Source organism: Dactylosporangium sp. NPDC000521 (assembly GCF_042898305.1).
In the GTDB taxonomy this organism is placed as follows: Bacteria; Actinomycetota; Actinomycetes; order Mycobacteriales; family Micromonosporaceae; genus Dactylosporangium.
Genome location: NZ_JBIAYW010000028.1, coordinates 25,641 through 83,311 on the forward strand (window position 1 = coordinate 25,641; position 57,671 = coordinate 83,311).

Annotated in this window: 38 protein-coding genes and 3 pseudogenes (1 of these 41 only partly in view); 20 read left to right on the top strand and 21 right to left on the bottom strand. The window is 71.8% G+C overall.

What is annotated here, in order from left to right; genetic code table 11:
• Nucleotides 1-818 precede the first annotated feature (818 nt).
• Nucleotides 819-3,254: a transglycosylase domain-containing protein gene (locus tag ACFY3L_RS47830; RefSeq protein WP_389340400.1), complete on the bottom strand. Its 2,436-nt coding sequence runs from the start codon at nucleotides 3,252-3,254 to the stop codon at nucleotides 819-821.
• A gap of 432 nt (nucleotides 3,255-3,686) precedes the next feature.
• Here ACFY3L_RS47830 and ACFY3L_RS47835 point away from each other — a divergent pair, with 432 nt between their 5' ends.
• Nucleotides 3,687-3,995, top strand: a complete 309-nt coding sequence (locus ACFY3L_RS47835; protein ID WP_344515926.1) for a WhiB family transcriptional regulator — start codon at nucleotides 3,687-3,689, stop codon at nucleotides 3,993-3,995.
• 8 nt (nucleotides 3,996-4,003) lie between these two features.
• Here the strand turns inward: ACFY3L_RS47835 and ACFY3L_RS47840 are convergent, their stop codons facing one another.
• The 3 genes from ACFY3L_RS47840 to ACFY3L_RS47850 all read right to left on the bottom strand — a co-directional run bounded on the left by ACFY3L_RS47840 (nucleotide 4,004) and on the right by ACFY3L_RS47850 (nucleotide 7,153).
• On the bottom strand, nucleotides 4,004-5,122 hold the full coding sequence (locus tag ACFY3L_RS47840; protein ID WP_389340402.1) for an ArsA family ATPase: 1,119 nt from the start codon (nucleotides 5,120-5,122) through the stop codon (nucleotides 4,004-4,006).
• Nucleotides 5,123-5,156: 34 nt separating this feature from the next.
• Nucleotides 5,157-6,092 carry an ArsA-related P-loop ATPase gene (locus tag ACFY3L_RS47845; RefSeq protein WP_389340508.1) on the bottom strand — a complete coding sequence of 312 codons (936 nt, stop codon included), beginning with the start codon at nucleotides 6,090-6,092 and terminating at the stop codon, nucleotides 5,157-5,159.
• Nucleotides 6,093-6,169: 77 nt separating this feature from the next.
• The gene (locus ACFY3L_RS47850) at nucleotides 6,170-7,153 is read right to left on the bottom strand and encodes a hypothetical protein (RefSeq protein ID WP_389340404.1); all 984 of its coding nucleotides are present in this window, start codon (nucleotides 7,151-7,153) and stop codon (nucleotides 6,170-6,172) included.
• Between the two features lie 156 nt (nucleotides 7,154-7,309).
• Here ACFY3L_RS47850 and ACFY3L_RS47855 point away from each other — a divergent pair, with 156 nt between their 5' ends.
• The 5 genes and pseudogenes from ACFY3L_RS47855 (at nucleotide 7,310) to ACFY3L_RS47875 (ending at nucleotide 14,228) form a co-directional block, all read left to right on the top strand.
• Nucleotides 7,310-7,468: a hypothetical protein gene (locus tag ACFY3L_RS47855; protein ID WP_354785288.1), complete on the top strand. Its 159-nt coding sequence runs from the start codon at nucleotides 7,310-7,312 to the stop codon at nucleotides 7,466-7,468.
• A 1-nt stretch (nucleotide 7,469) separates the two neighbouring features.
• On the top strand, nucleotides 7,470-7,931 hold the full coding sequence (locus ACFY3L_RS47860; protein WP_389340406.1) for a RidA family protein: 462 nt from the start codon (nucleotides 7,470-7,472) through the stop codon (nucleotides 7,929-7,931).
• Nucleotides 7,932-8,009: 78 nt separating this feature from the next.
• Nucleotides 8,010-8,795 carry an MBL fold metallo-hydrolase gene (locus ACFY3L_RS47865; protein WP_389340408.1) on the top strand — a complete coding sequence of 262 codons (786 nt, stop codon included), beginning with the start codon at nucleotides 8,010-8,012 and terminating at the stop codon, nucleotides 8,793-8,795.
• Nucleotides 8,792-12,289: pseudogene (locus tag ACFY3L_RS47870) on the top strand (adenylate/guanylate cyclase domain-containing protein); the annotation flags it as partial. The gene ACFY3L_RS47865 and the pseudogene ACFY3L_RS47870, both read left to right, overlap by 4 nt.
• A gap of 370 nt (nucleotides 12,290-12,659) precedes the next feature.
• On the top strand, nucleotides 12,660-14,228 hold the full coding sequence (locus ACFY3L_RS47875; RefSeq protein ID WP_389340410.1) for a serine/threonine-protein kinase: 1,569 nt from the start codon (nucleotides 12,660-12,662) through the stop codon (nucleotides 14,226-14,228).
• Here the strand turns inward: ACFY3L_RS47875 and ACFY3L_RS47880 are convergent.
• The 8 genes and pseudogenes from ACFY3L_RS47880 to ACFY3L_RS47915 form a co-directional block, all read right to left on the bottom strand.
• Nucleotides 14,182-15,342, bottom strand: a complete 1,161-nt coding sequence (locus ACFY3L_RS47880) for an acyl-CoA dehydrogenase family protein (protein ID WP_389340412.1) — start codon at nucleotides 15,340-15,342, stop codon at nucleotides 14,182-14,184. The genes ACFY3L_RS47875 and ACFY3L_RS47880 overlap by 47 nt on opposite strands.
• Before the next feature lie 20 nt (nucleotides 15,343-15,362).
• Entirely contained in the window at nucleotides 15,363-17,387 is a 2,025-nt protein-coding gene (locus ACFY3L_RS47885; RefSeq protein WP_389340414.1) for a biotin carboxylase N-terminal domain-containing protein, read from the bottom strand.
• Nucleotides 17,388-17,401: 14 nt separating this feature from the next.
• Nucleotides 17,402-18,982, bottom strand: coding sequence for an acyl-CoA carboxylase subunit beta (locus tag ACFY3L_RS47890; protein WP_389340416.1), 1,581 nt, complete (start codon nucleotides 18,980-18,982; stop codon nucleotides 17,402-17,404).
• A gap of 3 nt (nucleotides 18,983-18,985) precedes the next feature.
• On the bottom strand, nucleotides 18,986-20,083 hold the full coding sequence (locus ACFY3L_RS47895) for an acyl-CoA dehydrogenase family protein (RefSeq protein WP_389340418.1): 1,098 nt from the start codon (nucleotides 20,081-20,083) through the stop codon (nucleotides 18,986-18,988).
• A pseudogene (locus tag ACFY3L_RS47900) lies at nucleotides 20,080-21,572 on the bottom strand (acyclic terpene utilization AtuA family protein). Before ACFY3L_RS47900 ends, ACFY3L_RS47895 begins: the two are co-directional and overlap by 4 nt.
• 56 nt (nucleotides 21,573-21,628) lie before the next feature.
• Entirely contained in the window at nucleotides 21,629-22,426 is a 798-nt protein-coding gene (locus ACFY3L_RS47905; protein WP_389340420.1) for a TIGR03084 family metal-binding protein, read from the bottom strand.
• A 1-nt stretch (nucleotide 22,427) separates the two neighbouring features.
• Nucleotides 22,428-23,030 (bottom strand): TetR/AcrR family transcriptional regulator, encoded by a 603-nt coding sequence (locus ACFY3L_RS47910; RefSeq protein WP_389340422.1) that lies wholly within the window; start codon nucleotides 23,028-23,030, stop codon nucleotides 22,428-22,430.
• Between the two features lie 114 nt (nucleotides 23,031-23,144).
• A complete protein-coding gene (locus ACFY3L_RS47915) occupies nucleotides 23,145-23,822 on the bottom strand; it encodes a Crp/Fnr family transcriptional regulator (protein WP_033363643.1) in 678 nt (225 codons plus the stop codon).
• Nucleotides 23,823-25,888: 2,066 nt separating this feature from the next.
• On the opposite strand from ACFY3L_RS47915, the gene ACFY3L_RS47920 reads away from it, so the two are divergent.
• The 5 genes from ACFY3L_RS47920 (at nucleotide 25,889) to ACFY3L_RS47940 (ending at nucleotide 30,459) form a co-directional block, all read left to right on the top strand.
• The gene (locus tag ACFY3L_RS47920) at nucleotides 25,889-27,088 is read left to right on the top strand and encodes a CapA family protein (protein ID WP_389340510.1); all 1,200 of its coding nucleotides are present in this window, start codon (nucleotides 25,889-25,891) and stop codon (nucleotides 27,086-27,088) included.
• A gap of 249 nt (nucleotides 27,089-27,337) precedes the next feature.
• Nucleotides 27,338-28,021 (top strand): endonuclease III, encoded by a 684-nt coding sequence (gene nth, locus ACFY3L_RS47925; RefSeq protein WP_389340512.1) that lies wholly within the window; start codon nucleotides 27,338-27,340, stop codon nucleotides 28,019-28,021.
• Nucleotides 28,018-28,620: a TlpA family protein disulfide reductase gene (locus ACFY3L_RS47930; protein WP_389340424.1), complete on the top strand. Its 603-nt coding sequence runs from the start codon at nucleotides 28,018-28,020 to the stop codon at nucleotides 28,618-28,620. Before nth ends, ACFY3L_RS47930 begins: the two co-directional genes overlap by 4 nt.
• Nucleotides 28,617-29,270: an NUDIX hydrolase gene (locus ACFY3L_RS47935; protein ID WP_389340426.1), complete on the top strand. Its 654-nt coding sequence runs from the start codon at nucleotides 28,617-28,619 to the stop codon at nucleotides 29,268-29,270. Before ACFY3L_RS47930 ends, ACFY3L_RS47935 begins: the two co-directional genes overlap by 4 nt.
• Before the next feature lie 4 nt (nucleotides 29,271-29,274).
• Nucleotides 29,275-30,459, top strand: coding sequence for a MarP family serine protease (locus tag ACFY3L_RS47940; RefSeq protein ID WP_389340428.1), 1,185 nt, complete (start codon nucleotides 29,275-29,277; stop codon nucleotides 30,457-30,459).
• A gap of 264 nt (nucleotides 30,460-30,723) precedes the next feature.
• Here the strand turns inward: ACFY3L_RS47940 and ACFY3L_RS47945 are convergent, their stop codons facing one another.
• Entirely contained in the window at nucleotides 30,724-32,061 is a 1,338-nt protein-coding gene (locus ACFY3L_RS47945) for a S8 family serine peptidase (protein ID WP_389340430.1), read from the bottom strand.
• A 794-nt stretch (nucleotides 32,062-32,855) separates the two neighbouring features.
• Complete coding sequence (gene eccD, locus ACFY3L_RS47950) at nucleotides 32,856-34,190, bottom strand: type VII secretion integral membrane protein EccD (protein ID WP_389340432.1); 1,335 nt, start codon at nucleotides 34,188-34,190, stop codon at nucleotides 32,856-32,858.
• Between the two features lie 129 nt (nucleotides 34,191-34,319).
• Here eccD and eccCa point away from each other — a divergent pair, with 129 nt between their 5' ends.
• A complete protein-coding gene (gene eccCa / locus ACFY3L_RS47955; RefSeq protein WP_389340434.1) occupies nucleotides 34,320-38,402 on the top strand; it encodes a type VII secretion protein EccCa in 4,083 nt (1,360 codons plus the stop codon).
• A 621-nt stretch (nucleotides 38,403-39,023) separates the two neighbouring features.
• On the opposite strand, the gene ACFY3L_RS47960 is transcribed toward eccCa, so the two are convergent.
• A complete protein-coding gene (locus ACFY3L_RS47960; RefSeq protein WP_389340436.1) occupies nucleotides 39,024-39,563 on the bottom strand; it encodes an inorganic diphosphatase in 540 nt (179 codons plus the stop codon).
• Between the two features lie 60 nt (nucleotides 39,564-39,623).
• On the opposite strand from ACFY3L_RS47960, the gene dacB reads away from it, so the two are divergent.
• From dacB to folE, 7 genes and pseudogenes are all read left to right on the top strand, one after another.
• Nucleotides 39,624-41,039, top strand: a complete 1,416-nt coding sequence (gene dacB, locus ACFY3L_RS47965) for a D-alanyl-D-alanine carboxypeptidase/D-alanyl-D-alanine-endopeptidase (RefSeq protein WP_389340438.1) — start codon at nucleotides 39,624-39,626, stop codon at nucleotides 41,037-41,039.
• A gap of 71 nt (nucleotides 41,040-41,110) precedes the next feature.
• Nucleotides 41,111-42,154 (top strand): annotated as a pseudogene (locus tag ACFY3L_RS47970) (zinc-dependent metalloprotease); the annotation flags it as partial.
• A 410-nt stretch (nucleotides 42,155-42,564) separates the two neighbouring features.
• Entirely contained in the window at nucleotides 42,565-43,533 is a 969-nt protein-coding gene (tilS, locus tag ACFY3L_RS47975; RefSeq protein ID WP_389340440.1) for a tRNA lysidine(34) synthetase TilS, read from the top strand.
• A 9-nt stretch (nucleotides 43,534-43,542) separates the two neighbouring features.
• Nucleotides 43,543-45,162, top strand: coding sequence for a gamma-glutamyltransferase family protein (locus ACFY3L_RS47980; RefSeq protein ID WP_389340442.1), 1,620 nt, complete (start codon nucleotides 43,543-43,545; stop codon nucleotides 45,160-45,162).
• A gap of 65 nt (nucleotides 45,163-45,227) precedes the next feature.
• On the top strand, nucleotides 45,228-45,803 hold the full coding sequence (gene hpt, locus ACFY3L_RS47985) for a hypoxanthine phosphoribosyltransferase (RefSeq protein ID WP_389340444.1): 576 nt from the start codon (nucleotides 45,228-45,230) through the stop codon (nucleotides 45,801-45,803).
• A 211-nt stretch (nucleotides 45,804-46,014) separates the two neighbouring features.
• Entirely contained in the window at nucleotides 46,015-48,018 is a 2,004-nt protein-coding gene (gene ftsH, locus ACFY3L_RS47990) for an ATP-dependent zinc metalloprotease FtsH (protein ID WP_389340446.1), read from the top strand.
• 59 nt (nucleotides 48,019-48,077) lie between these two features.
• Nucleotides 48,078-48,728, top strand: a complete 651-nt coding sequence (folE, locus tag ACFY3L_RS47995) for a GTP cyclohydrolase I FolE (RefSeq protein ID WP_389340448.1) — start codon at nucleotides 48,078-48,080, stop codon at nucleotides 48,726-48,728.
• Between the two features lie 263 nt (nucleotides 48,729-48,991).
• On the opposite strand, the gene ACFY3L_RS48000 is transcribed toward folE, so the two are convergent.
• Nucleotides 48,992-51,115: a hypothetical protein gene (locus ACFY3L_RS48000; RefSeq protein WP_389340450.1), complete on the bottom strand. Its 2,124-nt coding sequence runs from the start codon at nucleotides 51,113-51,115 to the stop codon at nucleotides 48,992-48,994.
• Nucleotides 51,116-51,334: 219 nt separating this feature from the next.
• On the opposite strand from ACFY3L_RS48000, the gene ACFY3L_RS48005 reads away from it, so the two are divergent.
• Nucleotides 51,335-51,952: a hypothetical protein gene (locus ACFY3L_RS48005; RefSeq protein ID WP_389340452.1), complete on the top strand. Its 618-nt coding sequence runs from the start codon at nucleotides 51,335-51,337 to the stop codon at nucleotides 51,950-51,952.
• Here the strand turns inward: ACFY3L_RS48005 and ACFY3L_RS48010 are convergent, their stop codons facing one another.
• The 5 genes in view from ACFY3L_RS48010 to ACFY3L_RS48030 are tightly spaced (at most 23 nt apart) and all read right to left on the bottom strand, a layout consistent with a single transcriptional unit that may run on beyond the window.
• Nucleotides 51,953-52,579: a hypothetical protein gene (locus ACFY3L_RS48010; RefSeq protein ID WP_389340454.1), complete on the bottom strand. Its 627-nt coding sequence runs from the start codon at nucleotides 52,577-52,579 to the stop codon at nucleotides 51,953-51,955. It lies immediately after the preceding gene.
• On the bottom strand, nucleotides 52,576-53,718 hold the full coding sequence (locus ACFY3L_RS48015; protein WP_389340456.1) for a M23 family metallopeptidase: 1,143 nt from the start codon (nucleotides 53,716-53,718) through the stop codon (nucleotides 52,576-52,578). The genes ACFY3L_RS48010 and ACFY3L_RS48015 overlap by 4 nt, the downstream gene beginning before the upstream one ends.
• Nucleotides 53,715-54,257, bottom strand: a complete 543-nt coding sequence (locus ACFY3L_RS48020) for a hypothetical protein (RefSeq protein WP_389340458.1) — start codon at nucleotides 54,255-54,257, stop codon at nucleotides 53,715-53,717. Before ACFY3L_RS48020 ends, ACFY3L_RS48015 begins: the two co-directional genes overlap by 4 nt.
• Before the next feature lie 6 nt (nucleotides 54,258-54,263).
• Nucleotides 54,264-56,195: an MFS transporter gene (locus ACFY3L_RS48025; RefSeq protein WP_389340514.1), complete on the bottom strand. Its 1,932-nt coding sequence runs from the start codon at nucleotides 56,193-56,195 to the stop codon at nucleotides 54,264-54,266.
• 23 nt (nucleotides 56,196-56,218) lie between these two features.
• Nucleotides 56,219-57,671 carry the 3' end of an ATP-binding protein gene (locus ACFY3L_RS48030; RefSeq protein ID WP_389340460.1) on the bottom strand. The gene runs 2,204 nt beyond the window's last position, so 1,453 of the gene's 3,657 nt are visible here — the last part of the coding sequence; its start codon lies off the right edge, out of view; its stop codon occupies nucleotides 56,219-56,221.

Sequence of the window (57,671 nt, forward strand, 5' to 3'; positions counted from 1 at the left end):
GAGGCCGTGGTCCGGCCGTAGGTCAGCCCCGCTGCAACTCGGCCTGAGTCCAGCTCCGGCTCGCCCCGGCGCAGTCCCGCCGCAGCCCGGCCCAGCTCCCACCCAGCCCGGTCCTGGTCGAGGCCGTGGTCCGGCCGTAGGTCAGCCCCGCTGCAACTCGGCCTGAGTCCAGCTCCGGCTCGCCCCGGCGCAGTCCCGCCGCAGCCCGGCCCAGTCCCAGTCCTGCTCCGGCTCGACTGCAGCCCGCCCTCGGCCCAGCCCGTCCTCGGCCCAGCCCGTCCTCGGCCCAGCCCGCCTCCGGCCCAGCCCGCCTCCGGCCCGGCCCGGCCCAGCCGCAGTCCAGCCCCGCTGCCAGTCCAACCCCAGTCCAACCCCAGTCCAGTCCTGCCCTGGCCCGGCCGCAGCCCGGCTCCGGCCCAGGCCTCAGTCCCGGTCCTGCCACAGCCGCAGCCCAGCCCTACCCCGACTCAGTCCCAGTCCAACCCGGCCCAGTTCTGCCGCGGCCCGGCTCGAGCTTCCCCCGGCGCAGCGCCGCTGCGGCCTGGCTCAGTCCCAGTCCTACCCCCGGCCCGGCCCCGGCCAAGCCACAGCCCAGCCCAGCTCGGTCGCAGCCCAGCTCAGTCGCAGCAGCTCGGTCGCAGCCCGGCTTGGTCGCAGCTCGGCCCGGGTCTGATGCATCCCAGCCCCAGCCCAGCCCTGGTTGTGGCTGAAAGGCATCGCGGGTGGGAATCCCTGAGCAGGGCGTCAGCGCAGAGAGGAGAACGGAAGCGGCCGCCCCGGACAGGCCGGGGCGGCCGCTTCGTGTGGTGTGGTGCGGGTCAGCAGACCCAGGGGAGCGAGCATCCCGTGTCGTCGCGGACGCCGGTGCCGGGGTCAGTGCCCGCGTACGGCGGGGCGGGGTTGCCGGGGCCCTTGCTGATGATCAGGGCGACCTGGCCGCCCTTGACCGTGGCGCCGCCTGGTTCGGTGCGGGCGACGGTGCCGGCGGGGCAGGGGGAGGCGACCTGGGCCGGGGAGACCGTCACGGTGAAGCCGGCCCGGGTGATGCGGCTGCGGGCCTGGTCGACCGCGGCGCACTTGACCGACGGGATCTCGACCAGCTTGCCCATCGACTTGTCCTTGGTCGGCGCCGTGAACTGCACCACCGGCTTGCCGGCGAGGCCGTCCTTGAGCGTGCCCAGGGTCGCGTAGTTGATCTGGGGGTGCTTCATGTCCTTGTTCGTCTCGGGCCAGTCGGGGTCGGTGAGGAAGCCGCCGACCGCGAGCTGCTTGGTCATCGCGACGAACGTGGCGCTCTTCTCCGAGTCGGTGGTGCCGGACTTGCCGGCGACCGGGCGGCCGACGTACTTGCGGGCGTAGCCCGCGGTGGCGCCGCCGCACTTGCCGGTGGCGGACTGGTCGCCGACGGGGCAGCGGGCCATGTCGACGGCCGCGCGGGCGACCTCCTTGTCGACGACCTGCTTGCACTTCGGGTCGAGCCCTTCGACCTTCTTGCCGCTGTTGTCCTTCACCTCGAGGATCGGGGTCGGGTCGCAGTACAGGCCGTCGGCGGCGAGCGTGCCGTAGGCGTTGGCCAGCTGCAGCGGCGTGGTGGCGCTGACGCCGAGGGTGAAGGCACCCCAGCCCTTCGGGTTGGCGGCGAGCTTGGCGTCCTCGGTGGCGTTGAACTGGATGCCCAGTCGCTTCGCGACGTCGACGACCTTGTCGGCGCCGACCTGCTGCTCCAGCGGCACGAAGTACGTGTTGATGGAGCTGCCGAACGCGGTCCACATGTTGTACGGACCGGACTGGCCGCCGGCGTTCTTCGGGCAGTACCACGGGCCGTTGCAGGCCGCCGGGCTGCTCGGGTCGATCTTGAAGGTCGACTGGAACTGCTTCTCGGTGTTGATCGTCGTCGCCAGGGGCAGGCCGGCCTCCAGCGCCGCCACCGCGGTGAACATCTTGAACGTCGAGCCGGCCTGGTAGCCGGGGATGTCCTTGTCACCGGTGATGATCGGCACCGTGGTGTTCGGGTAGTTACCCTTCTGGCCCTTCTTGTCCGGGTTGGTGTTCGGCCCGTTCTTGCTGTTGTCGTTGCTGAACGTGCGGTTCGTGGCGATCGCCGTGACCCGGCCCGTGCCCGGCTCGACCGCGGCGAGCATGATCGCGTTCTGGTTGCCGAGGCGGATCTTCTCGTTCTTGCCGACGTTCGGCTGGTCGGCGGCGTACTTGAACGCCGCGGCCTGGGTGTTGATGTCGAGGGCGGAGATCACCGTGTAGCCGCCGGCGCGGAGCCGGTTGGCGCGCTGGTACTGGTCCTCGCCGAAGGTCTTCTGCTCCAGCCACCAGCGGCGCAGGTAGTCGCAGTAGAAGCCGGCGCCCAGCTCGGGGCGCTGCACCGACTCGCAGCCCTCGGGCGTGCGCTTGCCGACGATGTTCAGCTTGGTCTTGCCGGCCTCGTCGGCCTGCTGCTGGTTGATGTAGCCCATCGCGACCATCTGGTTCAGCACGTACTTCTGCCGGTTCATCGCCACCGGCAGGCCCTCGGCCGTCGCCGGGTCGCTGGTGCCGGGCGCCTTGACCAGACCGGCGATGAGCGCGGCCTCGGGCAGGGTCAGGTCCTTCGGGTCCTTCTCGAAGTACACGTGCGCGGCCGCGAAGATGCCGTAGGAGCCGTGACCGTACGCGGCGATGTTGAGGTACCGCTCCAGGATCTCGTCCTTGCTGAGCTTCTTCTCCAGGTCGATCGCGTACTTCATCTCGCGCAGCTTGCGCGTGGGGGTCTTGTCGGTGGCGTCCACCACGTCCTGCGGTGTCTTGGCCGAGTAGGAGATCGCCTGCCGCACGTACTGCATGGTCAGCGTCGAGGCGCCCTGCTCGGCGCTGCCGCCGGCGTTCTGGTTGGCGACGAACGCGCGCGCCACACCCTTCACGTCGACACCGCGGTGCTCGTAGAACCGGTTGTCCTCGGCGGCGACGATCGCCTTGCGCATGACGTCGGCGACCTCGCTCAGGGGGACGTCGCGGCGGTTCTCGTCGTACATCATCGCCAGCAGGGTCTTGCCGTCGGATGCGTACACATAACTGATCTGCGGCGACGGCAGCACATCGATGTCAGTCGGCAGATTCTCGAACGTGTCGGCGCCGGCCTTCGCAGCCAGGCCCGACATCGCAACTGCGGGGAACGCGGCCGCAGCGACCACCAAACCCGCGAGCAGCCCACACAGCAGGAGCGATGCCGCATTGGGCAGCAGGCCGTGTTCGCGTTTGCGCATCCAGGTCACTTCCTCAGACTACGGGACGGCGTCATGAGGCCGCGTCCTGATGCTGGCGTCCTCGTTGTCCTAGACGCGTGACACCGGGCGTGAGGTTGACCCGTAGCCGAGTCTGATACATGGATCGCGGGGGCGCGGGCTTTTTGGGCAAATCACACCCAGACGTGACGCTGCAGTAGCACGCTCCGGTCTTTGGTAGATCACATAAGGCCGGTTAACCTGGTGCAACAACGTTGCGTAACTGGACGACTACAGAGCATGATGTTCCGGAAAGCTCCTCTCGGGGTTCCCGTGGCCGGGGACCCTCCTGTCGCGCCGGGTAGCCCGGCGAACTGCATCCAAAAGCCATGGGGGGACGTGGGTTTGGGTGCTATTCGCTGGGGCAAGCACGGCGGATGGACCCGGGGGGAGTCCAAGGGGGGAAGAGGAAATATGAGCATGGTCGTCGACTGGCCCAGCATCGCCGCGTGTCGCAACGGCGACCCGGACGCTTTGTTCGTCCAGGGTGCCGAGCAGAACGTGGCGAAGCGGATCTGCCGGAGCTGCCCCGTGCGGTACGAATGCCTGGCGGATGCCCTCGACAACCGGATCGAGTTCGGAGTCTGGGGCGGCATGACCGAGCGCGAGCGCCGTGCGTTGCTGCGCCGTCACCCGCAGGTGCCCAGCTGGCGCAAGATGTTCGAAGCCGCCATGGATCGTAACGAGAAGGACGCCACCAAGGAGCTCGTTCCGACCGGCTGAGGCACCGGCTAGAACGAGTATCCGATCGCGCGCAGCCCGTCGAGGTCATGGACGTCGGCGGGCTGTGCCGGGATCTTCACGACCGGCACACCCGGGTGGGCGCGCAGGAACCGGCCTGACACCGCCGCCTGCCTGTCCCGCTGGTCCGCGAGCTCCGCATGTACGCGCAGCACCTCCGCCGTCGCGGGATGCTCTCCCAGCTCGTCCAGCCGCCCGGCGGCGGCGCGGGCCTCGCCGGCGTCCAGCGCGGCGGGGACCGACACCACCCGGTTGAGCACCAGCCCCGCCAGCGGCATCCGGTCGGCGGCGAGCCGCCCGGCGAAGTACATCGCCTCCCGGACCGCGTCCGGCTCGGGCGCCGCCACCACCAGGAACGCCGTCTCCGGCGCCTGGAGCACCCGGTACGTCTGCTCGGCACGCTCCCGGAAGCCGCCGAACATCGAGTCGAGGGCGCCGACGAAACCCGACAGGTCGGTCAGCAGCTGCGCCCCAAGGATTTTGGTGACGGTACGGCTGAACAGCCCGAACGAGGCCGACACCAGGTTGAACACGCTGCGCCCGCCGGCCCGGGCCGGGGCGAGCAGCAGCCGCAGCATCTTGCCGTCCAGGAACCGTGACAGCCGGGCCGGCGCGTCGAGGAAGTCCAGGGCGGAGCGCGACGGCGGCGTGTCGACCACGATCAGGTCCCACGCGTCGCGGGCCCGCAGCTGGCCGAGCTTCTCCATCGCCATGTACTCCTGCGTGCCGGAGAACGTGGAGCTCATGGCCTGGTAGAAGGGGTTGGCGAAGATCTCCTCCGCCCGCTTCGGGTCGGTGTGCTCGAGCACGACCTCGTCGAAGGTCCGCTTCATGTCCAGCATCATGGCCTGGAGCTCGGCCGAGTCGGGCTGCAGGCCCTTGACCAGCCGTGGCGTGTTGTCCAGCTCGGTCAGGCCCAGCGCCTGCGCCAGCCGGCGCGCCGGGTCGATGGTGAGCACCACCGTGCGCCGGCAGTGCCGCTCGGCGGCGCGCACCGCGAGCGCGGCGGCGGTCGTGGTCTTGCCGACTCCGCCGGAGCCGCAGCAGACGACGATGCGGATCGCCGGGTCGGCGAGGATCGCGTCGACGTCGAGCTTGGGGGTCCCCACCTAGCGAGCGTATCCGTTCCTCGCTCGGTCAAGCTCAGGTGAGCAAGAGATCACCGAGGGACTCCAGCGCCTGCGGGGTGACACCCCCCGGGAGCACGGGCAGCTCCACCACCGGCCGGCCGAGACCCTGCAGGTCGGCCCGCAGGGACGCCTCCGCGGCGACCCGGGTCTGATACGCCTTCGCCTCACCCGCCAGCCCCGCGAGGGTCTCCTTGTCGGCGGTGAGCCCGGCCGCGGTCAACCCCCGGCGCAGGTCGGCCTGCGTCACCTTCGCGCCGGCCAGCACGGGCGGGCGGGTGGCGTTGACGATCACCGTGCCGATCGGGATGCCGAGCCGGCTGAGCTCGTCGATCGCGTCGGCGGTCTCCTGGACGGGCATCTCCTCCAGAAGGGTGACCACGTGCACGGCCGTCATCGGCGAGCGCAGGATCGCCGCGACGCCTTCGCTCTGCGTCTTGATCGGGCCGACCTTCGCCAGCCGGGCCGTCTCGGCGGTCACGTTGAGGAAGCGGCCGATCCGCCCGGTCGGCGGCGCGTCGAGGACGACCGCGTCGTAGACCCGGCGGCCGTCGGTGGTGCGCGTCACCGCTTCCTTGACCTTGCCGGTCAGCAGGACGTCGCGGAGCCCCGGCGCGACGGTCGTCGCGAAGTCGACGGCGCCGACCTTGCGCAGCGCCCGGCCGGCCACGCCGAGCCGGTAGAACATCTCCAGGTACTCCAGCAGCGCCTCTTCGGCGTCGACGGCCAGCGCGCGGACCTCGCCGCCGCCGCTCGCCGTGGCGATCCGCAGTTCCTGATAGGGCAGCGGGTCACGGTCGAACAGCTGCGCGATGCCCTGCCGGGCCTCGACCTCGATGAGCAGCGTGCGCCGGCCGTCCCGGGCGAGCGCGAGGGCCAGCGCGCCGGCGACCGTGGTCTTGCCGGTGCCGCCCTTGCCCGTGACCACATGCAGACGGGCGGGCCAGCCCATGCTTCCTGCACGGCCGCCCCGCCCGTCCTGAGACTCGCGCGTTGTCACCCCTCGACGCTACAGGGCGCCGCCGGTGACTACGCGGCAGTGATCTCGCACACCCACCAGCCGTTGTCCTTCGTCGCGAGGAACTTGTACTTCGTCTCAGCGACCTTCTCGTCACTCGTGGCGACCTTGATCGGCACGATCAGCGTCGCCGAGGAGGCGTCCTGCTTCTCGACCGTCGGCGCGGGCCAGGTGTAGGTCGGGCTGGTCAGGCCGGCGTCGTACTTCTTGATGTCGTCGACCCGGGCGGCCAGCTTGTTCTTGTCACGGGACGACGAGCAGACGTACTTGAGCGCGTCGGTGGTGTTCTTGTCCTTGTAGACGGCCTTGAGGAAGCCGTTGACCGCGTCGACCGCGGTCGGCTGGCCCTTGCCCTGGTTGCCCTTCTGGACGAAGTACGCCGCGGCGCCGCCACCGCCGCACAGGACGAGCACGACCGCCAGGACGATCAGGGTGATCATCAGGCCGCGCTTCCTCGGCGGCGCCGGCTGCTGGTAGCCGGGCTGGTAACCACCCGCGTAGGGGTCCGCCGGGAAGCCGCTGGTCGGCTGGCCGGGGAAGCCGCTCGTGGGCTGGCCGGGGAAGCCGCTCGTGGGCTGGGCCGGGAAACCACTGGTCGGCTGCTGCTGCAGCGGACCAGTCGGGAACTGCCCCGCCGGCTGCGGACCGGTCGGGAACGCGCCCGTCGCCGGGTACTGCGGCTGCTGCGGGTACTGCGCCGGGTCCGGCTGCCCGAACTGTGGCTGCTGCCCGAACTGCGTCGGGTCCTGCTGCGGATAGCCGGCCTGCGGGAACGGCGGCTGGCCCGGCACCGCATACGGCTGACCGGACGTCGGAGGCGCGGAGGTCGGCGGCGCCGAGGTGGGCGGCGGCGCGGCGAACGGGTCCTGCACGCCCGGCGCGGGCGGCCAGCCCTGCCCCGGCGGTGCCTGCGGTGGCTGACCCGGCGCGGCGTAAGGGTCGCCCGGCTGACCCTGATATTCAGGCTGCCCGGGGTACTGGGGCGGTTGTGTCATGTCTCCACCTCGTGTGCGACGGCCGGTCCGCCGGCGGTCCGGCTCCCGGGACCCGTGCGGCGCGGCCCTTAGGGTAGCCGCCACGCGCGAGCATTGGGGGACCCGATTCGGTCGGCGCGCGCTCGGCCCGCACCAGGCGACCGATAGTCTCGCCTCATGCAGAAATGGGAGTACCTGACCGCGCCCTTGCTGGTCCACAACACGAAGCTGATCCTGGACAACTTCGGCGAGGACGGCTGGGAGCTCGTGGCGATCGTGCCGGGCCTCAACCCGGAGAACCTCGTGGCCTACTTCAAGCGGCCCAAGGCGGCCTGACGTGGGCAGCGAGGTGTTCACCCGGCTCGAGGAGCTGGGCCTGACGATCCCGGCGGTCGTGCCGCCGGTCGCCGCCTATGTGCCGGCCGTACAGACGAACAACCACGTGTACGTCTCGGGACAGCTGCCGATGGTCGACGGGAAGCTGGCCGCCGCCGGCCTGGTCGGCGCCGACGTGACCCCGGAGCACGCCAAGGACCTCGCCCGCCAGGCCGGGCTCAACGCCCTCGCCGCCGTGCACGCCCTCGTCGGCCTGGACAAGGTCGTCAAGGTGGTCAAGATCGTCGGGTTCGTCGCGTCGGCGCCGGGCTTCACCGGCCAGCCGGGCGTCATCAACGGCGCCAGCGAACTGTTCGCCGAGGTCTTCGGCGAGGCCGGCCGGCACGCCCGCAGCGCCGTCGGCGTCGCCTCCCTGCCGCTCAACACCCCGGTCGAGGTCGAGGCGATCTTCGAGGTCGCCTGAGCGGCGGCTCCCCGTGGGTGACTTCGATGGCCGGTCGGGTGACGTGTCGTGGGAACCGGCCCGCCGTACGATCACTTCGTGGTAAGCCACGTCACCGCCCCGACCGCCGAAGTCCTCACGTCGTTGCCCGACTGGGTGACGCTCGTCCGCGCGCCCAACCCGGGTCCGATGACACTCGACGGCACCAACACCTGGCTCCTGCGGGCGCCCGGCGGCGGCTGCGTCGTCGTCGACCCGGGCCCGCTCGACGAGGGCCACCTCCGGGCGGTCGCCGACCACGCGCCGATCGCGGCCATCATCCTCACGCACAGCCACGAAGACCACACCGAAGGTGTGCCCCGCCTCGCCGAGCTCACGGGCGCGCCGGTGCACCAGCCGCCCGTACACGCGACACTCGACGTCGACGGCGTCCTCATCGAGCCCGTCATAACGCCCGGTCACACCGCCGACTCCGTCTGCTTCGCCGCCCGGCACGGCGACCAGCGGCTGATGCTGACCGGCGACACCATCCTCGGCCGCGGCACCACCATCGTCGCCTGGCCCGACGGCGACCTCGGCGACTACCTGAACAGCCTGCGGCTGCTGGCCGGCTTCGAAGGCGTGCCCGCGCTGCCAGGGCACGGGCCCGCGCTCACCGACACCGCCGTCGCCGCCCGCTTCTACCACCAGCACCGCGAGGCCCGCCTCGAGCAGGTCCGGGCAGCGATCGCCACGGGCGCCACGGAACCCGCCGAGGTCGTCGCTCTCGTGTACGCCGATGTCGACCGCAGCCTGTGGGAAGCGGCCGAGTGGTCGGTCCGGGCGCAACTTGCCTATCTGAGTCGGGAATCACAGCCACCCCACCCAGGGTTGGACGCAACGTGACGTGTTCGGTGTGTGGGACCGTGGCCGTTCCGGGTGCGCGGTTCTGCCACCATTGCGGCTCCGCCCTACCGGCCGCCGCCACCCTCCCGGCCGCCGAGCGGCGGATCGTGACGGTGCTCTTCGGCGACCTGTCCGACTTCACCGCATGGTCGGAGGACCTCGACCCGGAGCGGGTCGGCGCCGTCACCGACCGGGTGCTCGCCGCGCTCGCCGGCGCGGTCAAGACCTTCGGCGGCCACGTCGACAAGCTCACCGGCGACGGCATCATGGCCGTCTTCGGCGCCCCCGTCGCCCACGAGGACGACGCCGAGCGCGCCGTCCGCGCCGCGCTGTCCATGCAGCGGGCGGTGCGCCGGGTCCTCGACGACGAGCGCGGCGGCGGCGCCCCGCTCGGGCTGCGCATCGGACTCAACACGGGCACCGTCGTCGCCGGGGTACAGGCGGGCATCGAATACACGGTCATCGGCGACACCGTGAACACCGCGGCCCGGCTCGCCGACGCCGCCGCGATCGGCGCCGTCTACGCGGGCGACCGCACCTCCGCCACCACCCGGCGGCTCGCCTCCTGGCGCGCACTGCGGCCGCTGCGCCTGAAAGGCAAACGGGAGCCGGTCGAGGCGTTCGAACTGCTCGGCCTGCTCGACGCCCCCGGCACGCGCTCCGGCCTCGGCGACGAGGCGCCGTTCGTCGGCCGCGAAGCGGAGCTCGCCCGGGTCTCCGGCCGGCTCGCCGAGATCGCCGACCGGCAGGAGACCCGCGTCCTGGTCTTCACCGGCGAGGCAGGCCTGGGCAAGTCACGGCTCGCCGGCGAGATCGAGCGCTTCGCCGCCGGCTACCTCGGCGGCGCCGGCTACACACCGAGCGCCGGGTTCGCGCCCGGCGGCGGCGCCCGCGTGCTGTCCGTGCACTGCGCCGCGTTCGGCGAACGCCGCCGGCTCGCGCCGCTGGCCGACCTCGTCCGCGCCGCGATCGGCCTGCCGCCGGACGCCACCAACCTCACCCGCGAGGCCGTCGAAGAGCGGCTGCGGCGCCTCGCGCAGCGGCTCGCCCGCGCCGCCCGCGGCCGCCCCGAGCCGCCACGCTTCGCCACCGACCTGCTGCTGAGCCTCATCGGCTACTCCGGCTCGTCGCCGGAAGCGTCCTGGGTCGCACCCGGCGCCAAACCCGACGAGCTCGACCTGCACGCCGTGCCCAACGCGGTCGCGGAGCTGCTGTCCGGCATGGCCGCCGAGACACCCCTCGTCGTCATCGTCGACGACCTGCACGACGCGACCGCCGAGACCGTCGACGCGCTCGGCGCCGCCATCGAGCGGATCACCGGCCCGGTCCTCATCGTCCTGCTCGGCCGGCCCGAACTGGTCCGCTCCGCCGGCGTCCTCACCCGCGTGCCCGACGCCGAGCTGGTGCCGATCCCGCCGCTGCGCGGCGCCGACGCGGCGCGGCTGCTCAGCGCGTACCTCGGCGGAGGACGGCTCGCGGCACCCGACGAGGACCGGCTCCTCGCGACCGCCCAAGGCAACCCGTTCTACCTCGCCGAACTGGTCACGCTGCTGCAGGAGCGCGGCGCGCTGAGCACCGTGCCCGGCAGCGACCCCGTCGGCTGGCGGCTCACCCCCGGCTCCCTCGGCGGGCGGCTCCTCTCCCGCGACCTCGCCGCCGTCCTCGCCGCCCGCATCGACGCGCTGCCTCCCGACACCCGCGCCGTGCTGCGTGACGCGGCCGTCATCGGCGACACCGTGCCCAGCCGGGCCCTGGAGGCGCTGCGCTTCAACCCGCCCGGCCAGCCGTCCCGGCCCGCCGTCGTCGCCGCCGTCGAGCTGGAGCGCGCCGTCGAGGAGCTGCTCCAGCGGCGCATGCTGCGCCGCGCCCGCGGCGGGTTCGCGTTCGCCACGCCGCTGCTGCGCGAGGCCGCCTACGCCGGCATCGGCAAGGCCGACCTCGCCGAACGGCACGCCGCGCTGTCCCGCTGGGCGGCCGCGGCGATGACCGCGTGGCAGAGCTCCGGCAACTCCAGCGGCACGGTCACCGGCCTCAACATGACCGCCGGCGCCGCCGACGCGTTCATCGCCGACCACGCCGAGCGCGCCTCCCGCCTCGCCGACGCCGTCGGGCTGCGCCCCGACTCCCTCGCCCGCTCCGCCGCGCCACTCGGCGTGCAGGCCCTCGGCCGCGCCGCCCGCGAAGCCCTCGCCACCGGCGAACCCGCCCAGGCCGCCCAGGCCGCCGAACGGGCCGCCGCGCTCGGCACCGTCCCGCCCGGCGACCGGCTCGTGCACGCGCGGGCGCTGCTGCAGCTCGGCCGGGTGTCCGAGGCCCTCGCCAGCGCCGAGAAGATCACTTCAAACGGGTCCGACGACGCGGCCGTCCGCGTCGGCGCACTGCTCGTCGCCGGACGCGCCTACCGCGCCACCGGCGACCAGCGCCGCAGCTACCAGACCCTCAGCGAAGCCCTCGAAGCGGCGACGGAGGCGCGCCTCACGTACGAGCGGGGCGACGCCATGCGCCGGCTCGGCATGGCCGACTTCCTCGAAGGGCGGCTCGCCGAGGCCGGCGGGCGCTTCGCCGAGTCCTTCCAGATCGCGGTCAGCTCCGGCGACCGCCGGGCGCAGGCGTGGTCGCTGCAGCACCTGGCCTGGGTCACCACCACCCGCGGCGACTTCGCCGGCGCCGACGCCGCCCTCGGCCGGGCGGCCCGCCGCTTCGCCGAGCTGGGCGATCCCGTCGGCCGGGCCTGGCTGCGCGGCACCACCGCCTTCGTCCGGCTGCTCGCCGGCCGGCTCGGCGAGGCCAGGCGCCTGGCGAAGGCCTTCCTGCCCTTCGGGGAGCGGGTCGGCGACGCCTGGGCGGTCGGCACGCTGCGCGCGGTCGAGGCGTTCGCGGCCGCGGAGAGCGGCGACCTGGCCGACGCCGACCGGGAGGCGCGCCGGGCCTACCGCGACTTCGCCGCCGCCGGCGACGACTGGGGCCGCGGCCTCGCGCTCGTGGTCCGCGGCGTGGTCGCCCGCGAACTGGCCGAGCCCGCACACGCCTTCGACCTGCTCACCGACGCCACCGAGTACGGCGAGAAGACCGGCCATCCGCTGCTCGTCGGCATGTCGCGGACGATGCGCGGCTTCGTCAGCCTGGACCGCGGCGACGCGGCGGCGGCCGAGGACGACGCCAGGGCCGTCCTGCAGGTCGTCGAGACCCACGACGTCCTCGAGGCGGCGAAGGTCGCGCCGCGGGTCCTGTTCGGCCTGGCCCGCCAGGCCCAGGGCGACCTTGCGGCGGCGCTGGAGGTGCTCGGCTGCGTGGCCGCGGACCGCCCCGGGCCGTCGGTGATGTTCTCCCGCCGGCACGCGGTGGCCGCCTACGCCGGCGCTCTGCTCGCCGCGGGCCGGCAGGTCGAGGCCCTCGACTGGGCCCGGCAGGCGCAGACCCTCGCCGGCGAGGACGTGCGCAGCCGGGTCTACGCGGCCCGCGTGCTCGCCGACGCCCTCGAGGCCAACGGCCAGTGCGACGAGGCCGCCGTCGTCACGGCAGCGCTCGCCACATGACATGTAGTAAGCACGCGGTTACGCTCTCGGAGATCAATTTCCGGTGAGGGTGTAAGGTAGCTTCAAAGCGGCCACGCAGCGCCGACCTCGCCCTTCCACGTTCTCCCCGGGCGACCGACGACCTCAGCCGGCGACGACCCCCCAGGAGTGACGACGACGTGCTCACGCGCCTGCGCGCGTCAGGCAGCGGGCGGGACGGGCGACCGACGCGACCACGGCGGACGTGACCGAGTGGGGGCGGCGGTGTGGGGCGGGCATCGATGGCGGGCGGGGTGTTGTGGCCGATGCGTGACGGCGGATGTCGGGTGGCTGTCGTACCGTTCTAGCCGTGGCCGATGCCGTACCCCTGCCGACGGTGCCCGGGATGACCGGGTTGACCGTGTTTGCGCGTGGCGGGTATGCGACCGTCTACCGGGCGACGCAGGAGTCGGTCGGGCGGGAGGTGGCGGTCAAGGTCGAGCACCGCACACTGGAGTCCGAGCGGGACCGGCGGCGGTTCATGCGGGAGGCGCGGGCCGCCGGGCGGATGTCCAGCCACCCGCACGTGGTGGACCTGTTCGACGCGGGGGTCACCGACCTCGGGCACCCGTATCTGATCATGGAGCTGTGCGACGGGTCGTACGCCGAGCGGATGCGGGACTCGCCGCTCAGTGCGGCCGAGGCGCGGGACGTCGGGTTCAAGATCGCTGATGCGCTGGCCGACGCGCACGCGCTCGGGGTGCTGCACCGGGACGTGAAGCCGGCGAACATCCTGTTCAGCCGGTTCGGGGAGCCGGCGCTCGCCGACTTCGGGCTGGCCATCCTCGCCGAGTGGCGCGACGAGTCCATGACGCTCGACACGCTGACGCCGGCCTACGCGCCGCCGGAGACGTTCCGGCAGTCGCCGCCGGCTGGGTCCGCGGACGTGTACTCGCTGTGCGCCACGCTGTACGCGCTCATGCGCGGGCGGCCGCCGCGTTGGCGGGAGGATCAGGCGCCGAGCCTGCTGTCGCTGGTCGACATGTTCAACGAGCGGATCCCTGACCTGCCCGGCTGCCCCGAGAGCCTGATGGCGGTGCTGCGGGCCGGCATGGCCAACGACGAGGCCGCCCGCCCGTCCGCGATCGAGCTCCGCGACCAGCTGATCAACCTGCGCCTGGAGCCGGTGCCGCAGGTGATCGTCCCGCCGCTCGGGTCGCCGCCGGTGGAGCCGGTGTACACGTCGAAAGCCGCCGAAGCGCGCAAATCCGACGAAAAGCATGAAACGCCAGCAACCCCGATTGTCGATGATCCGGACAAAACGGTGCAGCATGGGGTGGAGGCGCCCAGGCCGGATGTCGTGCCCGACACGCCCGCACCGCCGCCGGGCGCACGGCGGTTCATCATGGTCGCCGCGGCCGTCCTGCTGTTCGTGGCGGCACTCGTCGGCGCCGGCATCGCGTACAACCTGAACGCCGGCAAGAAGGAAGGCCCGGACCCGGCGAAGAGCCCGACCGTGACCGCGGCCCCCGAGAAAGGCATCCCGGGGGCGATCGCGTGCCCGCCGACCGTGGCGAAGGCCGCCCGCTGCTCGCAGACCGTGGAGTGCTTCGACGCGGCCAAGAAGCCGGTCGGCTGTGAAACACCGCACACGTGGGAGGTGTTCGCCTACGGCGACCTCCCCAAGGGCAGCCAGGTGCGGTCGGCCCAGGACAGCCAGACGGTCCGTGAGGTGTGCAACACGAAGACGTTGCTGCTGGTGTACCTGCCGGCGGTGGGGTGGGACGTGGACGTGCTGCTGCCCGAGGTGGCGCAGCAGCAGGCGGGACCGACCACGTTCCGCTGCCTGGCCGGCGAGCCGCCGGGCACGTTCACCGGCCAGCAGCTGCGGGTCAGTAGGACTTCTCCTGCCCCATCAGGTGCTGGGCGACGAAGTTGAGGATCATCTCCCGCGAGACCGGCGCGATGCGGCCGGCGCGGGTGGCGCCGAGCAGGGTCGCGACGCCGTACTCGGTGGTCATGCCGTTGCCGCCGTGCGCCTGGATCGCGGTGTCCACGGCCAGCGCCGACGCCTCCGCCGACGCGTACTTCGCCATGTTGGCGTTGACGCCCGCCTCCAGGTCGCGGCCCGCGTCGTAGAGGGCCGCCGCCTTCGCCACCATCAGCCGGGCCAGCTCGACCTGGATGTGCGCGTGCGCCATGGGGTGCGCGACGCCCTGGTGGCTGCCGATGGGGCGGCCCCAGACGGAGCGGGAGGCGGTGTAGGTGGAGGCCCGTTCCAGCGCGTACCGCGCGGTCCCGCAGGCCATCGCCGCGACCGTGATCCGCTCCGGGTTGAGGCCGGAGAACAGCGCCGGCAGGCCCGCGTCGGGGTCCTCGCCGATCAGGCAGGAGGCCGGGACCCGCACCTCGTCGAAGAACAGCAGGAACTGGTTCTCCGGTGACACGATCTCCATGTCCAGCTTGGACATGGTGAGGCCGGGGGCGTCCGTGGGGACCATGAACAGCGCCGGCTTCAGCTTGCCGGTGCGGTCGTCGGCCATCCGGGCGACGACCACGACCTGCGAGCACTCGTCGACGCCGGAGATGTACACCTTGCGCCCGGTGATCACGTAGTCGTCGCCGTCGCGGCGGGCCACCGTGGACAGCTTGTGGAAGTTGGAGCCGGCGTCGGGTTCGGTGATGGCGAAGCACACCTTCCGCGTGCCGTCGGCGAAGCCCGGCAGCCACCGTGCGCGCTGTGCCTGCGTGCCGTGCCGGTTGACGATCGTCGCGGCGATCGCGGGCGACACCACGAGCAGCAGCAGCGGCGCGCCGGCCGCGGCCAGTTCCTCGCAGACGATCGCCAGCTCGGTGATGCCGCCACCGCCGCCGCCGAACTCCTCGGGCACGCTGACGCCGAGGTAGCCGAGCTTGGCGGCCTCGTCCCACAGCTCGTCGGAGTGCTCGCCGGCCTTCGCCTTGCGCACGAAGTACTCGTGCCCGTAGCGCTTGCCGAGCTTCGCCACCGCGTCGCGGAGGTCCTGCTGTTCCTGGGTGTGGTCGAAGTCCATGAGGGGTGGGCTCCAATCTCTCAAAGAGCGGGCGTCAGCACCGCCAGGAGTGCTCCCGACTCCACCTGCGAGCCGGCCGCGACCCGCAGGTCGCTGATGACACCGTCGGTGGGGGCGTGGACGGGGTGTTCGAGCTTCATCGCCTCCACGGTCAGCAGCAGCTCGCCGGCGGCGACCCGCTGACCGGGCACGACGAGCACGCGGCCGACCGCGCCCGGCAGCGGCGCGATCAGGGAACCTTCGGGCTGCTCGGAGACCGGCAGCGGGTAGCGGGGCAGCTCGGTCAGCGTCACCGAGCCCTCGGGACTGTCCACGTAGGACACGTCACCGATCGCGGCGACCGAGAAGTGCAGCCGCACCCCGGCGACGTCGAGCACGACCTGGTCGCCGGTCGCCGACAGGATCTCGGCCGGCGGGTGGTCGGGCGCGCCGGCCGGGTCGAGCGCGGCACCCGGCAGGCCGACGTCCTCGGGGTCGACGCGGCGCACCGCCCAGGCGGCGAGGTCGTTCAGGCGGTCCAGCCGGTAGCCGACCTCGATGGTGCCGGTCGGCCCCTCGTACACCACCGACTGCAGCGCGCTGGGGACGTTGCGCCATCCGGAGGGCAGGCCGGGCAGGGTGGCCCGCTTGGCACGGCGGGCGGCGCCGGACAGCGCGGCGGCGAGGCACGACAGGCGCACGGCGTCCACGGAGGACAGCAGCGGCGCGAACACCTCGGGGTGCCGGTCGAGGAAGCCCGTGTCGGTGCCGCCGGACAGGAACGCCGAGTGCCGCAGCACCCGCACCAGCAGGTCCCGGTTGGTGGTGACGCCGTGGAAGCGGGCGCGGGCGAGGGCGTTGGACAGCATCCGGGCCGCCTCGGCGCGGGTCGGCGCCCAGGCGATGAGCTTGGCGAGCATCGGGTCGTAGTGCACGCCGACCACGGAGCCGTCGACGACCCCGGAGTCCAGGCGCAGGCCCGGGGCGGGCAGCGGGCCGAACGAGTGCGCGACGCCCGGCACGTCGAAGCGGTGCAGCGTGCCGGTCGAGGGCATCCACGCGTAGGCGGGGTCCTCGGCGTACAGGCGGACCTCGATCGCGTGCCCGCGCAGCGGCGGCGGGCCGTTGAACGGCAGCGAACCGCCCTCGGCGACGACCAGCTGCAGCCGCACGAGGTCGACGCCGACGACGCACTCGGTGACCGGGTGCTCGACCTGCAGGCGGGTGTTCATCTCCAGGAAGAAGAACTCGCCCGACGGCGCGAGGAGGAACTCGACGGTGCCGGCGCCCACGTAGGACACCGCCCGGGCCGCGGCGATCGCCGCCTGGCAGAGCCGGTCCCGCAGCTGCGGGTCGACGGCCGGCGACGGCGTCTCCTCGACGATCTTCTGGTGCCGGCGCTGGATGGAGCACTCGCGCTCGCCGAGCGTCACGACGTTGCCGTGCGAGTCCGCCATGATCTGGACCTCGATGTGGCGGGCGCGTTCGATGTACCGCTCGCAGAACACCGTCCCGTCGCCGAACGCCGACGCCGCCTCGCGCCGCGCGGCCGCGACCGCCTCGGGGAGCGACTCGGGGTCCCGCACGATGCGCATGCCCCGGCCGCCGCCGCCCGCGGACGCCTTCACCAGTACCGGGAACGCCTCCACCTGCTCGGGCTCGAGCGCGGTCGGCAGCATCGGCACGCCCACGTCGGCGAGCAGCGCCTTCGCCTCGATCTTCGAGCCCATGAGCGCGATCGCCTTCGGCGACGGCCCGACCCAGGTGAGCCCGGCGTCGACGACGGCCCGCGCGAACTCGGCGTTCTCCGACAGGAACCCGTAGCCGGGGTGCACGGCGTCGGCGCCGCACTTGCGCGCCGCCGCGATGATCAGGTCACCGCGCAGGTAGGTCGCGGCCGGCGCGTTGCCCGGCAGATGGACGGCGTAGTCGGCCTCGGCGACGTGCGGCGCGTCGGCGTCGGAGTCGGAGTAGACGGCGACCGTCTCGACGCCCATCGCCCGGCAGGTGGCGAACACCCGCCTGGCGATCTCGCCGCGGTTGGCGACAAGTAGCCTGCGAATCACGGCTGGTCCTTTGCTTAGAGGCGGAAGACGCCGAAGTTGGGGTTCTGGTCACCGGAACGCACGAGCGCCAGGCACATGCCGAGCACGGTGCGGGTGTCGCGCGGGTCGATGACGCCGTCGTCGTACAGGCGGCCGGAGAGGAACAGGGCGGCCGACTCCTGCTCGACCTTGTGCTCCACCATGAACCGCATGGTGCGGTCCTGCTCCTCGTCGTAGGCGTGGCCCTTGGCCTCCGCGGCCTGCCGGGCGACGATCGACAGCACCCCGGCGAGCTGCTGCGGGCCCATGACGGCCGACTTGGCGTTGGGCCAGGTGAAGAGGAAGCGCGGCTCGAAGGCGCGGCCGCACATGCCGTAGTTGCCGGCGCCGTAGGACGCGCCGATGTTGACCGTCAGGTGCGGGACCTTGGAGTTCGCCACCGCGTTGATCATGAGCGCGCCGTGCTTGATGATGCCGCCCTGCTCGTATTCGCTGCCCACCATGTAGCCGGTGGTGTTCTGCAGGAAGAGCAGCGGGGTGCCGGCGGCGTTGGCGAGCTGGATGAACTGGGCCGCCTTCTGCGCCTCGGCGGAGAAGAGCACGCCGCGGACGTTGGCGAGGACGCCGATGCGGTGGCCGTGGATGGCACCCCAGCCGGTGCACAGGGCCTGGCCGTAGGCGGGCTTGAACTCGTCGAACTCGCTCGCGTCGAGGACTCTGGCGAGGATCTCGCGGGGGTCGAACGGGACGCGCAGATCCGCTGACGGGATGCCCAGGAGGTCGTCGGCGTCGAACTTCGGCTCGGGGCCGTAGCTGCGATCGGTGAAACCGCCGAAGTTGCGGACCACGCCCCGCGCGAGCCGGAGCGCGTCGCGCTCGTCCTCCGCGATGTAGTCGGCCAGGCCGGAGCGGGAGGCGTGCATCGCGGCGCCGCCCAGCGTCTCGTCGTCGACGGTCTCGCCGGTGGCCATCTTCACCAGCGGCGGGCCGGCGAGGAACACCTTCGCCCGGTCCCGCACGAAGATCGTGTAGTCCGACATGCCGGGCACGTACGCGCCGCCGGCCGTCGCGTTGCCGAACACCACCGCGACCGTCGGGATGCCCGCCGCCGACAGCCGGGTCAGGTCGCGGAACGCCGCGCCGCCCGGGATGAAGATCTCCGCCTGCTGGGGCAGGTCCGCGCCGGCGGACTCGACCAGGTTGATCATCGGCAGCCGGTTCTCGCGGGCGATCTGCGCCGCTCGCTGGGTCTTCTTCAGCGAGAACGGGTTGACCGCCCCGCCGCGGACCGTCGGGTCGTTCGCCACGATCACGCACGGCGTGCCCTCGACGATGCCGATGCCGGTGACGACGCTCGCACCGACGGGGTACTCGGTGCCCCACGCGGCGACCGGGCAGATCTCCAGGAACGGCGAGTCGCGGTCGACCAGCAGCTCGATCCGCTCGCGGGGCAGCAGCTTGCCGCGGGCGTGGTGCCGGGTCACGTACTTCTCGCCGCCGCCGGCGCGGGCCTGCCGCAGCGCCGACTCAAGGTCGGTCAGCCGCTCCAGCATCGCCTCGCGGTTGTCCAGGTAGGCGGCCCCGCGCGGGTCCAGCGCACTGGTCAGGATCGGCATGCCTCAGACCCCCAACTGCTTCGCGATGATCTCGTTCATGATCTCCGTGGTCCCGCCGCCGATGCCCATGATCCGAGCGTCCCGGTAGTGGCGCTCGACCTCGGCGTCGCGCAGATACCCGAGGCCACCGTGCAGCTGCACGGCCTGGTCGACGACGTGGTCGCAGGCCGCGACCGCCGTGTTCTTCGCCATCGCCACCTCCGTAACGAGTTGATCGCCGCTTGCGACACGCAGCGCGGTGTGTCGCACGTAGGTGCGGGCGACGTCGACCTGCCGGGCCATCTCGGCGAGCCGGTGCCTGACGAGCTGCCGGCTTGCGAGCGGCCGCCCGAACGTGTGCCGGTCACGGACCCAGGCGAGCGTCAGGTCGAGGCAGCGCTGCGCGGTCGCGTAGCACTGCACGGCGAGGGACAGCCGCTCGGCGGCGAAGTGCGCCAGCAGCGTCTGGATGCCGCCGACGTCGTGGCTGCGCGGCACCCGGACGTCCACGAAGGACAGCTCGGCGGTGTCCGAGCAGTGCCAGCCCATCTTCTCCAGTCTTCTGGTGACGGTGAAGCCTTCCGCCACGACCAGCCGCACGCCGTCCTCGGTCCGCACCGCCGTCGTGGCGAAGTCGGCCCTGGCGCCGCTGGTGATGAAGAGTTTGGTCCCGTTCACGGTGTACGAGTCGCCGTCGGCCTTCGCGGTGGTGCGGACTCCGGCGACGTCGGATCCGCCGTCCGGCTCGGTGATCGCCAGGCAGCCGATGCGCTCGCCACGCAGGGTGGGCCGCACGTACCTGTCGATGAGGTCCGCGTCGCCGCTCGCGACGATGTGCGGCAGCGCGATCCCGTGCGTGAACAGGGCCGCGATCAGCCCCGACGAGCCACCCGACTGGATGATCTCCTTGGTGACCACGATCGAGTCGAGCAGGTCGCCGCCCTCGCCGCCGACCTCCTCCGGGAACGCGATCCCGAGCAGCCCCAGCTCGGCGGCCTTGCGGTGCAGTTCGCGCGGCACCTCACCGGCCCGCTCCCACTCCGCGAGGTGCGGCACGATCTCGTTGCGGGTGAATTTCCGCACAAGGTCCCGCAGCTCCGGCTTCGCGAACGCGTCGATCATGGCAGCAGCTCGTCGGGGATGTCGACGACCCTGGATCGCAGCCACTCGCCGAGGGCCTTGCCCTGCGGGTCGAAGCGGGTGCCGGCCGCGACCCCGTCGCCGAGGATCCCGTGCACGACGAAGTTGAGCGCGCGGAGGTTCGGCAGCTCGTGCCGGCTGACGTCGCGCACCTCCGGCAGCAGCGTCTTGAGCAGGTCCTCGGTGAGCGTGGCCCGCAGCCACGCGTACGCCTCGTCGCTGCGCGCCCAGACGCCGATGTTGGCGTCGCCGCCCTTGTCGCCGGACCTGGCCCCGAACAGCGTCCCCAGTGGCACTCTCATCGGACCTCCACCACGCTGCCGTCAGGCAGGACCGCTACGTGCGGGACCTCGCTGCGCGGTACCGCACCCGCTGAGAACACTCCGAAGGGCGTGGCGTCGCCCGGTGGGCCGGTCAGCGTGAGGCCGGGATAGGAGGCCAGGGCGAGCTCGACGGCCGCCTGCGAGAAGGCGCGGCCGGCCGCCTTCGGGTCGGTGCTCTTGATGTGCACGGCCAGCAGCGCGCTCGCCCGCTGCTCGTCGTCGGCGTCGGGGTGGTCGGTGCGGGCCAGCGTGAACTCCATCGGGTGGTGCAGCTTGCCCCGCAGCTGCCGCTCGACGAGGGCCGCCTTCTCCTCGATCTGCAGCCCGCACAGGACGAACGTCATGCTGTTGCGGAAACCGCCGAGCGCGATCCTGCCGACCTTCAACGTGTCCGGCGGGGGACTGCCCTTGACGCCGCTGACCTCGACCCGGTCAGGTCCTCGCTGGGTGAGCCGGATCGTGTCGAAGTGGGTGGTGACGTCCGGGCCGAGGTACTCGGGGGCGCCGATCTCGTACAGGAGCTGCGCGGTGACCGTGTCGACCGTGACGGCGCCGCCGGTGCCGGGGTGCTTGGTGATGACCGACGACCCGTCCTCGTGCAGCTCCGCGATCGGGAAGCCGGCGTGGTCGAGGTCGGGGATCTCGGTGAAGAACGAGTAGTTTCCGCCGGTCGCCTGGGCGCCGCACTCGAGGACGTGGCCGGCGACGGTGGCGCCGGCGAGGGCGTCGAGGTCGTCGTGGGTCCAGCCGTAGCGGGCGATGCCGGGGCCGACGACCAGGGACGCGTCGGTGACCCGGCCGGTGACGACGATGTCCGCGCCGGCCTTGAGGCACTCGGCGATGCCGAACGCGCCGAGGTACGCGTTGGCGTCGGGCGCCACGGCGTCGCCTTCGACGTGCGCCACCTTGACGTCCGGCGCGAGCGCCTCGATCGCCTTCCGCAGCCCGGCCGGGTTGAGGCCGCCGGCGTTCGTGACGATCTTCGTGCCCCGGTCGCGGGCGGTCTGGACGAAGCCTTCGAGCTGCCTGAGGAACGTCTTGGCGTAGCCGGTGCCCGGGTCCTTCATGCGGTCCTTGGCCAGGATCAGCATGGTCAGCTCGGCGAGGTAGTCGCCGGTGAGCACGTCGAGCGGGCCGCCGTCGAGCATCTCCTGCCAGGCCGTGGCGCGGTCGCCGTAGAACCCCGAGGCGTTGCCGATGCGGATCACTGCCGCGGCTCCCGCTTCTGCCCGGGCGGGCCGGCGAACGCCTGGGCGAGGGTCGTCCACCGCCGCGCCTCGTCGCCGGTGGCCTGCAGCCTGAGGTCGGCCGGGTGCCGGCGCTGGGTGACCAGCAGGCAGAAGTCCTCGGCCGGGCCGACGACCCGGTTCGGCGCGTCCTCGGGGCCGAACGTCCACACCTGACCGTCCACGGTGGACAGCTCGATCCGGAACGGTGCCGCGGGCGGCCGCTCGCCGTGGCTGAGGAAGCTGTGCCCGATCGTGCGGAACCCGAGGTTGGCGACGTGCCGCAGGCGGTCCGTGGGCCGGCGGTGCTCCTGCGCGTCGGGCCGGTCGGGGAACGTCTCGGCGACGTCCTGCCCGTGCGCCCAGGTCTCCATCATCCGGCCGGTCGCGCTCGACAGCGGCGACATCGCGGTGCCGAACCAGGGCAGCTTCTCGTCCTTCGGCGTCGCGCTCAGCGCCTCCGCCAGGGCCTGCCGGCCGTCCCGCCAGCGGCGCAGCAGCTCCGCGGGCGGGGCGATGGTGTCGGCCGCCGCCCGGTCCACCATCGTGAGCGGGTCCTCGATCGCGCTCATCCGCGCGACGAACGCGGCCGGGTCGGCCGCGGCGAGGGTCGCCACCGTGTCGGTCCAGTGCAGGTGGGCGATCTGGTGCGCGACCGTCCACCCCTTCGCGGGGGTCGGCCGGCTCCAGTCCTTGTCGTCCAGCGCCGACACGAGCCGGTCGAGCGAGTCGGACTCTGCCTGCAGGTCCTTCAGGACCTCGTCCAGCGTCACCATCTCAAGTCCCCAGGATCGTCGTGAGCTGCACTTTCCACGCCGCGAGCAGTTGACCGCGGCGGTGGCTGTCGTCGGTGAGCAGGTTGGCCACGCCGAGGCCGCGCAGCAGGTCCAGCGTCGCCTGGACGGCCTCGCGGACGCCCGGGCGCCGCTCGTCGGCGCCGAGCAGCTCGACGGTCAGGCGGTGCATCTCGCGCCCCACCCTCGCCTCCAGCGGCACCAGCGCGTCGCGGAGCTCCGCGTCGGTGCGGGCGGCGACCCAGACCTCCAGGGCGGCGACGAACAGCGGGCCGGTGAACGCGGCGGCCAGCATGTCCAGCACCTTGTCGAGGCGCTCGTCGCGGTCGCCGGTGAGGGTCGCGGCCTCCTTGCGGATCTCCTCGGCCCGCCGCTCGGCGAGGTGCGTGACGGCGGCGAGCACCAGGGCGGCACGGGTCGGGTAGTGGTGCAACTGGGCGCCGCGGGAGACGCCGGCGCGCTCGGCGATGACCGTGGTCGTGGCGCCCGACCAGCCGTGCAGGACCAGGCAGTCGACGGTCGCCTCCAGCAGGCGCTGCTGGGTGGCGCGGCTGCGCTCCTGCTGCGGGGCTCGGGTTGCGCTCACGCCTTCGAGAGTGGTCGGTTCAAAACAAACAGTCAAGCCTGATTTTTTTGCCGGCAAGCAAAAAGGCACGCGGCGGCGTGCCTTTTTGGGGTGTCCGTACCCGGGTCGCCTTGCTCAGACGCGGGCGCGGCGGGCCAGGCGCTCGGGGTCCATGATGATGACGCTCTTGCCGTCGAGGCGGAGCCAGCCGCGGGAGGCGAAGTCGGCGAGGGCCTTGTTGACCGTCTCGCGCGAGGCGCCGACGAGCTGCGCCATCTCCTCCTGGGTCAGGTCGTGGTTGACCCGCAGGACGCCGCCGTCGCGGGTGCCGAAGCGGCCCGCCATCTGCAGCAGCGTCTTGGCGACCCGGCCGGGCACGTCGGTGAAGATCAGGTCGGCGAGAGCGTCGTTGGTGCGGCGCAGCCTCCTGGCCAGCACGCGCAGCAACTGCTCGGCGATCTCCGGCCGGTTGGTCAGCCAGGGCCGCAGCGCCTGCTTGCGCAGCCGGGCCAACCGCGTGTCGAGGACCGCCGTGGCGGTCGCGGTGCGCGGCCCCGGGTCGAAGAGCGACAGCTCCCCGACCATGTCACTCGGGCCCATCACGGCGATCAGGTTCTGCCGGCCGTCCGCCGCGCGGCGACCCACCTTGATCTTCCCTGACAGCACGATGTACAGACTGTCGCCCGGCTCGCCTTCACTGAACACGATCTCGCCCTTGCGGACGTCGATCGTCTCCATCTCCTTGGCGAGGGATTCGGCAGCCTCGGGCTCGACGCCCTGGAAAATGCCGCTGCGGGCCAGTACCTCGTCCATCGCGTCCACCTCGAATCCGTCGGCGCGTCGCTCGCCATGAGCAATCACGCGAACGTCAGTTTATGCACACGGGGTCGTCTCCCGGGCGTCGGGCAGGATGATCACAATACATGCCGACCTGCGGCGCGGCGCCCTTCGACAGTACCGGTGACGCAGCGGAACCGGTCGGTCACGACGTCGCGGGGGTGCGATATGTTCGCGGCGGGGCGAGTCGACCCCACTGGGCTCAGCTGTGGGGTGGGAAGCGCATGACGGTGTACGGCGGATCGCCTTCCCGTTGGCCCGACGATCGGGACCAGCCTCCACAGGATCAACCGCCCGGCCGCGGCGAGGGTTACGGCCAGCCCGGCCCCGATCCGCGCGCCGCCGACCCCGCCACCGCCGCCTGGGACGACGACTGGGCGGCCGGGGCTCCCGGTCCCGCCGCTGGTCGCGGGGCCGCGCCTGGGGCGGATGACTGGGCCGCTGGGGCCGCTGGTCGTGGTGGCGGCCGGGGCGCCGCGCCTGCCGGCGATGACCGGGCCGCTGGGCCAGGGGGTGCCGACTGGGCCGCTGGTCGCGGTGACGGGCGGGGTGCGGGTTCGCGGAGTGCCGAGCCCGCGGCTTGGGGTGCTGAGCCTGGGACGGCCGCCTGGGGCGCCGACGCCGGTGCCGCCGTCTGGGGCGGCGACGGCCGTGGTGCCGAGCCCGCGACGGCCGCCTGGCGCGCCGACACCCGCTCCGGCGATCCTCGCGCTGCGGATCCCCGTTCTGGCGATCCTCGCGCTGTGGACCCCCGTTCTGGCGATCCTCGCCCCGGCGACCCGCAGGGTGGCGAGCTGCGTGGCGGCGACTTCCGGGCGACGCAGCCTCCCAGCAGCGCGTGGGCGCCCGACGATGCTCACGGCCCGCAGTCCCGGGCCGGGCAGCCTCGTGACCCCGAGACCTCCGGTCCGGCCTTCGGCGGGGGTGCGCAGGGCACCGGCCAGGTCCGGGGGAGCGCTACGCCGGCCGGATCCCTGTTCGACCCGGCCGCCCCGCCGCGGGGTGCCGCGCCGGCCGGCTACGACGGCCCGCCCCCGGTGCGGGGCTCGGCCTCGCCGTCGTCGCCGCCGTTCGACGCGGGCTCTCAGGGGCGGGGCGGCGCCCAGCCGCCCGGCGCCCGGTTCGACCCGGCCGCGCAGTCCACGGGCCAGGTCCGGGGCAGCGCGCAGCCGTCGGGCGCCGCGTTCGACCCGGGCGGCCAGCCCACCGGTCAGGTCCGCGGGAGCGCGCAGCCGTCCGGGTCCATGTTCGAGACCGGCGGTCAGCCCACCGGCCCGGTCCGGGGGAGTGCGCAGCCGTCAGGTCCGGTGTTCGACCCGGGCGCGCAGGCCACGGGCCAGGTCCGGGGCAGCGCCAGGCCGGTGAGCGGCACGTACGGCGCCGCCGCCGTCCCCGGCGCCGAGCCGACCGGCACCTTCCGCGACGCTGACCCGCAGGCCACCGGCTCGTTCCGGGAGGGCCGCCCGCCCGCGACGGGGACGTTCCGTGACGGCGACCCGCAGGCGACCGGCACGTTCCGCGACGCTGACCCGCAGGCGAGTTTCCGGGAGGGCCGCCCGCCCGCGACCGGGACGTTCCGCGACGGCGACCCGCAGGCCACCGGCACGTTCCGCGACGGCCGCCCGCCGGCGAGCGGGACCTTCCGCGACGCTGACCCGCAGGCGACCGGGGCGTTCCGCGACGGCGGCCCGCAGGCCGGCGCGCTCCGGGACGGGCCGCCGACGGGGCCGCTCAGGGAGCCGCACCCGCAGGCCACGGGCACGTTCCGCGACGCCGGGCTGCGGGCCTCGGGTGGCGCGGTGAGCGGTCCGTTGTACGGCGAAGGAACCGCGTACGGCGAAGGACCCAGCTACAACGACGGAGCCTCCGGCCAGACCTTCGGCGCGGGGCAGTCCTCGGGGCCGGTCTACGGTGCCCGGGCGGCAGGGCCGGTCTACAGCGCCACGCGGGCGCCGGACCCGGGGGCGACCCGCGGCCCGGATGATCTGTTCGCGGCGCAGGCGTACCAGCCCGAGGAGCGGGCCGGGCGGCGGAAGCTGCCGCTGCCGGGGGAGGCGCCGGAGCCGAAGAGCGGCGGCGGCCGCCGGACGGCGATCATCCTGGGTGCGCTCGCGGCGCTGGTGATCGGGGCCGGGACGGCGGGAGCGGCGACGTTCCTGAGCGGTGACGACCCGGCACCGGGCAAGAGCCAGCCGGCGGTCGCGCAGCCGGGCGACAAGGCGAGCACGCCGGGCGGCGGCACGTCCGCGCCGGCGGCGGCCGGGGCGGCCGGGCAGGAGGTCACGATGACCGCCACCGGCGACATCGTGATGGGCATGGCGCCGGGCGGGCTGCCGCCCAACAACGGCAAGGGGTTCTTCGACCCGGTCAAGGAGTTCCTGACCGCGGACTTCCAGATGGGCAACCTGGAGCAGGTGCTGACCGAGGACACGGGCGTCGGCAAGTGCTCCGCGGAGTCGGCCGGCAAGACGTGCTTCGCGTTCCGGACGCCGCCGGGCTACGTCAGCAACCTCAAGGACGCCGGGTTCCACATGATGACCATGGCGAACAACCACGCCTACGACTTCGGCGAGGTCGGGTACAAGAACTCGCAGAAGGCCCTCGACGGCGCCGGGATCAAGTACACCGGCTGGCCCGGGATGATCTCGGTCGGCGAGGCGAAGGGCGTGAAGATCGCGGTCGTCGGGTTCGCGTCATACAAGTGGTCGAACCTGTGCAGCGACCTCGACGCGGCGGAGACGATCATCAAGGAGGCCGCGACCAAGGCCGACCTGGTCGTCGTGCAGGTCCACCAGGGCGCGGAGGGCTCCGACAAGACGCACACCAAGCCCGGCACGGAGTTCTTCCTGGGGGAGAACCGGTGCGACACGATCGCGTTCGCGCACAGGGTGATCGACGCCGGCGCCGACCTGGTCGTCGGGCACGGCCCGCACGTGATGCGGGCGATGGAGTTCTACAAGGGCCGGCTGATCGCGTACAGCCTCGGCAACTTCGCCGGCTACAAGGCGCTGAGCTACAACGGCACCGTCGGCATCGGCGGGGTGCTCAAGGTGACGATGACCGGCGACGGCACCTTCAAGAGCGGATCACTGACCGCGACGTACATGGTGGCGCCGGGCCTGCCGAAGCCGGACCCGAAGAAGCAGGCGATCCCGTTCGTCTCCAACCTGACGAAGCAGGACTTCCCATCCACGGGGGCCAAGATCGCCGCCGACGGGACCATTACGCAGCCGGCGGGCTGACCCTGGTCCGGCGCGGCGCCGCCAACCCGGTCGGCGCCGCACGGCACCACTGAGCCGCCGCCACGACGGCTCCTGAGCCGCCGTGGTGGACGCTGAGCCGCTGCCGCGACGACCGCTGAGCCGCCGCCGCGGTGGATGCTGAGCCGGTCGGTGTCGCGACGGACCCGCTGGGCAGGCCGCCGTGGCGCGGCGACGTAGAGTCGGAGCGTGACTGAGACTGCGCTGGGGCTGAAGCGGCGTGCCCGCAGGATGGGGCGGGCACTCGCGACGATCCATCCCGACGCACACTGCGAGCTGGATTTCAGCACCCCGCTGGAGCTCGCCGTCGCGACGATCCTGTCCGCGCAGACCACCGACGTGCGGGTCAACCAGGTGACCCCGAAGCTGTTCGCGCGCTACCCGGACGCCGCCGCGTACGCGGCCGCCGACCGGACCGAGATGCAGGACATGCTCGTGCCGCTCGGGTTCTTCCGCAACAAGACCGACTCGCTGATGAAGCTGGGGCAGGCGCTGGTCGAGCGGCACGACGGGCAGGTGCCCGGCACGCTCGACGAGCTCGTCGCGCTGCCCGGGATCGGGCGCAAGACCGCCAACGTGATCCTCGGCAACGCGTTCGGCGTGCCCGGCATCACCGTCGACACACATTTCCAGCGGCTCACCCAGCGCTGGCACTGGACCACGGAGACAGACCCGGTGAAGATCGAGTTCGCGGTAGGGGCGCTGATCGAGCGCCGCGACTGGACCATGCTGTCGCACCGGGTGATCTTCCACGGGCGCCGGGTCTGTCACGCCCGCAGACCGGCGTGCGGTGCCTGCACGCTGCGGCGCGACTGCCCCTCGTACGGGATAGGCGAAACGAATCTCGAAGCGGCGATCGGCCTGTTGAAGGGCCCACGGGTCGCCGAGCTGACCGAGTTGGCGCTCGCCTCATGAGGCGCCTGCTCACCGGGCTGCTCGCGGCCGCCCTGTTCGCCTTGTCCGCCTGCACCGGCGAAGCACCCGCAGCCGAAGACGTCGCCGCGGTGCCGACGGGGCCGCCGTGCCTGACCTCCGTCGGGTCGCCCGCCGCCGCGTCCGCGGACGGCAAGCCACTGCCCGCGATGGCCGTCAAGTGCTTCGACGGTGGTCGCTACATCGACGCGTCGCTGCTCGGCAACGCGCCGACGATCATCAATCTCTGGGGGTCGTACTGCGAGCCGTGCCGCACGGAGCTGCCCGCGTTCCAGCGGTTCGTGACGGCGGCCGGCGACAAGGTCCGGGTCGTCGGCGTGGTCGTCAAGGACTCGCGGAGCGCCGCCCAGTCGGTGATCGACGACAAGAAGCTGACATTCCCGATGCTGGAGGACCGCGACCAGCAGTTCTCGATCGCGTTGAGCCAGGCGGTGGGCAAGCCGATCTCCAACGCGCTGCCGGCCACGCTGTTCGTCGCGCCGGGGGGACGGGTGGTCTACACGTACCAGGGAGAAGCCCTCGACGAGGAGAAGATCCGCGCCCTCACGGCACAGTACCTGAGGATCGAGGTGGGGCCGTGAGCGATCTTCCCGACTGGCTGAAACCGTTGCTGACCCGCCTGGAGGACACTTCGGCGGGCGACTTCACGCGGCTGCCGACCCCCGAAGGCGAGGGGCAGCGGCAGAGCGCGGTGCTGGTGCTGTTCGGCGAGCAGGAGGAGAGCGGCCCCGACATCCTGATGCTGCAGCGCGCCGCGACGATGCGTAACCACGCGGGCCAGCCCGCGTTCCCGGGCGGCGCGGTCGACCCGACCGACGCCGACACGATCGCGTGCGCGCTCCGCGAGGCGGAGGAGGAGGTCGGGCTCGACCCGGCCAGCGTCGAGGTGATCACGACCCTGCCGACGCTGTGGATCCCGGTGAGCAACTTCCTGGTCACGCCGGTGGTCGCATGGTGGCGTTCGCCACATCTCGTCGGGCCCGCCGATCCGGCCGAGGTGGCCCGGGTCGAGCGCCTGCCGATCCGCGACCTGGTCGACCCGGCGAACCGTCTCCGCGTGCGTCACCCGAGCGGATGGATCGGTCCCGCGTTTCGGATACACGACATGCTGGTGTGGGGATTTACCGCCGGCGTGGTCTCCACGCTGCTGGAACTCGGCGGATGGGCGGTTGAGTGGCACACAGACCGGGTTGAGGAACTGCCGGCACCTGGTGCCGCCCCCGTAGGCTGAATGCGTGTCTGGCAGCGTGATCGATATCGTCCTTGTGCTCCTCGTGGTGATGTTCGCCGTCAACGGCTACCGCCAGGGGTTCCTCGTTGGTCTGCTGTCCTTCGCCGGGTTCTTCGGCGGTGCGCTGCTCGGACTGCGCCTCGGGCCGCTCGTGGCCGAACACTTCGACGACGACCCGATCCGGGTCGTCATCTCGCTGGCGGCGGTCTTCGGGCTCGCGGTCGCCGGTCAGGCCCTCGCCAGCTTCGTCGGCAACCGGCTGCGCACGGCGATCGTCAACCGCACCGCGCAGGGCCTCGACAACGCCGGCGGCGCGATCGTCTCCGTCATCGCCGTCCTCGTCGTGGTCTGGCTCGTCGCCGCGCCGCTGAGCCAGTCGTCGCTGCCGTGGCTGGCCCGCTCGGTGAGCAACTCGTTCATCCTCAACGGCGTCGACAAGCTCATGCCCTCGCAGGCCGACCAGCTGTCCGAGGCGCTGCGCGACACGGTCGACACGCGCGGCTTCCCCGACGTGTTCGACGGCCTCTCGCCGACCCGCGTCCGCGAGGTCGAGGCGCCCGACCCGAAGCTCGCCGGCTCCGAGCTGGTGAAGAAGTCGGAGCGCTCCGTCGTCAAGGTCCGCGGCGTCGCGCAGAGCTGCTCGCGCCGCATCGAGGGCTCCGGCTTCGTCTACGCCACCGACCGCGTCATGACCAACGCCCACGTCGTCGCGGGCACGAAGTCCACCACCGTCGAGGTCAACGGCTCCCAGAAGAAGGCGGTCGTCGTCGCGTACGACCCGGACCGCGACCTCGCCGTCCTCTACGTCAAGGGGCTGAACGCCCCGATCATGCCGTTCGCCACGAAGAAGGCCGAGACCAACGCCGACGCCATCGTGATCGGCTACCCGCTGGACGGGCCGTACAACGCCCAGTCCGCCCGCATCCGCGAGCACCGCAACATCACCGGCCCCGACATCTACGAGGACGGCAAGGTCACCCGCGAGATCTACACGATCCGCGCCCTGGTCCGCAGCGGCAACTCCGGCGGCCCGCTCGTCTCCCCCGACGGCACTGTCCTGGGCGTCATCTTCGCCGCCGCCGCCGACGACCAGAACACGGGCTTCGCCATCACCGCCGACGAGGCAGCGGTCGTCGCCGACGCGGGCAAGACCCACACCGACCCCACGGGCACCGGGAAGTGCGCCTGATGCCTTGCCGCCGCCTGTACGGCGCTGCCTCCGCCCTCCACCAGCGCCAGCACCCGGACCGCCCGCTTCCGCGTTGCCGGGTCGCGTGATCCGACCGCAGGATTGACGAGTTCGGCGGCGGCGGCTCATGTGTCGGTGGCGGCTCATGGGTCGGTGGCGGCTCATGGGTCGGTGGCGGCTCATGGGTCGGCGGCGCTGGGTCGGCGGCGCTGGGTCGGCGGCGTGGCCGGTGGTCTGGCGGTGGCGCTGGGTCGGGCGCCGGCGTCAGAAGCGCTTGGAGTGCCTGGCTCGGTGATGGGCCACGACTCCGGCGGCGCCGGCGGCGAGGATCAGCAGCATCGCCAGCAGCCCGACGGTGACGCTCGACCCGACCGGCGCGCTCCTGCCCGCCGCCTGCCGGGGCCCGGCCAGACCGGCCGCCTCGCTGGCCGGCAGCGGCGCGGCGCCGCCTTCCCGCGGCAACTCGACGGCCTCTTCCCTCGGCGACGCCCCGCCCTCGGCAGGCTTCCCGGTCTCGGCCTTCGGCGGTGCGACGGTCAGCGGGTTCGCCACCACCTCGGCCACCGGCTCCCGCAGCGCCGCCAGCGGATCGACCTCGCCGAACCCGAACTCGTCGTCCCGCCCCGCCGGCCCCAGATCCTTCGCCGTGCCGATCAACCGGTTGATCACATTCGCGGCGCTCATCGTCGGGTACTTCGCCCTCACCAGCGACGCCGTCGCAGCCACCAGCGGCGCGGCGAAGCTGGTGCCCTGCACCTGCCAGTACCCGCCGCCGGGCCTGGCGCCGGTGAGATTGTCGGCGGGCGCGGTCAGCACCGTCTCCGGCCCCGTCAACGAGCCGGCCCACAAGCCGCCCGCCCCACCCGCAGCCCTGCCGCCCGTGCCGCTGGCGGACGGGGACGGCGTCGGCTTCGTGCTCGGCTGCGCGGCGCCTCCGCCGCTCAGGCCGGCAACGGCGACGACACCGGGCTCGCGGGCCGGGTACCAGACCTCGTGGATCGACGGGTCCGTCGCCACGTTGCCCGTGCAGGCCACGACGACGACGTCGTGCGCCGCCGCGTACCGCAGGGCCTCGGCGATCGCGTCGCTGCGCAGCGCGCCGCCGAGCGACAGGTTGAGCACCTTCGCCCCGTGGTCGACCGCCCACCGCACACCCTTGGCGACGACTTCGGGGTCGTCGTACTTGTTCGACCTGTCCAGCACCCGCACCGGCAGGATCTTCGCCCCCGGCGCGACGCCCGTCACCCCGGAGTTGTCGTCGGCCCGCCCCGCGATCAGCCCCGCGACCGTCGTGCCGTGCCCGACCGGATCGACCCGCCCGTCACCGCCGTCGACGAGGTCCACGCCCGGCAGCACCTGCCCCGCGAGATCGGGATGCTTCGCGTCGACCCCGCTGTCGAGGACCGCCACGATCACCCCGCTGCCCGTCGACACCTTCCACGCCCCCTTGGCACCGAGCGCGTTGAGCTGCCACTGCGCCGACCGGGCCTGATCAGCCTCGGCCGGCTGCGCCGCGACCAGGCAAACCAGCAGCGCGAAGACCGCCGTAACGAGGCCACGGGCGGCGGCGCGGAAGAGGGAAACGGGTGCGATGTCACCCATTCTGGACTGCGCCGACAGGGTCTGTCAGCCATCCTGACCGTCCCGGCAAATTCTTAACCAGCCGCTAAACGTCCCCCCAAGAACCAATTTCGATTCGATCACGCGACCCGGCGCGGGTATTCGCTCGGAGCCCAAAGAGGCGGATGCGTCCCGTACGCGAGCGACCGGAGCGAACTCACGTCACGAGCCCAGCCGGCGCGGGTCACGTCCTTGTCCGAGGAGTTCACGGATGCCGGTGCGCCCTCACATCAGAAGCCTCGTTGAGCCGCACGCCCCCACGTCAGCGACCCGCGCGGCCCGTTGCGTTCCGACACCAGAAGCGTCGGTACGCCCGTTGCGTCCTGATAGCAGTGCCCCCGTACAGGTCGTTGCACCTCACGCCGCTGCATCCTCAAGTCAGCGGCCCGTTGGCCCATGCCGCCCGTTGGCCCCTTTGGTCCGCGCCGCCCGTTGGTTCGTTGGTCTGCGCCGCCCGTTGGTCCGCGCCGCCCATCGGCTCGTCGGTCCGCGCCGTCCGTCGGTCCGCGCCGTCCGTCGGTCCGTGCCGCTCGTCGGTCCGTGCCGTCCGTCGGTCCGTGCCGCTCGTCGGTCCGTGCCGTCCGTCGGTCCGCGCCGCCCGTCGGTCCGTGCCGTCCGCTGGTCCGTGCCGCTCGTCGGTCCGCGCCGCCCGTTGGTCCGTGCCGTCCGCTGGTCCGCGCCGCTCGTCGGTCCGCGCCGCCCGTTGGCCGTGCAGCATGCTGGTCCGCGCAGCCGCCGCGTCCTCGCGACAGCAGGCCGGACGAAGGCGATGCGTCTCACCGGAGGAGCCCATAGAAGCCCAGGACGGCGCAGGCCAGCGGGATCACCGACACCAGGCAGAGGATGTCGAGGATGTCGGCGGCGCGGCCCGCGTACGGCGACAACGGTCGTAACGCCGCCCGTGCGCCCGCCAGCGCGGTGCCCAGTGCCGCCGCCGCGATCAGCGACGTCAGCACCGCCCCCGGCGGAGCGGACAAGGCCAGCATGACCAGGGCGCACCCGCCCGCCGCGAGTAACGGCGCGCGGTGGCGCACCGTGACGAACATCCGGGCGCGCAGCATCAGCGCCACGCCGGCTACCGCGACCAGTACCAGGCCGGAAACGTCACGGGAGTGGGTGAGCACGGCTGCGGCGACGCCCGCGACGAGGGCCGAGCCCAGCAGCATGCCGGTGAGCATCTCGTCGGTGCGGGCGACGGCCGCGAAGACGCGGTCGCGGTCCGGTGGCGTGCCGAGGCCCGCGCCGGTCGCGGTGAGGTCGCCGGGAAGGGCGACGACCGGCATTGGCAGCTTGCCCAGCCTGATGGCGAGCAGCGGGGTGCCCGCGACGCCGGCCACGACGACCGCGAGGACGATGGCGGCCGCGGCGGCTGGGCGCAGCTGCACGGCGAGGAACGCGCCGCCGGCGCCGAGCAGCGCGGCGGTCGCCGCGGCGACGAAGAGCCGGAGCAGGTGTGCGACGCCGGCGCCGGCGAGCAGCGAGGCGACGAGGAGCGCCGTGGAGGCCAGCAGCGTGCGCCCGGCTGCGTCGGTGAACGGCGGGGCGCCGAGCCAGCCGAACGTGGCCGCGAACGGCAGCCCTGACGCGGCGACGACCGCGCCGGTCAGCGCGTCGCCATAGGCCCTGGACGCGACGGTGCCGGTGAGGACGAGGACCAGCGCGGTGACCGCCGCGACCAGCGGCAGGTCACCACGGACCGTGGCGACGAGGACGGCGGCCAGGCCGGCGCCGGCGGCGGTGAGCGCGGCGGCCCGCGTCGCGGCCGGGCTCCAGGCGACGCCCTGGCGACGGGCGCCGGCGGCGATCGCGTCGACCACGTCGTCGAACTCGGGATCAGGCCAGCTCGATCGGGCCGGGACCAGGTGGAGGACGGCGCCGTCGCGGACCTCCTGACCGGCCAGGCCGGCGGTGGTGGACAGCGCGGTGCCGTCGCCACGGCGCAGGAGCCAGCCGCCGTGCCGCTCCCCGTCGTCGGCGAGGCCGACCCCCGCGTGCTGCAGCAACTCGGGCAGCAGCTCGGCCAGCGGGACGGCGTCGGGCAGCGCGACGTCGACGCGCCGCTGGGGCGAATTGATCGTCACGCGGGCCAGGCCGGGGGATGCTGCGGGCATGCCTCAGGGGTACCACGATCGATGCCGCGATGGCGCCCCGCGACCTCGAATCGCACGTTGTGTGACTGAGATGTAACTCTCGATACAACCTCGTCCCACGACGCTCGTGCAGGTCTTACAGTGCCTGGCGTGAGCACGATCGTCGTCAATCGGTTGCCTCGGCGCCCCGCGCCCGAGATCCCGAGCGGTGAGCTGGTTGTCCAGGCGCCGCCCGAGATCCCGCCGGCGCCGGCGTCGCGCTGGCAGCAGATGGTCCAGGTGGTGCCCATGCTGACCGGCACGCTGGCGACCGCGCTGCTGTTCGCCGGGCGTGACGGCGGCACCTATTCCTACGTGATCGGGGCGGTCTTCGGCTTCTCGACGCTGGGCATGCTGCTGACCTCGGCCGGCGCGGGCAGCGGGCCCAAGAAGGCTCAGATGATGGCGGCGCGCCGTGACTATCTGCGCCACCTCGCATCGCTGCGGCGACAGGTCCGCGACACGGCGGAGAAGCAGCGCACCGGCCTGCATTACCGGCATCCCGATCCGGGTTCGCTGTGGTCGACGGTGGACAGCTTCCGGCTGTGGGAGCGCCGCCCGGCCGACGGTGACTTCGCGGTCGTGCGCGTGGCGGTCGGTCCGCAGACCCTGGCGACGCCGCTGCACCCACCCCTGACGGGGCCGCTGGAGGATCTGGAGCCGCTGACGGCCGGGGCGCTGCGCCGCTTCCTCGACGCCTGCTCGGTGGTGCCCGATCTGCCGGTCGCGATCTCGCTGCGCAGCTTCGCCCGCATCCATCTGAGCGCCGAGGCTCCCGATGAGGCGTCGGCAGCGTTGGTACGAGCCGTGCTCGCGCAACTGGTGGTGTTCCATGCGCCGGAAGACCTGCTGGTGGCCGTGTGCGCCGCGGCGGACCGCCGGGATCGGTGGGAGTGGACGAAGTGGTTGCCGCACGCGATGCACCCGACCCGCACGGACGCGGTCGGGCCGGTCCGGCTCGTCGCCGGCTCTGCCGTCGAGCTGGAAGGGCTCCTCGACGACCTGCTCGCAAACCGGGGGAGGTTCGCGCCCGACCGGGCGGCGACGCAGCGCGCGGCGCCGCACATCGTCGTCGTGCTCGACGGCGGGGACCTCGCCGGCAGCGCCCACTTCGGCACCGACGGCGGTGTCGACGGGGTCACCCTGATCGACCTGGGCGGCGCGCCGGCGCGGCTGCCCGATCGGACCGCGATCGTGCTGGACCCGTCCGGCGGCCGGCTGGTGACGACGTCCGTGCCGGCCGGCGGCGACCCCGTGGCGCCGGGCGAGTCCATCGGCGTGCCCGACGCGCTCGCCGCCGCCGAGGTCGAAGCGATCGCCCGCCGGTTGGCACCCTTGCGGCTGGCGGTCGCTGGTCGTACCGACGAGGAAAGCGCCAGAGGAGACGCCGGCGCCGACCTTGCCGCGCTGCTGGCGCTGGACGACCCGTGGTCGCTCGACGTGGCGAGGGCGTGGGCGCCGCGCCCGCACCGGGACCGGCTGCGGGTGCCGATCGGGGTGGGGCCGCAGGGGCAGCCGGTGGAGCTCGACCTGAAGGAGTCCGCGCAGGACGGGATGGGGCCGCACGGGCTGCTCATCGGCGCGACCGGGTCCGGCAAGTCGGAGCTGTTGCGCACGCTGGTGCTGGGCCTGGCCGCGACGCACTCGTCGGAGACGCTCAATTTCGTGCTGATCGACTTCAAGGGCGGCGCGACGTTCGCGCGGCTGGATCGGCTGCCGCACGTCGCCGCGTTCATCACCAATCTGGAGGCGGAGCTGCCGCTGGTCGACCGCATGACCGACGCGATCAACGGTGAGGTCGTGCGGCGGCAGGAGGTGCTGCGGCGCGCGGGCGACTACGACTCGCTCCGCGACTACGAGCGGGCCCGCGCCGGTGGGGCGCCGCTCGCGCCGCTGCCGAGCCTGCTGGTGATCTGCGACGAGTTCAGCGAGCTGCTGGAGGCGAAGCCCGAGTTCATCGACCTGTTCGTGCAGATCGGGCGGGTCGGCCGGTCGCTGGGCGTGCACCTGCTGCTGGCGTCGCAGCGGCTCGAGGAGGGGCGGCTGCGCGGGCTCGACACGCACTTGTCGTATCGGATCGGGCTGCGGACGTTCTCGTCGCTGGAGTCGCGCACGGTGCTCGGTGTTCCCGATGCCTATGAGCTGCCGCGATCGCCGGGGCACGGCTACCTGAAGGCCGGCACCGAGCCGCTGACCAGGTTCAAGGCGGCGTACGTGTCGGGCGCGCACCGGCGGCGGCGCAGGCCGGGTGCCGACGGCGACGGGCGGCGGGTCACGGCGTATGACACACGGTTCGTGCCCCCGCCGGTGGCGCGGCCCGACGCGGCCGACGAGCCGGTCTCCGCCTCGAGCCTGCTCGACATCCTGGTCGACCGGCTGGTCGGGCAGGGCGTCCCCGCGCACCAGGTGTGGCTGCCGCCGCTCAACGCGTCGCCGCCGCTGGACGAGCTGCTCGGCCCGGTCGCACCCGAGCCGGGGCGCGGGCTGTCGGTCACCGACCCCCGGTTGCGCGGGGCGTTGCAGGTGCCGGTCGCGGTCGTCGACAAGCCGTTGGTGCAGCGCCGCGAGGTGCTGTGGCTCAACCTCGACAGCGCCAACGGTCATGTCGCCGTCGTCGGCGGCACGCAGAGCGGCAAGTCGGTGGCGCTGCGCACGCTGATCGCGGCGCTCGCACTGACCCACACGCCGGCCGAGATCCAGGTGTACTGCCTCGACTTCGGCGGCGGGCAGCTGCTCGGGCTCCGCGACCTCCCGCACGTCGGCGGGGTCGCGGGCAGGCTCGACCCGGCCGCGGTCCGCCGCACTGTCGGTGAGGTCGCGGCGCTGCTCACCGATCGGGAGCGGCGGTTCGCAGCGGCCGGCATCGACAGTATGGCCACATATCGGCGCCACCGGGCCGGCGCCGCGGCCGGAGGCCCGCCGGACGGCGGCCTGTCGGGTGATGTCTCGTCAGGCAGTGGCCCGTCGGGTGACGTCCCGCCGGGAGAGCTCTCGTCAGGCGAGCTCCCGTCGGGTGGCAGTTCGTCAGGCGATGTTCTGTGGGGCGGCGATCCGTGGGGTGACGTGTTCCTGGTGATCGACGGATGGGCGACCGTTCGCGGCGAGTACGAGGACCTCGAGGGCGCGATCACCGACATCGCGACCCGTGGCCTCTCATACGGCATCCATGTGGCCGCGTCCGCTTCGCGGTGGATGGACTTCCGGCCGGCGCTGCGCGATCTGCTCGGCTCCCGGATCGAGCTGCGCCTCGGCGACGACAGCGACTCGCACGCCTCGCGCAAGGCCGCGGCGAACGTGCCGAAGGAGTCGCCCGGCCGAGGTGTCACCGCCGAAGGGCTGCATCTCCTGGTCGCGTTGCCCTCCCTCGCCGGCGGTGACCAGGCGGGCCTGGTCAGGGCGGTCGCGGCGGCGTGGGACGGCCCGCCGGCGCCGCGCGTGCGGCTGCTGCCGAGCCTGGTGTCGCACGCGGCGATGACGGCCGCCGCCGAGTCCGGCGAGCCGCTGGACCTGCCGGTCGGCATCGCCGAGTCGGACTTGCGCCCGGCGTTGGTCGACTTCGGCGCGGAGCCGCACCTGCTGATCTTCGGCGACGCCGGGTCGGGCAAGTCCACGCTGCTGCGCGGGCTGGCCGCGACGATCACCGAGCGGTTCACGCCCGAGGAGGCGCGGATCGTGCTCGTCGACCACCGGCGCAGCCTGCTCGGCGCGGTGAGCACCGAACACCTCATCGGCGACGGCACCGGCGCGCAGGAGACCGAGGAGCTGATCGCCTCGGTCGCCTCCTACATGCAGCGGCGGCTGCCCGGCCCCGGCGTGACCCAGGAGCAGCTGCGCAGCCGCGGCTGGTGGACCGGGCCGGAGTGCTTCGTGCTGGTCGACGACTACGACCTGGTCGCCCTCGGGTCGGGCAATCCGCTCGAGCCGCTGCTGCCGTACCTCGCCCAGGCTCGCGACATCGGCCTGCACCTGGTCGTGGCCCGGCGCAGCGGCGGCGCCGCGCGGGCACTGTTCGAGCCGGTGCTGCAGCGGCTGCGGGAGCTCTCGTCGCCCGGGCTGCTGCTGTCCGGGGACCGGGAGGAGGGTGCGCTGCTCGGCAACCTCCGTCCCGGCCCGCTGCCGCCTGGACGGGGCTGGCTGGTCACCCGCCGCGACGGTGCGCGCCTGGTGCAGGTCGCGCACGTCGAGACGGGCTGAGGTCCAGACGTCGACACGGGCTCGGTTCCGCGCCGAGTTGGTCCGAGCTTCGGGCGTTGACGCGGGCTCGGTTCCGCGCCGCGACGATCCGAGCTTCGGGCGTCGACGCAGGCTCAGCTTCGCGTCGAGACGGGCCGAGGTCCAGACGTCGACACGGGCTCGGTTCCGCGCCGAGTTGGTCCGAGCTTCGGGCGTCGACGCAGGCTCAGCTTCGCGTCGAGACGGGCTGAGCTTCGGGCGTCGACCCTGCTTTCAGGAACCCCCGGCGCGGGTCGCCGTCGGTCGCGCCGGCGCGGGCGCAGTTCCGCGGGCCGGCGGGGGGCTGGTTCCGCATCGACGCGAGGGCTGAGTCCGCGCGTCGATGCGGGTTGAGTGCGCCCGTCGTCGAGGTCAACCCCCGTCGACGTTCATCGCACACGTCGACGGGGCCGGCACCGCACGTCGACGCGGCCCCGGTTTCCGCGCGTCGACGCGGGTCACGTTGCACGCCTCGACGCAGGGCCCCGGTGCGTCGAGGCGGAAGCCGAGTTCGTCCGCCGAAGGTCCGCCCGCCGACGCGGGCTGAGTTTCGCCCGTCGACGCGGGAGGGTTGAGTTCCGCGCGTCGAGGCGGGCGAAGGGATTACTCGGTCGGGTGTGCGGTGGGCGCGACACCCGGGTCGTGGTAGCTGCCGTCGGCGACCGCATCCTGGTAGCGCTTGCGGGAAGCGGCGATCTCGGCCTCGGCTTCGACCCGCCCCACCCACGTCGCGCCCTCGACGCTCTTGCCCGGCTCCAGGTCCTTGTAGACCTCGAAGAAGTGCTGGATCTCCAGCCGGTCGAACTCGCCGAGGTGGTGGATGTCGCGAAGGTGCTCCAGGCGCGGGTCGTCGGCCGGCACGCAGAGGACCTTGTCGTCGCCACCCTTCTCGTCCGTCATCCGGAACATGCCGATCGCCCGCGAGCGGATCAGGCAGCCCGGGAACGTCGGCGCCTGGACCAGCACCAGCGCGTCGAGCGGGTCCTCGTCCTGGCCGAGCGTGCCCTCGATGAAGCCGTAGTCGGCCGGGTACTGCGTCGAGGTGAACAGCGTCCTGTCGAGCCGGATCCGGCCGGTCGCATGGTCAACCTCGTACTTGTTGCGTTGACCTTTCGGGATTTCGACCGTCACGTCGAAGTCCATCTGATGACTCCTCACCCTCGCACCGCTGCGCCGACCATTAGTCTCCCTGACAGCACCACAATGAAGAACGGGGAGGGTCGGTTGGCGAGGGAAAGACCACAGCTGGGCACTGTCGTCGCGGCCGTGGCGCTGGTCGTGGCGCTCGTCGCCGCGCTCGGTTCGGTGTACGCCGGGCCCCAGACCATCCGCCTGCTGGGACTCGTGGGGTCGGACGAACAGGCCAAGTGGACCGCCGGTGTCACTCCGGAGCTGCCGCCGGCGGTGCTGGCGGCGATGGACAGCCAGGCCCCCCTGCCGTCGCCGGACGGGGTGAAGGCCGCCATCGGGTCGCTGCTCGCCGCGCCCGCGCTCGGCCCGCACATCACCGCCTCCGTCGTGGACGTGGCGACGGGGCAGGTCCTCTACTCCTCGGAGCCCGACGCGGCCATGACGCCGGCGTCGACGACGAAGGTCGTGACGGCCGTGGCGGCGCTCGCCGCGCGTGGGCCCGCGTACCGCATCCCGACCCGCGTCGTGGCCGGCGCGCAGCCCGGCGAGGTCGTGCTGATCGGCGGCGGCGACCCGACCCTCGCGGTGTTCCAGACTCCGTATTACCCAGGTGCCGCTCGGCTCGACGACCTCGCCGCTCAGGTGAAGAAGTCGCTGGGCGACACGGCGCCGACCAAGGTTGTGTACGACATGTCCCTCTTCACCGGTTCCGGCATCGGACCCGGTTGGGACGCCGACGCGACCACCGAAGGGTCCGGCGCGGTGATCACCCCGCTGATGACCGAGGGCGGCCGGCCCAACAGCAGCCAGTACGCGAAGCGGTACCCGCAGCCGGACGTGCAGGCGGCGCAGGCGTTCGCCAGGATGCTCGGCCTGCCGGCCACCGCGGCCGTCGCAGGCACCGCGCCGGCCGGTGCCAAGGAACTCGGCAAGGTCGAGTCGGCGCCGATGGTGCGGCTCGTCGAGTCCATGCTGCTGCAGAGCGACAACGTGCTCGCCGACATCCTGGCCAGGCAGGTCGCGCTCGCCAAGAACCAGCCCGCGTCGTTCGAGGGCGCCGCCGCCGCGATGCGGATGGTGCTGGAGGAGCTGAACGTGCCCGTGACCGGGTACGGGCTGGTCGACGGCAGCGGGTTCTCCCGCAACGACCGGTTGTCCCCGGCGCTGCTGACCACGCTGCTGGCGATGGCGGCCCGCTCCGACCGGGCCGACCTGCACGGCATCTTCAGCGGGCTCCCGGTCGCCGGGTACAGCGGGACCCTCACCGGACGGTTCACCAAACCGCAGGAAGGGGCGGGCGCGGCAGGCCTGGTCCGGGCCAAGACGGGCACGCTCACGGGGGTCAACTCGCTGGCCGGCATCGTCGTGGACGCCGACGGGCGGACGCTTGCCTTCGCGTTCATGGCCGACGCGACCACCGACCGGGACAAGGCCGTGGTGGCGCTCGACCGGGTGGCCGCCGCGCTCGCTGCCTGTGGCTGTCGGTAGTCGACCCGTCGCCACGGGTCGACTCCGGGTCTTCTCAGCAGCTGATGGTCGGGCGCGGGTACGGTGGGTGCATGGCGCAGTTCGTCGATTGGGATCTGGCCGCTGCAACCGCCGCGGCGTTGGGCAAGAGCGGCCCTGCCGTGTCCTACGAGGAGGCCGCCGCCGCAGTCACCAACCTTCGGGGGCTGGCGGACGAGGCGACCGAGCATGTCAGCTCCTTCACCGGTCTGCGCACGAAGCTGCTCGCGCCGCCGGTGCGGATCGTCGACCGCCGCGACTGGGCGGCGACCAACATCGAGGGCCTGCGGCAGGTGATCCAGCCGCTCGCGGAGCGGCTCGCCGGCGGCAAGCAGCCGGGGCCGGTCGCCAGCGCGATCGGGTCACGGTTCACCGGCGTGCAGGCCGGCACCGTGCTGGCCTACCTGTCGGGCAAGGTCCTCGGGCAGTACGAGGTGTTCTCCGTGGACCCCGGCCAGCTGCTCCTGGTCGCCCCCAACATCGTCGAGGCGGAGCGCCGGCTCGGCGCCGACCCGCGCGACTTCCGGCTCTGGGTGTGCCTGCACGAGGTCACCCACCGGGTCCAGTTCACCGCCGTGCCCTGGATGCGGGGCTACTTCCTGGGCGAGGTCGGCGCGTTCGTGGACGCGTCGCAGCTCAACCAGGACCAGCTCGCCGAGCGGCTGCGGCGCGGCATCGGCGCCCTCGCCGACGTGGTCCGCGACCCCAACAGCAAGATCTCGGTGCTCGACCTGGTCCAGACGCCCGGTCAGCGGGCCGTGCTCGACCGGCTCACCGCCCTGATGACCATCCTGGAGGGGCACGCCGAGTTCGTCATGGACGGCGTCGGCCCTGACGTGGTGCCGTCGGTGGAGGACATCCGGGCCAAGTTCAACCGGCGTCGCGAGGCGGCCGCCAACCCGCTCGACCGGGTGCTGCGCAAGCTGCTCGGCATCGACGTGAAGATGCGCCAGTATGCCGAGGGCCGCAAGTTCGTCCACGCGGTCGTGGAGCGCGTCGGCATGGAAGGCTTCAACAAGATCTGGCAGTCGCCGCTGACCATCCCGAGGCTCGACGAGCTCGGCGACCCCGACGCCTGGGTGGTGCGGGTGCACGGGGCGAGCGCGCTGCACCGGCCCATGGTCACCCCGCCCGCCCCGCCGGCGGCGGCTGCTGCCGTGGCGCCCCCGGCGACGGAGGGCTCGCCCGCGAAGGCCGGTGTGGTCGAGGCGCCCCCGGCGCCCGTGCCGACGGTGGCGGAGCCCGCCGAGACGGCGCCGGCGGAGGCGGGGATCGCGGAGGCCACCGAGGTCGCGGGCCTGCCCGCGGAAGCGGCCACGACTCCGGTCACGCCCGCGACGACGGCGGCGGAGACGCCCGGATCGGCGGAAGGGACCGTCGAGGACGCCGAGGCGGAGCCTGCCGAGGTGGAGCCGCTGGTCGCCAAGCCGGGCGGCGACCAGGCATTATCAGAGGGCGAGGACGCGCAGGAGCGGCCGGCCAAGCCCGACGCCACCGGCTGATCGAGGTGGCCGCGCTCCCGCCGGCCATGGCGGCGGTGCGTGCCGCGGTCCGGCGTGGCCTGGGTGACGTGGCGCCGGGTGAGATGGTGCTGGTCGCCTGCTCCGGCGGTGCCGACTCGCTGGCGCTGGCGGTGGCGGCCAGGTTCGTCACCGCCCGGCTGCGGGTGCGCTGCGGACTGGTGACCGTCGACCACGGCCTGCAGGCGGGGTCGGGGGAGCGCGCCGCGAGGCTCGCGGCGTGGGCGAGAGACCACGAGTTCGACCCGGTGGACGTGCGGACGGTCAAGGTGGCCGGGCCGGGCGGGCCTGAGGCGTCCGCCCGCAACGCGCGGTATGCGGCGCTGGTCGCCGCGGCGAAGGCGCACCGGGCGGCGCTGGTCCTGCTCGGCCACACCCGGGACGACCAGGCCGAGACGGTGCTGCTGGCGCTGACCAGGGGTGCGGGGCCACGCGGGCTCGCGGGGATGCCGGCCAGGCGGGAGCGGCACGGGGTGGTGCTGGCCCGGCCGCTGCTGGACGTGACGCGGGCCGACACCAGGGCCGCGTGCGAGGTGGCGGGGCTGACGCCGTGGGAGGACCCGCACAACTCGGATCATGCGTTCGCCAGGTCGCGGGTCAGGCCGCTGGTGGCGGCGCTCGGGCCGGCGGTGATCGACAATCTGGCCCGCACGGCGGGGCTGATCGCGGCGGACACCGCCCACCTCGACGAGCTGGCGTCGGACGCGTTCGACAAGGCGGCGACGGGGGCGGACGAGCTCGACGTCGCCCAGCTGGAGCGGCTCCCGCCGCCGGTCCGCACGCGGGTGCTGCACTCGTGGGCGCGGCGGCTCGGGGTGTCCGGCGGGGCGCTCTCCCACCGGCACGTGGTCGCCATGGACGCGCTGGTCACCGACTGGCACGGGCAGGGGCCCGCGGCGCTGCCGGGTGGCCTGCGGGTCGCCCGCCAGGGCGGCCGGCTGCGGCGGATCACGTAAGATCCACAGATGTCGAAGGATCTGCATTCGCGCCGGCCGGTGTACGCGCCGCGCGGTGTCGTGGCGACCACCCAGCCGCTCGCGGCGTCGGCCGGACTGGCGGCGCTGCGCCGGGGCGGCAACGCCGTCGACGCGGCGATCGCGACCGCCGTGGCGCTGACGGTGCTGCAGCCGGGGTCCAACGACATCGGCAGTGACCTGTTCGCGCTGGTGTGGGACGGTGAGCGGCTGCACGGGCTGAACGCATCCGGCCGGTCGCCGGCGCTGCTGACCCGGGACCTCGTCGTCGAGCGCGCGCCGTCCGCCCGGGCCGCCTCCGCGCTCGGCGGCGCGCAGGCCGTCGCGGCGCGGGTCATGCCGGACCGCGGCTGGCTGCCCGTGACCGTGCCCGGCGCCCCGGCGGGCTGGCGTGACCTGCATGAACGCTTCGGGTCGCTGCCGTTCGCGGACCTGTTCGACGACGCGATCGCCTACGCCGAGCACGGCTACGGGGTCTCGCCGACCGTCGCGCACCACTGGGACCGCGCGGTCGAGACCGTCCACGCGGGGCTGGCCGGCGAGGAGTTCGCCGAGTGGAGCCGCGTCTTCACGGTCGGCGGCCGGGCGCCGCGGGCGGGGGAGAGGTTCAGCAACCCGGACGCCGCCCGCACGCTGCGTTCGATCGCGGCCACCGGCGGTGCCGCGTTCTACCGCGGCGAGCTGGCCGAGCGGGTGGTGGCGTTCGCCGAGCGGACCGGCGGGCTGCTGCGGGAGGCCGATCTGGCGGAGCACGCGTCACTGTGGGTCGAGCCGCTGTCCGTCCGGTACCGCGGACACGACGTCTGGGAGCTGCCGCCGAACGGCCAGGGCATCGTGGCGCTGCAGGCGCTCGGCATCCTCGACGGCTTCGGTGCCGGTGGCGACGGTGACCTGCACCGGCAGATCGAGGCCGTCAAGCTGGGCTTCGCCGACGCTCACGCGTATGTGGGCGACCCTTCGCTGGTCGTACATGAGCCGCGGCTCTTGGATCCTGACTACCTGGCGGAGCGACGGGCGCTGATCGGCGAGGACGCCGCGGAGCACCCGCCCGGTGACCCTGCGCGAGGCGGGACGGTCTACCTCTGTACCGCTGACGCCGAAGGCCGCATGGTGAGCCTGATCCAGTCGAACTACATGGGCTTCGGCTCGCACGTGGTCGTGCCGGGCACCGGCTTCAGCCTGCAGAACCGGGGCGCCGGGTTCGCGCTCGCCGAAGGTCACCCGAACGAGGCCGGTCCGTGCCGGCGGCCGTTCCACACGATCATTCCCGGCTTCCTGACCAGGGACGCGGCGCCGGTCGGGCCGTTCGGTGTGATGGGCGGCCACATGCAGCCACAGGGCCACGTCCAGGTGGTCCGGTCGACCGTCGACGACCTGCTCGATCCCCAGGCGTCGCTCGACCGTCCGCGCTGGTACTGGCACGCGGGGCTGGACGTGCGGCTAGAGCCGGGCCTGGCCGGCGCCGCGGACGATCTGCGACGGCGCGGTCACCGGGTGCGCATCGTCGACGAGCAGGGCGCGTTCGGCTACGGACAGGCGATCTGGCGCACACCGTCCGGGTATGTGGCGGGCTCCGAGCCGCGGGCCGACGGCGCGGCGCTGGGCTATTAATGGCGGACGTCTCCCAGGGGTGACCCGCCGTCGATCCGGGAGGGCCGATACGGCAGGCTAGGCCCATGGCCGACGGCACCACCTGGCACGCGTCCGACATCGACCACGTGATCATCAGCGAGGAGCAGATCCGCGAGAAGACCGCGGAGCTCGCCAAGGAGGTGGCGGCGGACCACGCCGACGCCAAATCGATCCTCCTGGTCGGTGTGCTCAAGGGCGCCGTCATGTTCATGGCGGACTTCGCCCGCGCGCTGGGCCGGGTCGGCCCGCCCGTGGAGCTCGAGTTCATGGCCGTCTCGTCGTACGGCCAGGGCACGACGTCCTCCGGGGTCGTCCGCATCCTCAAGGACCTGGACCGCGACATCGCCGGCCGGCACGTGATCGTCGTCGAGGACATCGTCGACTCCGGCCTCACGCTGTCCTGGCTGCTGAAGTACCTGGAGAGCCGCTCCGCCGCCCAGGTCGACGTGGTGGCGCTGCTGCGCAAGCCCGATGCGCTGAGAGTGAACGTGCCGGTGCGGTATGTCGGCTTCGACATCCCCAGCGAATTCGTCGTCGGATACGGGCTCGACTACGACGAGCGCTACCGTGACCTGCCCTTTGTCGGCGTGCTCAAGCCGTCGGTGTACGGGCGCGGCTGACCCCACACTTCCTGGGAGTCTGCTGGGAGCATCTCCGTCCCGGCCCACGCCGATCCGCGACTGTCGGTGCCACGGTGTACCGTCAAATGGTCGCAAGCGTCAACTAGGCCATTCTGTCGACGCTTTCGACATCGCGTCGGCACAGTGGGTCCGGCGCGGTCAGCGGTCTTACGGATGGAGGGGCCGGGCGCCGCGCGCGCTCGACGACAACATGGAACGTACCCGTTTGTTCCGCCGGCCGGTGGTCTGGATCCTTGTGGTGATCATCGGTGCGATCATCCTCAGTTCCCTCTTCACGTCCGGCCCCAGTTACACAAAGGCGGACACATCGCAGGTGCTTGCCTTGTTGCGCGAGGGCAAGGCCAAGAAGGCGGTGATTCAGGACAAGGAGCAGACGCTCAAACTTGACCTGAGGGCGAAGGAGTCGATCAAGGGTTCCAAGACCGACAAGGTCGAGACCCAGTTCACCGCCCGGTCGGCCGACGAGCTGCAGAACGAGCTCAACGAGCTGCAGGCGACGAAGAAGATCGACCAGTACAACGTCAATGTCACGCAGGACAACATCTTCGTCAGCCTGCTGATCAACCTGCTGCCGATCGCGGTGCTGGTCGTGCTCCTGCTGCTCTTCATGTCGCAGATGCAGGGCGGCGGCTCGCGGGTGCTCAACTTCGGCAAGTCGAAGGCCAAGCTGATCTCCAAGGACACGCCGAAGACGACCTTCGCCGACGTGGCCGGCTCCGACGAGGCCGTCGAAGAGCTGCACGAGATCAAGGACTTCCTGCAGGCACCGGCGAAGTACCAGGCCCTCGGCGCCAAGATCCCGAAGGGTGTCCTGCTCTACGGCCCGCCCGGCACCGGTAAGACGCTGCTGGCCCGCGCCGTCGCAGGCGAGGCCGGCGTGCCGTTCTACTCGATCTCCGGCTCGGACTTCGTCGAGATGTTCGTCGGTGTCGGTGCCTCCCGGGTCCGTGACCTGTTCGAGCAGGCCAAGGCCAACGCGCCCGCCATCGTCTTCGTCGACGAGATCGACGCCGTCGGCCGTCACCGCGGCGCCGGCATGGGCGGCGGGCACGACGAGCGCGAGCAGACGCTCAACCAGCTCCTCGTCGAGATGGACGGCTTCGACACCAAGGGCGGCGTGATCCTGATCGCCGCGACCAACCGGCCCGACATCCTCGACCCCGCGCTGCTGCGCCCGGGCCGCTTCGACCGGCAGATCGCTGTCGACCGGCCCGACATGGAGGGTCGCAAGGCCATCCTCCGGGTGCACGCGAAGGGCAAGCCCTTCACGCCCGACGTCGACCTCGACTCGGTCGCCCGCCGCACGCCCGGCTTCACCGGCGCGGACCTGGCCAACGTCATCAACGAGGCGGCGCTGCTCACCGCCCGCAGCGAGAAGCGTGCGATCACCAACGACTACCTCGAAGAGGCCATCGACCGCGTGATCGCCGGCCCCGAGCGGCGCACCCGCATCATGAGCGACCACGAGAAGAAGGTCACCGCCTACCACGAGGGTGGCCACGCGCTGGTCGCCTGGGCGCTGCCGCACTCGGCGCCGGTGCACAAGGTGACGATCCTGTCCCGTGGCCGCTCGCTGGGGCACACGCTGGTCCTGCCGACCGAGGACAAGTACACGCAGACCCGCTCCGAGATGATCGACACCCTGGCCTACGCGCTGGGTGGCCGGGCCGCCGAGGAGCTCGTCTTCCACGAGCCGACCACCGGCGCCGGCAACGACATCGAGAAGGCGACCGCCCTCGCCCGCTCCATGATCACGGAGTACGGCATGAGCGCCAAGCTCGGCGCCGTCAAGTACGGAGTGGGCGACGGCGAGCCGTTCCTCGGCCGCACCATGGGCCACGAGCGGGACTACTCGGAGAAGGTCGCGGCCGAGATCGACGGCGAGATGCGTGCCCTTATCGAGATCGCGCACGACGAGGCGTGGGAGATCCTGGTCGAGTACCGGGACGTCCTGGACCAGATCGTCGAGGAGCTGTTCGAGAAGGAGACCATCTCGCAGAACGACATGGCGCGCATCTGCGCCCGCGTCGTGAAGCGGCCGCCGATGGCTCCGTACAGCGGCAACGGCCGCCGGCGGAGGGCCCTGGAGGCCGGCGCCAACGGCGCCGAGGTCGGGACGCCTGTCGGGGTGAACGGCGACGGTGACCACGTGCGGATCACCAGCGGCGGCGAGACCACGGACGGCAAGAACTGAACGAGATCAGCAGCACCGAACCCGACGCCGATGACGACGGCGTCGGGTTCGGTGTATCCATGGAGCCCTTCAACGGTGGCGATCTCGACCACGTGGCCGCCCGCCTCGTCAGCGGGAAGCTCGGCGGCGTGGAGGTCGAGCGCAACGTCGACCTGAAGCGCATCGAGGCCGCCGTCCGCGAGATCCTCATCGCCGTCGGCGAGGACCCCGACCGCGACGGGCTGCGCAAGACGCCCGCCCGGGTCGCGCGGGCCTATGCCGAGCTCTTCGCCGGGCTGCGCGTCGACCCCGCCAAGGTGCTCTCCACGACCTTCGAGGCGGACCACGAGGAGCTCGTGCTCGTCCGCGACATCGAGGTCATGTCGATGTGCGAGCACCACCTGCTGCCGTTCCACGGGGTCGCGCACATCGGCTACATCCCGGGGCACGACGGCCGTATCACCGGGCTGTCGAAGCTGGCGCGGCTGGTCGAGGTGTATGCCCGGCGGCCGCAGGTGCAGGAGCGGCTCACCGCGCAGATCGCCGACCTGCTGATGGAGGAGCTCAACCCGCGCGGCGTCATCGTGGTCATCGAGTGCGCCCACATGTGCATGTCAATGCGGGGCATTCAGAAGGGCGGCTCGCGCACGATCACGTCTGCGGTCCGCGGCCTGCTCCGCGACGACGCCAAGTCCCGCGCCGAGGCGATGTCGCTGATTCTGAGCGGCTGACGTCAGGTGCTGCTGAGCCCGGTCGCCGGTTGGCGGCCGGGCTTTCGTCTTCCCACGGGGTGCTGACCGCTTGCGGCCTCCCGGCTGTCGGGCCGGCGTCTTGCTTCGTCTTGGGCCGGCGTCTCGCTTTGCTCTTGGGCCGGCGTCTTGCTTCGTCTTGGGCTGGCGTCTCGCTTCGCTCTGGGCCGGCGTCTTGCTTCGTCTTGGGCTGGCGTCTCGCTTCGCTCTGGGCCGGCGTCTTGCTTCGCCGTCGTCTGGCGGTGTCAGCCCAGGAAGAGCACGGCGGCGAAGACAATCATGGGGATCAGGGCGAGGAGGCTGATCGCCATGCCCATGACGGGCGTTCTGGACGTCGGGCGGCGGGTCGTCGCGCCGATCGTCAGCCAGCCCAGGGCGAAGGCGAGGGCCGGCAGTACCAGAGCGCACGGCAGCGCGAGGATGCTGATCTCATCGAAACGCTCGCCCGCCAGCAGCGTCGGCACCTGGACGATCGCGGCGATCACGGCGAACGTGAAATAGATCGCGGCGTTGATCCAGGCCCTGGTGCCGGAGGCGGTGTCGGACCTGCCGGGGGCGGCCAGCGCCGCCTCAGACTGCTTCAGACCGGCCGCCGCCACGCGGAGGGCATGGGACACCCTCCCCGGTAGGGATTCGGGCGCTGGGGGGCTTACAGGGCGCACAGCGCCAGCCCCGGTCGCGCCGCCCGGCACGGAGACCGGCACGCCGCTGACGGCGGCCGGGCGCACGGGACCGCCGCTGACCTGAGCCGGGTGCTTCGCCGGCGCCGGCCCCTGACCCGGGCTGTGCGGACGGGCCGGGACGCCGCTGACCGGGGGACGGTAGACGGGCTGGGCGCCGGTGGAACCGTTCAGCGCGCCGCCCGGGGGACGGTAGGTGGGCTGGGCGCCGGTAGGGCCGTTCAGTGCGGTGCCCGGGGGTCGGTAGGTCGGCTGGGCGCCGGTGGGACCGTTCAGCGCGCCCGGGTAGGCCTGGTACGGGCCCATGATCGCGCCCGTGTTGCCGGCGGTGCTGCCCATGTACAGGTTGCCCGTCACCGGCGGGACCGCGCTCGGACTCGCGGACCCGGACGGCGCTGGTGGCCCGCTCACCGGGACCGTCGTGGCCGCGCGGGGGGCCTGCTGCGGAGCGCTCCTGCGGCGGCCGGCCGCCTGGGCCGCCCCCGTCAGCACCGAAGCCGCGGTCTGCGTCTCCTGCCAGCTCGGCACCATCTCGAACGGGCGGCCACCGACCTCGCGGGCGACCTCCGCCAGGTACGCCTGGTGGTGGGCGAGCTTCGCCCGTATCGCGGCGAGGTCATCGCGAGCGGCCTTCAGCGCCGCCTTGTGCTCCGCGACGATGGCGATCACCTCGCGCCGGACCGCGTCCAGCCGCTGCCCGGCGGCGACGTAGTTGAGCCAGGCGGTGCGGCTCGGCTCACCGACCGGGGCGGGTGGCGTGGTCCAGGGGCCGACAAGTTGGGCGCAGACTCGTCGTACCAGATCCACGGGCGGATCCGGGTCGAGGTACACCGGAGCGTTGAGCCTTCCGGGAATGACGCCGGTGCCTGAGAACGTCGCGCCCGGCGGGTCACCCACCCAGGCATGCGGGTTGCGGATCGCGATCTGCGTCGCGTGCGGCAGCGGTGCCTGCGTGGTCTCCGCCGTCAGCGGCGGCGGCGGCCAGCCGGCGGCGATCAGGTGCAGCCGGCCCGCCGGACCCGCGTGCGCCAGCCCCGCGATCCTGGCGAGGTCCCGGCCCTCCGTCAGCTCCGGCAGCGACGCGATCACGATCAGCAGCGTCGGCCCCGCATCGTCCGAGCGGGCGGCGAGCCAGTGCTCGCCTTCGTCCAGTACCGCGCGAAGACCCTCCGCATCGGTCGCCGGCGGCGGCATGACGGACTCGATCCCGGCGAACCAACCGAACGTGGACCCTTCCTCGACCGCGTCCACCGCGCGAATCCGCACCGATCCCGGCGGCGACGAAGCCAGCAGCCGCAGCACCAAACTGCGCAGCAACCCCGCGACCCGGCTGTCCCTCGCATCGGCGTCGATGGCGATGTGCCCCGCCCGAAGCAACGGCACCACCACCGGGAACCGCGCGTCGTCCAACGGATGCGCCTGCCCGATCCGCACGAACGTCGGCGGCAGCGGCCCCCCGAGCGGCGTGCTGGGCGAGAGCGCGTCCAGCTGCGCCCCGAGCCAGCCGGGCGCCAGCAGGTTCGCGTCGGCCCGCAGCTCGGCGGTCAGGTCGTGCTGCTCCGCGTACTGCTCCGTCGGCGCCGCGCTCGGCGAGTAACCATCGAGGATCGGCCCAGCGGCGGCGACCAGCGCAGCGGTGTGCCGGTGCAGCGCAGCCGCTCGCTCGATCCGTGCCCGCAGCCGTGCCACCGTGCCCCTTTCCGCCCGCTCCGATCCAGCAGATGCCGGAACGGTAACGCAGACCGCGGAAGCAGTCAGTAGGCGCACTGGGACTCTTGTGTTCCCGCAGGTGACCGCCACACCCTCCCAACCACACCCCACCCCTTCGCGATCTTGCACCCACCGCCACCGATTCCTAAGTACGCGCGGAGCGTGCCAGTCTCGATGCGGCCCGATAGCCTCTGAACCGTGGACGCATCGAAGCCGAACGAGCCAAACCTCGATCAGGGCAGGTCGATCCCCAGATCCCGCCCCGGCAACGACGAGGTCCTCGAAGGCGAGATCATCGGCAAGGACGAGCCCCTCGGCCGCCCGGCCCCCACCCCGCCCGCCAATCCCCCGAAGCGAGGCCTCGGCTTCCGCAAGACCCTGCTCCTTGTGATAGCCATAGCCGCCGCCGGCCTCTGCCTAGGCGGTTCAATCACCGCATACATCCTGTACGACAAAGCCACCGCCCCCGACCGCAGCACCCCCGAAGGCGTTCTCGAGCAATACCTCAACGCAAAATTCAACACCAGAGATAACATTCGTGCAGGAGTGTTCCAATGCTCATCGGCTGATCTCAACGACGTCGACGCAGCACTTGACGAGGTTAAGCAACTGGAGGCCAGGTTCTCGACGAATATCACCGTTAGGCCTGCAACTTTCACCGTATCCGCGACGGAGAAGCAGGCAACCGTGGATTCGGTGCTTCATGTAGTGATCCCTGAAGCGAGCGGTCAGCAGTCTGTTTCGGAGCAGGCCTGGAAATTCGAATTACGTAAAGACTCGAGCTGGAGGCTATGTAAAGCCACAAAACTTCACTGACTATTCGAGCCAGAGTAGATGGATCGGCAGCTCGAGCGTCTTCGGTGATTGTCCGCTCCATGCCCACCGGTACCAGTCCAACTCCTTACAGACCCGCACGCAGATGTCACCCTCAGCGCTGTTGTAAGGCTCTGTCACCGCTCGAAGGTCCCGCTCGTCCCTTCCGGCCTTATTGTCAGGACCGGGGATGCGTACAACGCGGAGTCCGGTAACCATCTCAAAGTCTCGAATCCGTCGAGGGGGTCGTGGTGGCGGCACGTCAAGCGAAACAAGGCGCTCCACTAGATCCGGACGCCGCTCGACGTGGATCACAGCCGAAGACGTCTGCTCTACCCACACCCGCTCGATCGGCACCAGTGGCGCAAAGACTTCGGTCCGTTCCGCTTCGGCTCTGTACCATTCTTGCTCCGGCAACACCGGCACATAGGTCCGGCTGGCTTGAACCACCGCGTCGTCGACCCGTAGATCACCGCGCCAGCCGAGACCCGGCATGCCAACCACCGCCCGATGTCCGCGGAGGTCACGGACGGAAGCGGCAGGCACCAGTTCGATGCCCGCAGGAGTTCGTTCGGTACCACCAGCAATCAGATCCCAGTCGGGTAGATCGTCGCTCGGGAAACCGCTCACGGCTCTCCTCCGAGTGGCGCCCCCATCATCTGCATGAACTGCACTGGATCTACCGCGCCGTTCTTGCTTGAGTCGCTGTTCCGGTGCGTCTCGAAGTGCACATGAGGACCCGAAGAATGCCCAGTCGTGCCCGAGAGTCCGATTTCCTGGCCGGGTGCGACACTTTGGCCGACCACGACGCTCGGCTGTTTCACCATGTGGCAGTACCGGGTGATGATGCCGTTGGCATGTAGAATGTCGACGAACCAGCCGCACCCACGGACGGATGGTGAACCATCACGGTCGCATCCCCACGGTTTGCCATTCGGTCCGATTGCGTCGCAGCGCACCTTGATGACACGCCCCGCCGCCGCGGCGTGGATGACAGTCCCTCGTGGAACGATGAGATCGACGCCCTGGTGAGTTGGGCGGGATGCGGTCCGAAACCCTGATCCCACCTTTCCCTTGACCGGTGCAGTCCAGCCGGATGCGGCAATCTGGCCGGCGTTGACGCATTGCAGGTCGGTCTGGTCCCCGACCGCTCGGGCGGCGCCACCGGTCAAAGAGTTGACCACTGTCGAGGCCAGTTCCTCATGCTTTGCATAGGCATTGGGGTACGCGCTGCGCTGCACCTTCTGGGCGGCGCGCGTCAGGCTCATGGTCTGCCAGCCGGGGATCGTTACCAGCTTCTCGTAGAACTTCCGCGACGCGTACTTCGGATCCATGATCTGCTCGGGTGTGCCCCAGCCGGTGCTGGGTCGCTGTTGGAAGAGCCCGAGTGAGTCGTGGTCATTGCGAGCGCCCAAATTTGGCAGGTTCCGAAGCCATGACTCCTGCATCGCCGTCGCGACGGCGATTACCCATCCCCGCGGCGGCACATTGAGATCCTGCCCGACCCGCACGATGATCGCCGCATTACGCACCTGCTCTGGGCCGAGCCTGCGATGGTTCGGCATTTCTGCCGCTACGTCGACAAGCTTCCCGTTGCCGCAGCCAGAATCATAGGTGACGGTCTTGTTCGCTGCGTCGAGGAAAAACGACACCACGCCGCCACCGCAGCACACCAGAATCAGCACCGCGGCGAGCGCAACGAGCAGCGCGGGGCGAAGCCTCCGTTGCCCGCCTTCACCATGCTCGCCGGCCGTATCGAAGTCCGTCACGCCACCTCCCAGTCCAGCGAGGTGACCTGCCAGCGGCCACCGATGGCCTCGAGCTGCAGGATGATGGTTCCGCCATCAGCTGGGACTTTGGCGGTAGCGACCTGTCCGAAGTCCTCCACGACCGTAGGGCCGGTAATCGTAGCGGCAGGGACATCGTTCGGATCCGTGTCGGTCAGGTCTTCCAACAGTTCGTTCGTCGCATCTGGCTTCAACCCGTCCCGCCACTGGGCGCCGGACATACCGGGCTTGCGCAGCCAGGCCTTCGCGAATCGAGTGGCCACCGTGCTCGCGTCGGCAGTTCCATTGCTCAGAGACGGTGCCGCCGAACTCGGCTCCTCCACGACGCCGTCGTCACCGAGCGAGTTGTACGGGTCCGGCGTCGTCGTTACGGGAGCGACGGTCGGTCCGAGGGCGTCGTTGCCGGTCCCGTCATCGTCTGTGAAGACTGTACGGCCGAACCCCACGACGATCAGCACAACGACGATCAGGACCATGGCGATCCCGTACCGCGTGCCGAGTAGACGCAGAACCGTACGCATTGACGCTCACCCCGGCAGGCTCGCCGACTCCGGCCGTCGCGCCGGTGACCGGTCCGACGTGGACCGCTCGGAGTCGGGTCGATAAATCGAATACGACGGCGCGGTCTCTTGCGGCAAGTCGGGCTCTTCCCACGTCGGCTCCCGCCGCCGACGCTGCGGGCCGTCCTGCCGCGTCGGCCGCTCCTCGGAACGCGTCCGCTCGCCACCCCCGCCGACCGTCACGACGTCCTCGTCCCGCGCCTCCGGCCGTTGTTCCGGCCGCTGGGATCCCGGCAGGCTCTCCCCCCGTTGCCGCGGCTCATTTGTTCCACCGGCGTCAACGACCTTCAGCGCCGCAGCCTGCCGCACGTCCCGCAAGAACAAGCGGTGCCAACTGCCAGCGGATGTAATGGCCCGAGTGGAATCCTTCCCACCGAGCTGCGTGATCCGCCGGTAAGGCCGCAGCAACAACCAGCCGACAACTCCAGTCAACCAGATAAGCAAAACCTGCAGCCACCCAGCCAAAGAGGCCGTGCCCAGAATCAACGTTACCGCAAAAAGGTAAATTGCGGATCCGGATCCGAATATGATGATATTGAACATTGCGGCGATCACCGCATTGCCAAGTCGCCGCAGTCCGGCATTAGCGGGCCTGAGGAGTCCGACGGTTCCAAGTATTGGTGACGCGATCACAGCCCATCGGAAGATTAGGAATCCGAGTATGACCAGCACTGAGGCGGTGATGTCAAAGAGCGCAAAGAACAGAGCAGAGAGAATTGCCAGGAAGCCCGCTCCGATGCGATCCATGCCCTTGCTGCCTTGCAAGTGTTCATAGGCCTCGGGATCCTCGGTTCTAATTTGCTCTGCGATCCGCTTCCATCGTTGTTGCTTCTGTTCCGTGAGGACCTTGCGTTCGTTGGACTGGATCGCAGGCCCCGGGCGTTGGAGCCGAATTCGCTCCTCCTCCGCCTCGCGTGCGCGTTGTTCGGCCGCGCGTATGCGAGTGATCTCGTCCCAGCTAAAGGACTTCGAGTCATAAAGTGCAGGTCCATACTTCTCGGCGGTTACGCTGTCCGCAGAACCAAGGGCGCCGCGCAGCCAATTTCGATACAGCAATCCATCGACGACCGTGTCGCTAGCTCGTACCGCTGGCGCGCGCCTGTCGACGCAGGCGGACGGGTCTGGATTGCGGCACCGGTCCGGAGTGATACTCTCATCTGGAGGTCCTACTGCGCTGTGTATTACTGCGAGACCGTTGATGAGCGTCCTATCTGCCAGGCTGGCAGATAGCTTTGGCCAAGAAGCTATTGCGGTGATCAAGACCATTACGAAAATTGCCCAACCGGCTGTCGTAACTGCGGTTGAAAGGTCCGCCTGTCGTGATCGCCAGAGTAGGTAAAGTCCAACGATTGCAACGGTGACCGCCCCGAATGCGGTAAAAACTTTCGTATAAACCGCTTTGGTTGCGTTTTCGACCAGTGGATCTGCCCAGCCCCACATGTATGTCGGGTCCCATGCGCGCTCCCGTAGTGCATTGGATGCCCCGGTTATAGAGGTGGCAACGAGGAATTCGCCGTTTGCGATCGTATTCTCGAATTCGGCACTTGGATTGGTTACAACAGAGGCGCACTTCAAGTCGTAGGTAGTAAAATCGTATCCGGCGTATCCGTATTCGCTGTAACGGAACAGGAGTCGAGGACCTGTGGCCGATTCTGGTCGCGAGGCAAACCAACCGGCCATTCCAGAGTCTGGAGCGCCCGGCGTCGGGGCGTCCAAGCAGCTCACTCGTGACTGAACATCTACCTGCAGTCGGTCCGCGCAGTTCTGGAAGTTGCTGGGGACTCGCCACTCCTGGACGGAGCAAAGGCCGCCTTCTGGTGCGCGGACTGGGGTAGGGGCGGCGGCGGCTGGGGAGACTGGGCCGGCGAAGAGGGTTGCCAGGGCGGCGACGATGACCACGGCTGCGTGCACGGGCAGGCGTCTCACCGGTCGACCTCCGAGTCGTCGTCGTGGATGTCCACGATCTCGCCGCCGACGGTGTCGCCGGTTGGGGCGCTGCCTGGGGTCGTGTCGAGGTAGCGCAGGAGGTCGCGGACGTACGAGACGTCGACGCGGACCTTCTGGACCCTGCCGTCGACGTCGCGCATGACGAACTCCCGGAAGCCGAGGCGCGAGGACGAGGACGTGTCGACCTGAGAGAGGGCGGCCAAGGTTTGTTCGTAGCCGACGTCGGTCGGGACGCGCAGGAGGCGGAGGGCCTCGGCCGCGATCTCGGAGTCCTCGGCGATGCGGCCGACGAAGACGGTGGAGACCAGGTTCTGCACGTCCAGGCCGAGGATGTCGCGAGGGTTCTGGGAGGCGACCAGGGCGGCCAGGTTCCACTTGCGGGAGTCGCGGGCGAGGCGGACCAGGAAGGAGCGGCCGGAGCGCCAGCCTTCCATGAAGTGGGCCTCGTCCAGGCCGACGAGCTTGCGCTGGGTCATGTCGCCGCCGTAGCAGCGGCGGACGGCCAGGCGGTGGGCGGTGTGCAGCATGGGGAGGGCGAGGGATTCCTCCGCGGACCAGTACTCGCGCTCGATCTTGAGGTCGGGCAGGCGCAGGCCGGCCATGGTGATGACGGTGAGGGTGGCGTCGGCGCCGAGGAGGCCGGCCGGTGGGGTGCCGAAGAAGAGCATGGCGAGGGGCATCTCGGCGGTGTCCAGGAGGAGGTTGCCGAGCTCCAGGGCGTCGTGGTCGCCGGTGTCGCGCAGGGAGCGGATGACGTCTTCCAGGGTCGAGGACTCCTCGGCCGGGACCTGGCGGACGGCGTGGCGGAGCATCGTGGCGGTCGAGGCCTCGCGGGCGACCTGCGGTGGGACCAGCATCATGCAGATGTCCTGCACGAGCATGCGGCGCTCGGCTCGCGCGTTGGAGATGGCGATCTCGAACTCGCGGTCGCCGGAGGGGCCGGGGACGTAGTGGCCGCGCTGCGGGGTGGGGATCAGCGAGTAGGGGGCGAGGGTGCCCTGCTCGGAGCCGGTGAGGTTGAGCACGCGGGAGTACGGCGCCAGCTCCGGCATCGCGCACAGCCTGGCCAGCGGCCCGGAGGGGTCCAGCAGCGTGACCTGCACGCCGCGGCGGGCGTTCAGGTAGCCGAGGGCGCCCATGAGGGTGGACTTGCCACCGCCGGGCTCCGCGACGAAGACGGCGAGGCCGGAGCGCTCGCGCACCTCCATCGGGAAGTGCAGGTCGAGGAAGACGGGGCGGCGGGAGGTGCCGGCGGTGCGGCCGATGAGGTCGCCGCGGCGGTCGCCGACGGTGGAGGCGGCCTGGGGGAGGGCGGCGGCGAAGAGCTTCACCGGCATGCGGCGCAGGTAGCCGGTGTTGGCCAGGGGCTCGCCGGGGATGAACTCGCGCGCGAGCCAGTCCTGCTGCTTCGGGTGCTGCAGGGCGATG

What these genes read in the sequence shown, in the direction of transcription:
- dacB (WP_389340438.1), top strand. Translation starts at nt 39,624, where the DNA reads ATGAAGAACGGGGAGGGTCGGTTGGCGAGGGAAAGACCACAGCTGGGC.
- ACFY3L_RS47890 (WP_389340416.1), bottom strand. Translation starts at nt 18,982, where the DNA reads ATGCCGATCCTGACCAGTGCGCTGGACCCGCGCGGGGCCGCCTACCTG.
- ACFY3L_RS47945 (WP_389340430.1), bottom strand. Translation starts at nt 32,061, where the DNA reads ATGGGTGACATCGCACCCGTTTCCCTCTTCCGCGCCGCCGCCCGTGGC.
- ACFY3L_RS47895 (WP_389340418.1), bottom strand. Translation starts at nt 20,083, where the DNA reads ATGATCGACGCGTTCGCGAAGCCGGAGCTGCGGGACCTTGTGCGGAAA.
- ACFY3L_RS47855 (WP_354785288.1), top strand. Translation starts at nt 7,310, where the DNA reads ATGCAGAAATGGGAGTACCTGACCGCGCCCTTGCTGGTCCACAACACG.
- ACFY3L_RS47835 (WP_344515926.1), top strand. Translation starts at nt 3,687, where the DNA reads ATGAGCATGGTCGTCGACTGGCCCAGCATCGCCGCGTGTCGCAACGGC.
- ACFY3L_RS47980 (WP_389340442.1), top strand. Translation starts at nt 43,543, where the DNA reads ATGTCGAAGGATCTGCATTCGCGCCGGCCGGTGTACGCGCCGCGCGGT.
- ACFY3L_RS47930 (WP_389340424.1), top strand. Translation starts at nt 28,018, where the DNA reads ATGAGGCGCCTGCTCACCGGGCTGCTCGCGGCCGCCCTGTTCGCCTTG.
- ACFY3L_RS47880 (WP_389340412.1), bottom strand. Translation starts at nt 15,342, where the DNA reads ATGGACTTCGACCACACCCAGGAACAGCAGGACCTCCGCGACGCGGTG.
- ftsH (WP_389340446.1), top strand. Translation starts at nt 46,015, where the DNA reads ATGGAACGTACCCGTTTGTTCCGCCGGCCGGTGGTCTGGATCCTTGTG.
- nth (WP_389340512.1), top strand. Translation starts at nt 27,338, where the DNA reads ATGGGGCGGGCACTCGCGACGATCCATCCCGACGCACACTGCGAGCTG.
- folE (WP_389340448.1), top strand. Translation starts at nt 48,078, where the DNA reads ATGGAGCCCTTCAACGGTGGCGATCTCGACCACGTGGCCGCCCGCCTC.
- hpt (WP_389340444.1), top strand. Translation starts at nt 45,228, where the DNA reads ATGGCCGACGGCACCACCTGGCACGCGTCCGACATCGACCACGTGATC.
- ACFY3L_RS47960 (WP_389340436.1), bottom strand. Translation starts at nt 39,563, where the DNA reads ATGGACTTCGACGTGACGGTCGAAATCCCGAAAGGTCAACGCAACAAG.
- ACFY3L_RS47845 (WP_389340508.1), bottom strand. Translation starts at nt 6,092, where the DNA reads ATGGGCTGGCCCGCCCGTCTGCATGTGGTCACGGGCAAGGGCGGCACC.
- ACFY3L_RS47915 (WP_033363643.1), bottom strand. Translation starts at nt 23,822, where the DNA reads ATGGACGAGGTACTGGCCCGCAGCGGCATTTTCCAGGGCGTCGAGCCC.
- ACFY3L_RS47850 (WP_389340404.1), bottom strand. Translation starts at nt 7,153, where the DNA reads ATGACACAACCGCCCCAGTACCCCGGGCAGCCTGAATATCAGGGTCAG.
- ACFY3L_RS48020 (WP_389340458.1), bottom strand. Translation starts at nt 54,257, where the DNA reads ATGCGTACGGTTCTGCGTCTACTCGGCACGCGGTACGGGATCGCCATG.
- eccD (WP_389340432.1), bottom strand. Translation starts at nt 34,190, where the DNA reads ATGCCCGCAGCATCCCCCGGCCTGGCCCGCGTGACGATCAATTCGCCC.
- ACFY3L_RS47905 (WP_389340420.1), bottom strand. Translation starts at nt 22,426, where the DNA reads ATGGTGACGCTGGACGAGGTCCTGAAGGACCTGCAGGCAGAGTCCGAC.
- ACFY3L_RS47830 (WP_389340400.1), bottom strand. Translation starts at nt 3,254, where the DNA reads ATGCGCAAACGCGAACACGGCCTGCTGCCCAATGCGGCATCGCTCCTG.